General features: G+C 73.4%; 52 protein-coding genes and 1 tRNA gene (1 of these 53 cut by a window edge). 36 read left to right on the top strand and 17 right to left on the bottom strand.

Features of this window, described 5'->3' with window-relative positions; all coding sequences use genetic code 11:
• Positions 1-121 precede the first annotated feature (121 nt).
• The 14 genes from ACFP3U_RS14085 to ACFP3U_RS14020 all read left to right on the top strand — a co-directional run bounded on the left by ACFP3U_RS14085 (position 122) and on the right by ACFP3U_RS14020 (position 10,865).
• Complete coding sequence (locus ACFP3U_RS14085) at positions 122-1,078, top strand: DUF2637 domain-containing protein (protein ID WP_380225808.1); 957 nt, start codon at positions 122-124, stop codon at positions 1,076-1,078.
• Complete coding sequence (locus ACFP3U_RS14080) at positions 1,075-1,494, top strand: hypothetical protein (protein ID WP_380225807.1); 420 nt, start codon at positions 1,075-1,077, stop codon at positions 1,492-1,494. Before ACFP3U_RS14085 ends, ACFP3U_RS14080 begins: the two co-directional genes overlap by 4 nt.
• 112 nt (positions 1,495-1,606) lie before the next feature.
• Positions 1,607-3,796 carry a cell division protein FtsK gene (locus ACFP3U_RS14075; protein WP_380225806.1) on the top strand — a complete coding sequence of 730 codons (2,190 nt, stop codon included), beginning with the start codon at positions 1,607-1,609 and terminating at the stop codon, positions 3,794-3,796.
• Positions 3,797-3,934: 138 nt separating this feature from the next.
• Positions 3,935-4,189 (top strand): hypothetical protein, encoded by a 255-nt coding sequence (locus ACFP3U_RS14070; RefSeq protein WP_380225805.1) that lies wholly within the window; start codon positions 3,935-3,937, stop codon positions 4,187-4,189.
• A 35-nt stretch (positions 4,190-4,224) separates the two neighbouring features.
• Positions 4,225-4,413: a hypothetical protein gene (locus ACFP3U_RS14065; RefSeq protein ID WP_380225804.1), complete on the top strand. Its 189-nt coding sequence runs from the start codon at positions 4,225-4,227 to the stop codon at positions 4,411-4,413.
• Positions 4,414-4,423: 10 nt separating this feature from the next.
• Positions 4,424-4,639 carry a hypothetical protein gene (locus ACFP3U_RS14060; RefSeq protein ID WP_380225803.1) on the top strand — a complete coding sequence of 72 codons (216 nt, stop codon included), beginning with the start codon at positions 4,424-4,426 and terminating at the stop codon, positions 4,637-4,639.
• Positions 4,636-4,920: a hypothetical protein gene (locus ACFP3U_RS14055; RefSeq protein WP_380225802.1), complete on the top strand. Its 285-nt coding sequence runs from the start codon at positions 4,636-4,638 to the stop codon at positions 4,918-4,920. Before ACFP3U_RS14060 ends, ACFP3U_RS14055 begins: the two co-directional genes overlap by 4 nt.
• A gap of 13 nt (positions 4,921-4,933) precedes the next feature.
• Positions 4,934-5,089: a hypothetical protein gene (locus ACFP3U_RS14050; protein WP_380225801.1), complete on the top strand. Its 156-nt coding sequence runs from the start codon at positions 4,934-4,936 to the stop codon at positions 5,087-5,089.
• A gap of 109 nt (positions 5,090-5,198) precedes the next feature.
• Positions 5,199-5,975, top strand: coding sequence for a PP2C family protein-serine/threonine phosphatase (locus tag ACFP3U_RS14045; protein ID WP_380225800.1), 777 nt, complete (start codon positions 5,199-5,201; stop codon positions 5,973-5,975).
• A 119-nt stretch (positions 5,976-6,094) separates the two neighbouring features.
• Positions 6,095-6,790 (top strand): methyltransferase domain-containing protein, encoded by a 696-nt coding sequence (locus ACFP3U_RS14040; protein WP_380225799.1) that lies wholly within the window; start codon positions 6,095-6,097, stop codon positions 6,788-6,790.
• Positions 6,787-7,143: a hypothetical protein gene (locus ACFP3U_RS14035; protein WP_380225798.1), complete on the top strand. Its 357-nt coding sequence runs from the start codon at positions 6,787-6,789 to the stop codon at positions 7,141-7,143. Before ACFP3U_RS14040 ends, ACFP3U_RS14035 begins: the two co-directional genes overlap by 4 nt.
• A 103-nt stretch (positions 7,144-7,246) precedes the next feature.
• Positions 7,247-9,208, top strand: coding sequence for a DUF3987 domain-containing protein (locus ACFP3U_RS14030; protein WP_380225797.1), 1,962 nt, complete (start codon positions 7,247-7,249; stop codon positions 9,206-9,208).
• Positions 9,209-9,543: 335 nt separating this feature from the next.
• Positions 9,544-9,732, top strand: coding sequence for a helix-turn-helix domain-containing protein (locus tag ACFP3U_RS14025; RefSeq protein WP_380225796.1), 189 nt, complete (start codon positions 9,544-9,546; stop codon positions 9,730-9,732).
• The gene (locus ACFP3U_RS14020) at positions 9,732-10,865 is read left to right on the top strand and encodes a site-specific integrase (RefSeq protein WP_380225795.1); all 1,134 of its coding nucleotides are present in this window, start codon (positions 9,732-9,734) and stop codon (positions 10,863-10,865) included. Before ACFP3U_RS14025 ends, ACFP3U_RS14020 begins: the two co-directional genes overlap by 1 nt.
• A gap of 55 nt (positions 10,866-10,920) precedes the next feature.
• On the opposite strand, the gene ACFP3U_RS14015 is transcribed toward ACFP3U_RS14020, so the two are convergent.
• Positions 10,921-10,995 (bottom strand) — tRNA-Val (locus tag ACFP3U_RS14015).
• 218 nt (positions 10,996-11,213) lie between these two features.
• Here ACFP3U_RS14015 and ACFP3U_RS14010 point away from each other — a divergent pair.
• Both ACFP3U_RS14010 and ACFP3U_RS14005 read left to right on the top strand, forming a co-directional pair.
• A complete protein-coding gene (locus ACFP3U_RS14010; RefSeq protein WP_380225794.1) occupies positions 11,214-12,533 on the top strand; it encodes a coiled-coil domain-containing protein in 1,320 nt (439 codons plus the stop codon).
• Positions 12,534-12,642: 109 nt separating this feature from the next.
• Positions 12,643-12,870, top strand: a complete 228-nt coding sequence (locus tag ACFP3U_RS14005; protein ID WP_030310195.1) for an FmdB family zinc ribbon protein — start codon at positions 12,643-12,645, stop codon at positions 12,868-12,870.
• Here the strand turns inward: ACFP3U_RS14005 and ACFP3U_RS14000 are convergent.
• The 3 genes from ACFP3U_RS14000 to ACFP3U_RS13990 all read right to left on the bottom strand — a co-directional run bounded on the left by ACFP3U_RS14000 (position 12,867) and on the right by ACFP3U_RS13990 (position 17,761).
• The gene (locus ACFP3U_RS14000) at positions 12,867-13,742 is read right to left on the bottom strand and encodes an HAD family hydrolase (protein WP_380225793.1); all 876 of its coding nucleotides are present in this window, start codon (positions 13,740-13,742) and stop codon (positions 12,867-12,869) included. The two genes, ACFP3U_RS14005 and ACFP3U_RS14000, sit on opposite strands and share 4 nt — an antisense overlap.
• Positions 13,743-13,817: 75 nt before the next feature.
• On the bottom strand, positions 13,818-16,451 hold the full coding sequence (locus tag ACFP3U_RS13995; RefSeq protein WP_380225792.1) for a phosphoribosyltransferase: 2,634 nt from the start codon (positions 16,449-16,451) through the stop codon (positions 13,818-13,820).
• 98 nt (positions 16,452-16,549) lie between these two features.
• A complete protein-coding gene (locus ACFP3U_RS13990) occupies positions 16,550-17,761 on the bottom strand; it encodes an HpcH/HpaI aldolase/citrate lyase family protein (protein ID WP_380225791.1) in 1,212 nt (403 codons plus the stop codon).
• A gap of 323 nt (positions 17,762-18,084) precedes the next feature.
• Here ACFP3U_RS13990 and ACFP3U_RS13985 point away from each other — a divergent pair, with 323 nt between their 5' ends.
• A complete protein-coding gene (locus ACFP3U_RS13985; protein ID WP_380225790.1) occupies positions 18,085-19,239 on the top strand; it encodes a TerD family protein in 1,155 nt (384 codons plus the stop codon).
• 63 nt (positions 19,240-19,302) lie between these two features.
• Here the strand turns inward: ACFP3U_RS13985 and ACFP3U_RS13980 are convergent, their stop codons facing one another.
• Entirely contained in the window at positions 19,303-20,031 is a 729-nt protein-coding gene (locus ACFP3U_RS13980) for a Tellurium resistance (protein WP_380225789.1), read from the bottom strand.
• A 343-nt stretch (positions 20,032-20,374) separates the two neighbouring features.
• On the opposite strand from ACFP3U_RS13980, the gene ACFP3U_RS13975 reads away from it, so the two are divergent.
• Positions 20,375-21,529, top strand: a complete 1,155-nt coding sequence (locus ACFP3U_RS13975) for a DUF2637 domain-containing protein (protein ID WP_380225788.1) — start codon at positions 20,375-20,377, stop codon at positions 21,527-21,529.
• A 126-nt stretch (positions 21,530-21,655) separates the two neighbouring features.
• Here ACFP3U_RS13975 and ACFP3U_RS13970 read toward each other — a convergent pair whose 3' ends face one another.
• The 5 genes from ACFP3U_RS13970 to ACFP3U_RS13950 all read right to left on the bottom strand — a co-directional run bounded on the left by ACFP3U_RS13970 (position 21,656) and on the right by ACFP3U_RS13950 (position 25,615).
• A complete protein-coding gene (locus tag ACFP3U_RS13970) occupies positions 21,656-22,768 on the bottom strand; it encodes a DUF475 domain-containing protein (protein WP_380225787.1) in 1,113 nt (370 codons plus the stop codon).
• Positions 22,769-22,878: 110 nt separating this feature from the next.
• The gene (locus ACFP3U_RS13965; RefSeq protein WP_380225786.1) at positions 22,879-23,454 is read right to left on the bottom strand and encodes a TerD family protein; all 576 of its coding nucleotides are present in this window, start codon (positions 23,452-23,454) and stop codon (positions 22,879-22,881) included.
• A gap of 252 nt (positions 23,455-23,706) precedes the next feature.
• Complete coding sequence (locus ACFP3U_RS13960; protein WP_030395854.1) at positions 23,707-24,282, bottom strand: TerD family protein; 576 nt, start codon at positions 24,280-24,282, stop codon at positions 23,707-23,709.
• A 162-nt stretch (positions 24,283-24,444) separates the two neighbouring features.
• Positions 24,445-24,903, bottom strand: a complete 459-nt coding sequence (locus ACFP3U_RS13955) for a peroxiredoxin (RefSeq protein ID WP_380225785.1) — start codon at positions 24,901-24,903, stop codon at positions 24,445-24,447.
• A gap of 274 nt (positions 24,904-25,177) precedes the next feature.
• Positions 25,178-25,615 (bottom strand): DUF3052 domain-containing protein, encoded by a 438-nt coding sequence (locus tag ACFP3U_RS13950; RefSeq protein WP_380225784.1) that lies wholly within the window; start codon positions 25,613-25,615, stop codon positions 25,178-25,180.
• Between the two features lie 517 nt (positions 25,616-26,132).
• Between ACFP3U_RS13950 and aceE the strand changes: the two genes are divergently transcribed.
• Positions 26,133-28,883, top strand: coding sequence for a pyruvate dehydrogenase (acetyl-transferring), homodimeric type (gene aceE, locus ACFP3U_RS13945; RefSeq protein ID WP_380225783.1), 2,751 nt, complete (start codon positions 26,133-26,135; stop codon positions 28,881-28,883).
• Between the two features lie 108 nt (positions 28,884-28,991).
• Here aceE and ACFP3U_RS13940 read toward each other — a convergent pair whose 3' ends face one another.
• A complete protein-coding gene (locus tag ACFP3U_RS13940) occupies positions 28,992-30,596 on the bottom strand; it encodes an MFS transporter (protein ID WP_380225782.1) in 1,605 nt (534 codons plus the stop codon).
• A 214-nt stretch (positions 30,597-30,810) separates the two neighbouring features.
• Between ACFP3U_RS13940 and ACFP3U_RS13935 the strand changes: the two genes are divergently transcribed.
• The 8 genes from ACFP3U_RS13935 (at position 30,811) to ACFP3U_RS13900 (ending at position 42,407) form a co-directional block, all read left to right on the top strand.
• Complete coding sequence (locus ACFP3U_RS13935) at positions 30,811-31,476, top strand: TetR family transcriptional regulator (protein ID WP_380225781.1); 666 nt, start codon at positions 30,811-30,813, stop codon at positions 31,474-31,476.
• 99 nt (positions 31,477-31,575) lie between these two features.
• Positions 31,576-32,940: a sensor histidine kinase gene (locus tag ACFP3U_RS13930; protein WP_380225780.1), complete on the top strand. Its 1,365-nt coding sequence runs from the start codon at positions 31,576-31,578 to the stop codon at positions 32,938-32,940.
• A gap of 22 nt (positions 32,941-32,962) precedes the next feature.
• Positions 32,963-33,637 carry a response regulator gene (locus tag ACFP3U_RS13925; protein ID WP_380225779.1) on the top strand — a complete coding sequence of 225 codons (675 nt, stop codon included), beginning with the start codon at positions 32,963-32,965 and terminating at the stop codon, positions 33,635-33,637.
• 158 nt (positions 33,638-33,795) lie between these two features.
• Positions 33,796-34,932, top strand: a complete 1,137-nt coding sequence (locus ACFP3U_RS13920; protein WP_380225778.1) for an alpha/beta hydrolase — start codon at positions 33,796-33,798, stop codon at positions 34,930-34,932.
• 107 nt (positions 34,933-35,039) lie between these two features.
• A complete protein-coding gene (locus tag ACFP3U_RS13915; protein WP_380225777.1) occupies positions 35,040-36,335 on the top strand; it encodes an acyltransferase family protein in 1,296 nt (431 codons plus the stop codon).
• A 272-nt stretch (positions 36,336-36,607) separates the two neighbouring features.
• A complete protein-coding gene (locus ACFP3U_RS13910) occupies positions 36,608-38,539 on the top strand; it encodes a galactose oxidase-like domain-containing protein (protein WP_380225776.1) in 1,932 nt (643 codons plus the stop codon).
• A 28-nt stretch (positions 38,540-38,567) separates the two neighbouring features.
• Positions 38,568-40,895, top strand: coding sequence for a Dyp-type peroxidase (locus ACFP3U_RS13905; protein WP_380225775.1), 2,328 nt, complete (start codon positions 38,568-38,570; stop codon positions 40,893-40,895).
• A 300-nt stretch (positions 40,896-41,195) separates the two neighbouring features.
• Complete coding sequence (locus ACFP3U_RS13900) at positions 41,196-42,407, top strand: alpha/beta hydrolase (RefSeq protein ID WP_380225774.1); 1,212 nt, start codon at positions 41,196-41,198, stop codon at positions 42,405-42,407.
• Positions 42,408-42,430: 23 nt separating this feature from the next.
• Here ACFP3U_RS13900 and ACFP3U_RS13895 read toward each other — a convergent pair whose 3' ends face one another.
• Entirely contained in the window at positions 42,431-43,423 is a 993-nt protein-coding gene (locus ACFP3U_RS13895; protein WP_380225773.1) for a helix-turn-helix transcriptional regulator, read from the bottom strand.
• A gap of 101 nt (positions 43,424-43,524) precedes the next feature.
• Between ACFP3U_RS13895 and ACFP3U_RS13890 the strand changes: the two genes are divergently transcribed.
• On the top strand, positions 43,525-44,103 hold the full coding sequence (locus ACFP3U_RS13890; protein WP_380225772.1) for a TIGR03086 family metal-binding protein: 579 nt from the start codon (positions 43,525-43,527) through the stop codon (positions 44,101-44,103).
• Between the two features lie 13 nt (positions 44,104-44,116).
• Here the strand turns inward: ACFP3U_RS13890 and ACFP3U_RS13885 are convergent, their stop codons facing one another.
• Positions 44,117-44,578: a MerR family transcriptional regulator gene (locus ACFP3U_RS13885; protein ID WP_380225815.1), complete on the bottom strand. Its 462-nt coding sequence runs from the start codon at positions 44,576-44,578 to the stop codon at positions 44,117-44,119.
• A 108-nt stretch (positions 44,579-44,686) separates the two neighbouring features.
• Between ACFP3U_RS13885 and ACFP3U_RS13880 the strand changes: the two genes are divergently transcribed.
• A complete protein-coding gene (locus ACFP3U_RS13880) occupies positions 44,687-45,520 on the top strand; it encodes a serine hydrolase domain-containing protein (protein ID WP_380225771.1) in 834 nt (277 codons plus the stop codon).
• A gap of 35 nt (positions 45,521-45,555) precedes the next feature.
• Here ACFP3U_RS13880 and ACFP3U_RS13875 read toward each other — a convergent pair whose 3' ends face one another.
• Positions 45,556-46,332 carry a pirin family protein gene (locus ACFP3U_RS13875; protein ID WP_380225770.1) on the bottom strand — a complete coding sequence of 259 codons (777 nt, stop codon included), beginning with the start codon at positions 46,330-46,332 and terminating at the stop codon, positions 45,556-45,558.
• A 217-nt stretch (positions 46,333-46,549) separates the two neighbouring features.
• Between ACFP3U_RS13875 and ACFP3U_RS13870 the strand changes: the two genes are divergently transcribed.
• The 5 genes from ACFP3U_RS13870 to fabF all read left to right on the top strand — a co-directional run bounded on the left by ACFP3U_RS13870 (position 46,550) and on the right by fabF (position 51,563).
• Positions 46,550-47,746: a PucR family transcriptional regulator gene (locus ACFP3U_RS13870; protein WP_380225814.1), complete on the top strand. Its 1,197-nt coding sequence runs from the start codon at positions 46,550-46,552 to the stop codon at positions 47,744-47,746.
• Positions 47,747-47,836: 90 nt separating this feature from the next.
• Positions 47,837-48,787 (top strand): ACP S-malonyltransferase, encoded by a 951-nt coding sequence (locus ACFP3U_RS13865; RefSeq protein WP_380225769.1) that lies wholly within the window; start codon positions 47,837-47,839, stop codon positions 48,785-48,787.
• Positions 48,784-49,833, top strand: coding sequence for a beta-ketoacyl-ACP synthase III (locus ACFP3U_RS13860; protein WP_380225768.1), 1,050 nt, complete (start codon positions 48,784-48,786; stop codon positions 49,831-49,833). Before ACFP3U_RS13865 ends, ACFP3U_RS13860 begins: the two co-directional genes overlap by 4 nt.
• 79 nt (positions 49,834-49,912) lie before the next feature.
• Positions 49,913-50,155: an acyl carrier protein gene (locus tag ACFP3U_RS13855; RefSeq protein WP_030310143.1), complete on the top strand. Its 243-nt coding sequence runs from the start codon at positions 49,913-49,915 to the stop codon at positions 50,153-50,155.
• Between the two features lie 142 nt (positions 50,156-50,297).
• The gene (fabF, locus tag ACFP3U_RS13850; protein WP_380225767.1) at positions 50,298-51,563 is read left to right on the top strand and encodes a beta-ketoacyl-ACP synthase II; all 1,266 of its coding nucleotides are present in this window, start codon (positions 50,298-50,300) and stop codon (positions 51,561-51,563) included.
• A gap of 103 nt (positions 51,564-51,666) precedes the next feature.
• On the opposite strand, the gene ACFP3U_RS13845 is transcribed toward fabF, so the two are convergent.
• Together ACFP3U_RS13845 and ACFP3U_RS13840 are read right to left on the bottom strand one after the other, a co-directional pair.
• A complete protein-coding gene (locus ACFP3U_RS13845; protein WP_030310141.1) occupies positions 51,667-52,161 on the bottom strand; it encodes a DUF3145 domain-containing protein in 495 nt (164 codons plus the stop codon).
• Positions 52,162-52,545: 384 nt separating this feature from the next.
• Positions 52,546-53,586: an NADP-dependent oxidoreductase gene (locus ACFP3U_RS13840; protein ID WP_380225766.1), complete on the bottom strand. Its 1,041-nt coding sequence runs from the start codon at positions 53,584-53,586 to the stop codon at positions 52,546-52,548.
• Between the two features lie 90 nt (positions 53,587-53,676).
• Between ACFP3U_RS13840 and ACFP3U_RS13835 the strand changes: the two genes are divergently transcribed.
• Entirely contained in the window at positions 53,677-54,141 is a 465-nt protein-coding gene (locus ACFP3U_RS13835) for a MarR family winged helix-turn-helix transcriptional regulator (RefSeq protein ID WP_380225765.1), read from the top strand.
• A gap of 149 nt (positions 54,142-54,290) precedes the next feature.
• Positions 54,291-55,835, top strand: coding sequence for an LCP family protein (locus ACFP3U_RS13830; protein WP_380225764.1), 1,545 nt, complete (start codon positions 54,291-54,293; stop codon positions 55,833-55,835).
• A 23-nt stretch (positions 55,836-55,858) separates the two neighbouring features.
• Here ACFP3U_RS13830 and ACFP3U_RS13825 read toward each other — a convergent pair whose 3' ends face one another.
• A protein-coding gene (locus ACFP3U_RS13825) for a 1-aminocyclopropane-1-carboxylate deaminase/D-cysteine desulfhydrase (RefSeq protein WP_380225763.1) crosses the window boundary here: on the bottom strand, positions 55,859-56,576 show its 3' portion. Its footprint extends 221 nt past the window's final position; the window shows 718 of its 939 coding nt (coding positions 222-939); its start codon lies off the right edge, out of view — the gene reads right to left on this strand; its stop codon occupies positions 55,859-55,861.

Raw genomic sequence — 56,576 nt, 5'->3', positions numbered from 1 at the left:
CGCGGGCGGCCGCCGCTGCCGAGGCCGCCCGGATCGCCGCCGCCGCTGCTGCCGAGGCCGCCCGCGCCGCCCGTGAGGCGGCCCGACCCCTGGTCGCCGCCGGAGCGCCGGGAGGCACCCTGTGAGCCGCGCCGGGAAGTGGTGGCTGGTGGCGGGCCTGCTGGCCGTCGCCGCCATGGCGTTCCGCGTCTCGTGGAACGCCCTTCGGGATGTCGCGTCGGCGATCGGGGCCGACCCGACCGCCGCCACGGTCTACCCGCTGGTCGTCGACGGGCTGATGGCACTGGCACTGGTCGTCGCGCTGGTGCTGACCGACGCGGACCGCCGGTTCGCGCTGCGGGTGCTGGCCGGGTACACGGCCGCCTCGCTGGTGCTCAACTACGTGCACGGCCTGGTGCCGACTCTGCACGGCGGCGGCCGGACTCGACTGGCCGAGTGGGCGCCCGCGCACTGGGCCCTGGTCCTGCTCGCGTCGTCGCTGCCGGTCGGCTCGATCTACTTCGGGTCGGACCTGGTGGCCAAGGTGCTGCACGCCCGACCCAAGACCGACAAAACATACCAGATCATGACGAATCGGTCGGGGTCTGACCAGCCCGAATCCGGGGCGGACGAACCGGACTGGCCGCTGTACGAGTCGGCCGACCAGACCCCCGCCCCGGCCCCGACCACCCCGGTGGCCGAGCCGACCGAGGCCCCGGCCGAGGAGGCGCCCGCCGAGCCGACTCGCAAGCCGACCGGCCCGGCGGCGGCCCGGCCGCGTCGGGCGACCGGCACCGTCCCGAAGTCGGCCCGGACCGCCCGACCCAAGCGCACGGACGCCGAACTGCTCGACGAGGCCCGGTCGGCCACCGCCGACTGGCTCGACGCCGAACTGACCGCCGACCGCATCCGCACCACGGTCCGCACCTCAGCCGAGCGTGCCCGCGTCCTGCGCGACGCCCTCACCGCCGAGCGCGCCACCCCGGCCGACGTCGCCGAGCCGGAGCGGCCCGCGCTGCACGCCGTGCCCGACCCCGCCCCGGCCACCGCCGACACGACCACCGCGACCACGAACTCCACCGAGGAGAAGGCATCGTGACCACCACCGCCGACACCGCCGTCGACCCGCAGTTCATCGCCTACATGGCCGCCTTCCAGGTGTCCGTCAAGCACATCGCCGTCTGCGAGCCGTGCCTGACCATGCAGCCCTGCGAGACCGGTGACGCGCTCCACGGCGACTTCGCCGCCAAGCAGGCCGCCTGGACCGCCGAACAGCGCCTCCAGGCGTGCAACGAGCGCCGCCGGGCCAAGCGCCGCGCCGACAGCCGCGCCCGCATGGCCCTGCACGCCGCGAACGAGCTGGTCACCTTCGGCCAGTGGCAGGACGGCCGCCCGACCGCGACCCCGGCCGACGTCGCCCGCCGCGCCACCGCCATGTACAGCGGCTACCTCAAGGGCGAGCTCATCACCACCATCGAGGGCGCCACCGCCCTGGAGACCGTCCTCGCCGGCTGACCACCCGCCGACCAGCACGCACCACTCCGGGACAGCCGTACTCGCTTGCCGGCCAGAGCGGCCGTCCCGGAGCCCCTTTCCGCACCACAGAGCAGTGAGGAAGGAAGCCCCAGTGAACCACCACACCCCCGGCGACGACGCCGAGAACGAGCTGTTCGCCCGTCTGGCCGCCGAGATGGCCGAAGACGGCGTGGTCGACCTCGCCAAGGCCCGCGCCGAACGCCGCCCCACCACCGCCGTCCTCGACGACGGCGACGAGGACGGCCCGAGCGTCTACGTCGACCAGCCCGCCCCCGCGCCCCTGCCGGTGCCGGAGGACACCCGCCGCCCGATCCTCCCGGCCTGGCTGCTGTCGAAGGCCGAGCTGCGGACCCAACTCGCCTACGTGGCCGGGCAGATGGGCCACACGGTCGCCTACCACGCGATCCGCACCCCCCTCTACGCCAGCCGCCTGGCGGTGCGCTCCCCGCGCGGCGCCGCCCGGGTCATGAACTTCCTGGGCCGGTGGACCTCGGACGCCGAGGGCCAGCCGCTGCGGGCGGCGGCGGCCCGGCGCGAGGACGCCGAGCTGTACCTCAAGCTTTCCCGACAGCGCGACGGCCGGGTCCGGCTGCGGACCCTGATCTCCCTGCTGGCGTCGGTGTTCGGCCTCGCCGCCGCGATCGTGCTGCTGGTGATGACCAGCACCGCCACCCTGCTGGCGCTGGCCGCCGCCGTGGTGCTCGCGCTCGGCGTCGCCGGGGCGCCGGCGGACGAGCCGCTCATCGGCCGCGCCGTGGTCAAGGCCAAGGCCCCCAAGCTGACCTCGGACATGGTGGTGCGGGCCCTGGAGTCGCTGGGCATCGGCGGCATCACCTCCGCCAAGACCAAGGGCAGCAGCATCACCTTCCCGGCCCCGATCATGCGGGATGGGCCCGGGTGGCGCGCGGACGTCGAACTGCCCCACGGCGTCACCGTCGCCGACGTGATGGGCCGCCGCGGGCAGCTCGCCTCCGGCCTGCGGCGCCCGGTGGGCACGGTGTGGCCGGAGCAGAAGGCGGGCGACCACCCGGGCCGCATGATCCTGTGGGTCGGCGACCAGGACATGGCCAAGGCCAAACAGCCCGCCTGGCCGCTCGCCCGCAAGGGCACCGTCGACCTGTTCGATCCGATCGCGTTCGCCACCGACCAGCGCGGCAACTGGGTGAACGTCACCCTGATGTTCATCGCGGGCATCATCGGCGCCGTCCCCCGCATGGGCAAGACCTTCCTGCTCCGCCTGCTCATGCTCATCGCCGCCCTCGACCCCCGCGCCGAGCTGCACACCTACGACCTCAAGGGCACCGGCGACCTCGACCCGGTCGGCGAGAAGGTGTCCCACCGCCACCGCGCTGGCGACGACGACGAGGACATCGAGTACGCCATCGCCGACATGCGCGAACTGCGGGCCGAGCTGCGGCGCCGCACCAAGGTGATCCGCTCCCTGCCCCGGGACGTGTGCCCGGAGTCGAAGGTCACCAGCAAGCTCGCCGACAACAAGGCGCTGCGGCTGCACCCGATCGTCGTCGGCGTGGACGAGTGCCAGGTGTGGTTCGAACACCCCAAGTACGGCGGCGAGTTCGAGGAGATCTGCACCGACCTGGTCAAGCGCGGCCCCGCCACCGGGATCGTGCTGCTACTGGCCACCCAGCGCCCCGACGCCAAGTCCCTGCCCACCGGCATCAGCGCCAACGCGATCCTGCGGCTGTGCCTCAAGGTCATGGGCCAGGTCGAGAACGACATGGTGCTCGGTACCTCGGCCTACAAGCAGGGCATCCGGGCCACCACCTTCACCCGCGATGACAAGGGCCTGGCCTACTTCATCGGCGGCGAGGGCGCCGACGCGCAGATCGTGCGCTCGGTGTTCGTGGACGCCCCCAACGCGGAGGCCATCGCCCAGCGCGGACGCGAGGCCCGCGAACAGGCCGGGCTGCTGACCGGCCACGCCGGCGGCGGCCAGGACGCGGCCCCCGCGACGGCGCCCGCTTACGACCTGCTCGCCGACCTGCTCGCGGTCATGGGCCCCGACGAGCCGAAGCTGTGGTCGGAGACGATCGTCGCCCGCCTCGCCGAGCTGCGGCCGGACGCGTACGGGCCGTGGGCCGGGCTGGAGGGCCGGGCGAAGGCCGACCAGATCGCCACCGCCCTCAAGCCCTACGGGATCACCACCGGCCAGGTCTGGGGCACCACGGACGCCGGGAAGGGCGCCAACCGGCGCGGCGTCGACCGCACCGAAATTCTCAAGGCCGTCACCGAGCGCGACAAGAAGCGCGACGCCGGATAGCCCAGCACGGTCGCTAGGTCTAGCGAGCACCCTCGCTAGACCTAGCGACCCCGCTAGCGACCCAAACATGCCCTGATCAGGGACCTAGCGGCTAGCAAGCCCCCTGCTAGGGCCCCGAAAACCGCCCTGGAGGCCCCCATGACCCCCCTGATACTCGCCGCTATGGCCGCCACCCTGCTGGTCGCCCTCTGTTACGCCGCCCTGTGCGCGGCGAGCCCGTTCGGGGACTGCCGCAGGTGCGGCGGCTTCGGCTTCAAGGTCGTCACCGACCGCAAGGGCAAGGCCAAGCGCGGCAAGCACTGCCGCCGCTGCCGGGGCGTCGGCAAGCGCATCCGCGTGGGCCGCCACCTCTACAACGTCGCCCACCGCACCTGGACCGCCGGCACCAACTGATCCCGCCCGCCCACCACCGCCAGGGAGACAAGCTCATGAACGTCACCATCTCGGTCGCCCTCGTGACCGGCGTCGTCACCGTCGTCCTCGTGTGGACCAAGCGCGTCGGCATCGGCACCGCCCTCATCGTCTGGCTGTCCGGCCTCACCGCCGCCTCCACCGGCCTGGCCGGGCCCGTCAACGACATGCTCGGCGCGATCGTGACCGCCGTCAGCCACCACTGACCGGCCGCCCGTGATGACCGCCCCCGCCGCGATCCGGCCGCTGGCCGCCGTCCACCTGCGCGAGGCCCTGACCGCCGCCGCCGACCACCGCCCGGCCGCCGCCCTCGCCGCACTCATGCACATCGACCCCGACTCGTGGACTGCGATCGAGCAGCGCGCCGCCCTGCTCGGCGCCGACCTGGTCGACCTGCTCGCCCACGCCGCCCGCACCGGAGGGAACCCGTGAGCACCACCACCGACGCCATCACCGCCGCCGTGCTCTTCGGCCCTGGCGCCGTCCTGGGCGCCGCCGCCCTCATCTCCCAGCGCGGTGCCAAGACCGAATCCGCCGCCGTCCGTCAGGTGCTCGCGGAGTCCGCCGCCGAACGCGCCGCCCGCGCGGCCACGACGGACACCGCCCCGCCGGACGGCGGCGAACCGCTCCCCGTCCCGGCCGTGACCGAGCAGCCCGCCCGGCTCGCCACGATCCACCAGTTCCCCGGCGCGAGCGCGCGCCGGGCCGCCTGATCGGAGAGCCCCCATGTCCTACTGCGACGACTGCGCGTCCGAGTACTGCACCGGCCACGAGTGGTGCGAGGAGTGTGGCGAAGAGATCTGCAACGAGTGCTGCGGCTGCGACTGCGACGACTCGTACTGCCCCGGCCCCGTCGCCCACCAGACCGGCCAGGAGTACTGACAGACATCTCCAACTAGCCGCGCCAGTACGGCGGTTGCCCGATCCACCCGCCCGCGCGGCGGGTGGTGAGGGGAGCTGGACCGTCCAGTCCACCGGCACGAGGAGACCCGTGTTCACCACCCATCAGACGGCCTCCCAGCACATCGGGAGCCGCACCCACCAGGCCGACGCCACCGCCTTCGATACCAACCCCGACACCGGGCACCGGGCGTGGGTCCTGCTCGACGGCATCGGCGACCGCGAGCACACCGCCGCCTGGGTGGGCCCCACCGCGCTCATGCTCGCGCGGACGGCGGCCCGGCTCGGCGACCCCGGCGCCGCCATCCGGCAGATCCGGCCCGCCCTCCACGCCGACCGCGCCGCCCTGAACCACCCGAAGGACTGGCCGGCCGACGCCGCCGCGATCGTCGCCGCCCTCGCCCCCACCGGCCGCCTTCACATCGCGTGGGCCGGAGACTGCCGCGCCTACCTCACCGAGAACGGTCGGGCCCGCCTGCTCACCACCGACCACAACAAGGCCACCACCCAGCGCCGCGAGGGCCGCGAACCCGAGCCCGACGCCCACGACCATCTGACCTCGTCGCTGTGCTTCCTCACCGGCGCCGTCGACACCGTCACCGTGGACTTCGGCCCCCGGCCGGGCCTGCGACGCCTGGTACTCACCTCGGACGGCGCCTACCTGCCGCACGAGGCGGCCGGAACCCTGCCCCCGCCGAGCCCGGACGGCTCCCAGCGGCACCGTGACGGGGCCGCCGTCCCGGCCCTCGTGCTCACCGGCGCCCCCGACGTCGTCGCCCGGCGCCTCACCGATCTCGCTGTACGGGCCGACCCCGCCGGGGCCGACAACGCCACCGTGCTGGTTGTCGACCTGCACCCCGCCCGCTGATTCAGCCGACAGGCAGTCAGGAACAGCGCGAATTCCGGGGCGGCCAGCACTCCCGGCCAAGGACAGCCCGACCGCCCCGGTTCTCCACCCGCTCCAACGAGACGAGGAGAACCCCCAGCATGACCCCGATCGCACCGCCGCTCAAAGTCCTCGACGCCTTCTGCTGCGCGGGAGGAGCCGGAACCGGCTACGCCGACGCCGGGTTCGAGGTGACCGGCATCGACATCGAGCCCCGCCCGAACTACCCGTACCGCTTCGTGCAGGGCGACGCCGTGGAGTACATCCGCGCCCACGGCCACGAGTACGACCTCATCCACACCAGCCCGCCGTGCCAGCACGACTGCACGCTCACCGCCGGCACCAACGCCGCCAAGCGCGAGACGTACCCGGACCTGTTGGAGCCCACCAGGGCCGCCCTGGAGGCGGTCGGGCGGCCGTACGTGATCGAGCAGCCGCCCGGCCGGGCCTCCCGCCGAATGCGCGCCGATCTGACGCTGTGCGGGGAGATGTTCGGTCTGCGGGTGATCCGGCACAGGATCTTCGAGTTGGGCGGCTGGTTCGCCCTCCAGCCCCCGCACGTCCCGCACCGGGGCCGCACCGGCGGCTACCGGCACGGCGTGCGCCACGAGGGCCCGTACTTCCAGGTCTACGGCAACGGCGGCGGCAAGGGCAGCATCAGCGAGTGGCAGGGCACCATGGGCATCCACTGGACCAGCGACCGCCGGGAGTTGGCCGAGGCCATCCCGCCTGCCTACACCCGCGAGATCGGCGGCCAGGCCGCCACCTGGCTCGGCGCCGAGCAGGCCGCCGCGTGAGCGGGCGCGTGCCGCCCCTGGTCGGTGCGGAGCTGTGGCAGGCCGTCATGGCCGCCGCAGCCGGACGCTGCCAGTGCCGGGGCACCTGCGGCAGGAACCACGACAAGGACGACGGCGGGCGATGCCCCGCCGTTCACGGCGCCTACCGGACCAAGCACGGCCGGGGCTGGGTGCGCCTGCTCGCCGCCCCGGCCGACCCGGCCGCGCTGCTGCTGCCCGCGCACCGCGTCGCCGCCCTGCCCAAGCGGGAGTTGGCCGCGTGGTGCGAGCAGTGCCACGACGCCACCCGCCGCACCGCCGCCAAGACCCGGCAGGACACCGCCCCGGCCTGCGCGCCGGACGCCCTGTTCTGACCGGCCTCCGCACCGCCCCCGGGGCGGCCGGTACTCCCGGCCAAGGACAGCCAGGCCGCCCCGGGTTCTCCACCCGTTCCACCGAGATGAGGAGAGCCCCAGCGTGACCCTTCACTCCGCCTCCGGGCCCGACGACAACGTGTTCCCGTTCCCCGGGCCGGACGGCGCGCCGCCCAACGACCTCCAGGCCGAACAGGCCGTGCTCGGCGCCCTGATGCTCAACCCCGCCGTGCTCGGCGACGTCGCCGCCGTCATGGACGCCGGCGACTACTACCGGCCCGCCCACGAGACCATCCACCGCGCCATCATGGACCTCGGCGAGGCCGCCGACCCGATCACCGTCACCGACGCCCTCCGGCGCTCCGGCGACCTGGCCCGGGTCGGCGGCGGCGCCTACGTCTCCGGGCTCGTGTCGGCCACGCCGACCGCCGCGAACGCCGAGTACTACGCCGCGATCGTCCGCGAGACCGCCAAGCGCCGGCGCCTGATCGAGGCGGGCACCCGCCTTGTCCAGGCCGCCAACACGCCCGGTGCCGACGCGGATACACTGCGGGCCGTGCTCGCCGTCCCGACCGAACCCGAGCCCGCCGCGTGGCCGGACCCGGTGCCGCTGACCGCCGCCCGCACCCTGCCCGCCTTCCCCCTGGACACCCTCCCGGGATGGCTGAAGGAGTACGTGGCCGGGGTCGCGGAGGAGTCCCAGACCCCGCCCGACATGGCCGGGACGCTGGCCCTGTCCGTGCTGGCCACCGCCGCTGGCGGCCGGGCGGTCGTCCACATCCGGGGCCGCTGGCGCGAGCCGGTGAACCTGTTCACCGTCGTCGCCCTGCCCCCGGCCAACCGCAAGTCCGCCGTCTTCGCCGCCATGACGAACCCGCTCTACGCCGCCGAGAAGGCGCTCGGCGAGGCGGCGGCCGGGCGGATCGTCGAGGCGGAGCTGACCGCGCGCCTGGCGAGGGAGGTCGCAGAGACGGCCGCCGTGAAGGCTGCCAAGGCCGACGACGGCCCCGAGCGCGACCAGCTCGTCGCGGAGGCCATCGGCCTGGCGCAGACCGCCGAGGGCATCGCCGTGCCGCCGCAGCCGAGGCTGCTGGTGGACGACGCCACCCCGGAGGCCATCACCAGCCTGCTCGCCGAACAGGGCGGGCGCCTCGCGGTCCTCTCGGCCGAGGGTGGGATCTTCGACATCATCGCCGGTCGCTACTCCGGCACCCCCAACCTGGAGGTGTTTCTCAAGGGCCACGCCGGGGACCGGCTGCGGGTCGACCGCCGCAGCCGTCAGGAGTTCGTGGAGGCTCCCGCGCTGACCATGGGACTGGCGGTACAGCCCAGCGTGCTGGAGGACATTGCCCGGGTCCGCGGCTTCGACGGTCGGGGCCTGCTCGCCCGCTTCCTGTACTGCCTGCCCGCCTCCATGGTCGGCTCCCGCCGGATCATCACCGAGCCCGTCGCCCCCGCCGTCGCCGACGCCTACGAGGTCAACGTCACCTCGTTGACCAAGGCCCTGGCGGACTGGACCGACCCGGCCGTCCTCCAGCTCACCCCCGGCGCGGACGCCCTCCTGATCGCCTTTCAGGAGCGCCTGGAGCCGCAGCTCGCGGCCCGGGGCGGCGAGCTGGGTCACATCGGCAAGTGGGCGGGCAAGCTCGCCGGCACCGTCGCCCGTATCGCGGGCCTGCTGCACCTGGCCGCCCACCTCACCAACGGGCACACCAGGCCCGTCACCGAGGACACGATGGCCGCCGCCGTCGAGCTGGGCGACTACTTCACCGCCCATGCCCTGGCGGTGTTCGAGGCCATGGGCGCCGACTCCACCGTCACCCGCGCCGCTACCGTCCTCGACGTCTGCCGGGACAACCGGTGGCGAACCGTCAGCCGCCGGGACCTGTTCACCAAACTCAGCCGCACCGACTTCCCCACCGCCGCCGACCTCGACCCCGCCCTGTCGCTGCTGGAGGAGCACGGCTACCTCCGCTTGGAGGCGGTCCTGCCCCGGCCCCGCACCCGGGGCCGCAAGCCCTCCCCCCGCTACGAGATCCACCCCGCCCTGTCCGGCGACGAGTAGCCGACCCCCGCCGCAGAAACCGCAGAAACCGCAGAAACGCCCGACACGGGTCCTGACCTGCGGCGACGCCTCCAAGATCCACGCCCGCAGAAAACCGCAGAAAGTCCGCACAAATCACGGGCGCCCGCCCGAGCCCGCCCCGGAGCCGCCCACCGGCCCCGGGGCGGGCCCGTCCCTGCCCGAATTCTGCGGACTTTCTGCGGAATTCTGCGGAGATCACCAACCGCCGCCCCAAACCGCCATCACCGCAGCTCAGCACCCATGAGCCCTGAATTCTGCGGATTCTGCGGTTTCTGCGGCGGCTCCCCGCCCTCGCCACCGCCCAGGGAGCCCACGTGACCACCATCCCGCCCCTCGTCCTGGAAGTCCCCGAAGTCATGGCGGCCCTGCGGATGAGCCGCAGCAAGGTCTACGACCTCATCCGCACCAAGAAGCTCGACAGCTTCACGGAGGGCCGCCTCCGGCGCATCCCCGTCACAGCCCTGCACGAGTACCTGAGCACCAAGAAAGAGGAGAACGCCTAATGGCGAAGCGCAACCCGAACGGCGCCGGCACCGTGACCCGCCGGAAGGACGGCCGGTACCAGGCTGCCGTCTACGTCCCGCAGCCGGACGGCACGTGGGCCCGCAAGTTCGCCTATGGAGCAACCTGGGACGAGTGCGACACCAAGCGCAAGGAGCTGGTGGAGCGCGCCAAGCAAGGCATCGCCACCCCGACCCGGTCGGCGAAGCTCTCCGAGTGGCTGCCGTACTGGCTGGAGCACTTCATCACGCCCCAGCGGAAGCGGACCACGCAGGCCAAGTACGAGACGCACGTGCGCCTCTACTTGGTCCCGCTGCTCGGCTCCAAGGGCCTGGAATCGCTGAGTCCCCGCGACGTGCGGACGTTTCTGGCGAAGGTCACCAAGCAGAGCAGCGCCGCCACGGCCAAGGAGGCACACCGCGTGCTTCGCACGGCCCTCTCCGCCGCGTGCCGCGACGAGTTGATCGTGCGCAACGTGGCCATGCTCGTCCCGCCGCCCCGAGTGAGGAGCCGTGAAGTGAAGCCCTGGACCCTCGACCAGACCCTGACCTTCCTCTCTGCCAGCCGCACCGACCCGCTGTACGCCGCCTTCGTGCTGGCCATCGCGCTCGGCATGCGGCGCGGTGAGATCGTCGGGCTCCGCTGGTCGGAGGTCGACCTCGACCACCGGGTCCTGGTCGTCCGCGAGCAGGTGCAGCGCGTTCGCGGCGAGCTGTACGCGGACACCACCAAGAGCGGCAAGCGCCGGCCGGTGCCGCTCCCCCGGATTTGCGTGGCGGCCCTGCGCTGGCACCGGATGCGGCAGGACGAGGCCCGGCGCGCGGCCGGGGAGAAGTGGGAGGAGACCGGGTACATCTTCACCACCCGGACCGGCCGACCGATCGAGCCGACCAACCTCTACCGCTCGTTCGTCCGGGTGTCCAAGGCCGCCGAGGTCCCGGCCATCCGGCTGCACGACACCCGGCACGGGTGCGCGACGCTGCTCGTCGCGTGCGGCGTGCCGCCCCGGGTGGTGATGGAGATCCTCGGCCACAGCCAGATCGGGCTGACGATGAACGTCTACACCCACGTCACGCAGGACACCCAGCGAGAGGCCCTCGGCAACATGGACCGGCTGCTCAAGCGGAGGCACTGATGTCAGCCTGAGATGTCAAATGCCCCGGACCATGATCGGTCCGGGGCATTTGTGCTGGTGGGCGCGGACGGTTTCGAACCGCCGACATCTGCTTTGTAAGAGCAGCGCTCTACCACTGAGCTACGCGCCCCCGGTCGGGCGGCCCGGGGGTGGGCGCACGACGAGTGCCTAGGGTACCTGGTCCGGGGGGCGGTGTGGTGCAGGTGGGCGGGTGGTGTGGCGGGTGGGGTGCCGGGGTCGGGGGGTGATCGGGAAGAATGGGCGGTGGATCAGCGGTCGGGAACCAGGGAGCGCGCAGTGAGGGTGGCCGGCGGAGGCGGGCGGGGGCGGCGGTGGCCGGGGGGCGCGGTGGCCGAGGTGCTGGTGCTGCCGTTGGTGGTCGCGGGGGCGTTGGGGGCCGCGGGGGCCGCGTCGTTCGGGGCCGGCGGGGGCTGGTGGGGGCGGCGCGGCGGTGACGGCATGCGGGCGGATGCCCGGGCGGCGCGGGACGCGGCGCAGCAGGCGTTCTACGACGTGGACTCGACCCAGCGCGAGGTGCGGCTGGCGGTGGAGACGGTGCGGTCGGCCGGGGACAGTGCGACGGCCCGGCGGGCGCTCGCGGACTTCGAGGCGATCTCGGGCCGGGTCGACCAGGTGACCGTGAACTATCTGAGCGCCCTGGACGCGCACGACCTGGACGCGGAGGACCTGGAGTCCGGTGTCGCGGCGCGTGCCAAGCACCAGCTGGACGATGTGAAGGGCCAGCTCGGTTCGGCGCTCGCGGAGCTGAACGACTTCCTGCGCAAGCTGCAGCCGACGCTGGAGCGGGCCGAGTCGCAGCTGATGCGGGTGACGCCGGCGGTGGAGCAGGCCAAGCAGGCGCTGCTGGCCGCGAGCAACGCGCTGGACGGGGCGCGGGCCGCCGGGCTGCGGGCGGACGAGCTGGCGGCGCGGCTGGCCGAGCTGGCGCCGGAGCTGGGGCGGCTGAACGAGGGGGTCGCGCAGCACGGGGTGCCGGGCACCCTGGAGCGGGCGGAGCGGGTGAAGGAGCGCGCGGAGGCGATCGCCGCGGAGGCCGGGCACCTGCCGGAGCGGGCCCGGGAGATCGACCGGCGGGTGGCCAGCCTGCGGACCAGGATCCAGGCGCTGGAGACCAAGGCGGGCACGGTGGATCCGGCGCTGAGCGAGCTGCGCCGGCGGTTCACGACCGCGTGCTGGCAGGACCTCCAGCGGGTGCCGGGCCAGGTGGCGGAGGCCGGGCGGGCCGCCGAGGCCAAGCTGGCCGAGGCGTCCCGGGCCCGGGACGAGCAGCGGTGGGCGGACGCCACGGGGGCGCTGGGGACGGTGCGCGCGCTGCTGGACACGGCGGACGGGTCGGTGGTCGCGGTGAACGAGCGGCTGCGGCAGCTGAACGAGGTGCAGATCGACCCGAACAAGGAGGTCGACCGGGCCCGGTTCGCGCTGCGCGACGCCCAGCGGCTCGCGATGTCCGGGCGGCAGGCGCCGGATCCGCGGCACGCCGCCCCGCTGGACGCGGCGGTGTCCCGGCTGGACCGCGCGGTGGCCGAACTGGAGGCGGCCGGGCGGCACCCGGACTACTGGCGGTTCCTGACCGAGCTGGCCGGGGTGCGGGAGACGGCGGCGCACGTGGTGGAGCTGATCCGCGGCGAGCTCGGGGGACAGAAGTAGGCCGCACAGAAGTAGGCCGCACAGAAGTAGGCCGCACAGAAGTAGGTCTCAAAGGCGGAGCAGGCGGCGGCAGGGGTTCGGCTCCCGGTGGCGCGGATACGCTGACGGTATGCCTCGTTATGACTTCCGCTGCCGCTCCTGCGGCGCCACCTTCGAGCTCCGCCGCGCGATGGCGCAGGCCAACGACCCCGCCGTCTGCCCGCAGGGCCACCAGGACACCGTGAAGCTGCTGTCGACCGTCGCCGTGACCGGCGCGGCCTCGGCGGGCGCCGCCCCGCAGCAGGCCCCGTCGGCCGGTGGCGGCGGGGGTTGCTGCGGGGGCGGCTGCTGCGGCTAGCGGGCCGCGACGGGCCGGGCCGTGCCGGTCGCCGGGACGCCGCCCCGGACGTGGGACAGGAAGCGGCGGGCGATCTCCTCGCCCGCCGCGACGCCGACCTCGTCGAGGGCGGTGACGCCGGGGGCCGTCCATCCGGTGTCGGCCAGTTCGCCGTGCCCGGGGCGCCAGGCGGCGTCGGCGGCGAGCAGCAGGTCGGCGTCGAGCAGCGAGTCCCCGGCGGAGAGCACGGTGGCGCCGCCGCCGACCCGGCGGACGACCTCCGCCAGGGCCGCGCTCTTGCTGAGCGGCGTCGGCACCGCGTACACCTTGCGGCCCTGGAGCGAGACGGTCCAGCCGCGTTCCGTACACCAACCGGTGAGCTCGGCGAGCCAGCCGGGCGGCAGGTCCGCGCGCTCCACGACCAGGTAGGCGAACAGCTCGTCGGCGACCCGCCGCTTGTGCGTCCACTCGGGGTCGGCGCAGAGTGCCAGGTGCTCGACGACCTCCGCCAGCGGCGCCGCGCCGTCGGCCAGCCGTCCGGCCATCTCGGCCTGCCAGTCCTCGTCCGGGACGCCGTCGACGAGCAGCCGGCCGCCGTTGGCGCAGATCGCGTACGGCGGGATCCAGCCGGGCGTCGGGCCGGGCAGGTTGACCCGCTCGTACTGGGACCGGGTGCGGGTGGTGGCGGGGACGAACACGGCCTCCTGGACGAGTTCGACGAGCAGCGCGGCGGCCTGCTCGGTCATGAAGGAGAGCGCCTTGCCGTCGTGCACCTCGACGGAGAGCAGGCGCGGCGCGAGCCGGTCCGGCACGTCCAGGGCGAGGGCGCGGTTGGAGTAGATCAGGGTGCGGTCGAGGTCGCTCGCCACCACGAAGCGCGGGGAAGCGCCCAAAGGAGTAGCAGCGGCGGAAACAGCGGAAGCACCGGGTACGTCGCCGCTCGGGCGGGCGTGACCACTCATCGGGGCTCAGGACTCCTTCGTCAGGACGGCCGTACCGGAGGTGCCGGTCGCCCCCCGGCTGTAGCGGGGGTGGATGAGGCCGACGCAGGAGTACGGCAGGTCGTCCACCTCCTCGACCGGCACTCCGCGCTGGGCGGCGAGCAGCCGGACGTGGTCGAGGTCGGCGCCGGCGCCGCGCCGGGCGAGCACCCGCCAGGGGACGCGGCGCAGCATGACCCGGGTGGTCTCGCCGACCCCGGGCTTGACCAGGTTGACGCTGTCGATGCCGTACTCGGCGCTGATCCGCTCGACGGCGGCCCAGCCGGCCCAGTCGGGGGCGCGCTCGTCGGCGTGCTCGGCGGCGAGGAACCGGTCGGCCGCGGCGAGGGCCTCGGCCCGGACGTCGTCGAAGTGGTCGGCGACGGTGTCCAGGAAGGCGCCGGAGACGTCGGCGCCGGCCAGCTCGGTGTAGTGCTTGGCGCCGTGGAAGTCGTCGGGGCCGATCAGGTCGGCGCGCAGCACGGTGCGTGACACCAGGCCGGAGACGGTCGAGTTGAGGCAGGCGGAGGGGATCAGGAAGTCCTCCCGGGTGCCGAAGGTGCGCACGCAGCGGCCGGGGTCGGCGAGGACGGCGAGGTCGGGGTCGAAGCCCGTCCCCCGGAGGGCTTCGGCGAGTTCGCGGGCGATCGCGCCCTTGCCGGTCCAGCCGTCGACGAACACCACGTCGGCGGCCCGGTGGTGGGCGTCGAGGTAGCGCAGGGCGACCGGGTCGATGCCGCGGCCGCGGACGATCGAGACGGCGTAGTGCGGGGCGTCGAGGCCGTGGCCGGCGGCGAGCCAGCGGCGGATCAGGATGCCGACGGGCGTCCCGGCGCGGGCCAGCGAGGCGAGCACCAGGCCGGGGCCGCGTTCGCGCAGCAGGGTCTCGGCGACGGTGCCGACGGCGAGGGCGATCCGCCGGGCGGAGACCCGCAGCGCCTGGTGGAACAGCTCCTGGTACTCGGGGCTCGGCTGGTACTCGACGGGCAGCGACTCGGCGTAGTGGGCGCCGCCGGTCTGCACGGCCTCCTCGCGCTCCTCGGTGGGCGCCTCCAGGGCGACGTCGGAGAGGTCCTTGAGCAGCCAGGCCACCTCGTCGGCGCGGTAGGAGGAGAACTCCGGGCCGTACAGCGGACGAGCCAGGGCGGTCGGGCGGGGCTCGGTCGCGCGGGGCTCGGTCGCGCGGGGTGCGGTCTGGCGGGGAACGGCGCCCGGCCGGTGGGACGGCAGGACGGCGAGCACCACCCGGTCGGTGACCTGCCGGAGCCGGCCGAGCAGGGCGCGCTCGCCCTCGTGCAGGGCGGGGGTGTCGGCGAGGTCGTCGACCACCAGCACCACGGTGTCGAAGCGGCGGGCCGGGTCGGCGCCGGGCGCGACGTTGTAGACGTAGCGCTCGCGCGAGGAGTCGTCGGCGGGGTCGTCGTGGGCGGGGAAGGCCAGCCGGGTGCGGATGGCGTAGCCGGGGTCGTCGACGGCGAGGACGGGCGAGCGGGTGGTGGTGGAGTAGTGGACGCGGTCGGCGCCGCCGGGCAGCCGTTCGGCGAGGGCGCCGGCCAGCCGCAGCGGCGCGTACATCAGCTCCTCGAAGCCGAGCACCAGCACCCGGGCGCCACCGGCGTGCTCGGCCGCGAGGCCCAGCCCACCCGGACCAGCCGGACCAGCCGGAGCCACCGCCGCCGCCAACTGCTCCGCCAGCCCCGGCAGCGCCTCCTCCAGCCGGGCCCGGTGCTCCCGGGTGAACCCGTGCCGCCCGCCGTCGGGCAGGCCGTCCGGCCAGGCGAGGTCGACCCGCACCAGCGGGGCGGCCGGGGCGGCCGGCGGCTCGGGCGCCGGACCGGTCTCGGCGATCAGCCGCCCGGCCCGGTCCAGGATGTCCTCGGGCAGCTCGACGCCGCCGCCGGCGAGCGCCACCAGGTCCAGCCGGACGCCGAGTTCGGCGGCGGTGTCGGCGAGCCGGCGCCGGTCGGCCGGGCCGCGCAGGTCGACGAGCGCGACCACCACGTAGTGGTCGCGCGGGTGGTGGGCGTGCAGTTCGCGGATGGTGTTGAGCACGGTGGTGCCGGTGGAGAACTCGTCGTCCACCAGGACGAGCGGGCCGTCGTCGGCGAGCAGCCGGGGGTCGGCGGGCAGCAGCAGATGGGAGGTGGCGTGCGAGTGCTCCTCCTCGAAGCCGCCGACCGGGGTGAGGCCGGGCACCGGGCGGCGGGTGGAGTGCAGGTAGGGGGAGTCCAGGCCGTCGGCGACGCTGTGGCCGAGGCCGGTGGCGGTCTCCGCGTAGCCGAGCACGACGGCGCGGGCGACGGTCTCCTCGCCGAGCGGGGCGAGCAGGTCACGGACCAGGCGGCCGAGTTCCAGTCCGGCGCCGTGCACCACGGCGGGGCGCTGCGGGACGTGCTTGCCGAGGACGGTGGAGACCAGCAGGTGGGCGCGCTTGGGGTTCTCCCGCAGGGCGAGGCCGACCAGTTCGGGGAGCCGCTCGGAACCGGTCAGCGCGACGCCCGCCCGCTCGGCCACCCAGCGGCCGGCCCACTCCGGCGCCCCCGTCCGGTCCCCCGATCCCGAGCGGTCACCCGATCCCGTCCGCTCCGTCCGGTCGATCCGGTCCTGCTGCGCTGCTGTCACTCCGGCTCCTGCCTTCGGTCTTTCGGTGGTGCGGTGGGTGGTCTGCGGTGGGTGGTCCGCAGGAGGTGGTCGGGGTCCGGCGGGCCGGCCGCCGAGGCTCAGCGGCAGAGGCAGGCCGAGAGCAGCTCCGCGAAGCTGACGTCCTCGCGCGCCACGCCGAACACCTCGGCGCGCAGCAACACCCGCTCCGCCCAGGCCCGGTGGGGCTTCGCCTCGTTCATCTTGTTGGTGTAGGCCGAGCGCAGCACCCCGCCCCCGCCGCGCTCCTGCTGGAGGATGTCGTGGGCGTCGCTGTACTCCTCGTGCGTGACGACGGAGAGCGCGTGCACGGCGGGCACATGGCTGGGGTGGATGCAGGTCTTGCCCAACAGGCCGTTGGCGCGGTCGAGTTCTATCTCGCGGATGAGCCCGTCCAGGTCGTGCTCGATGATCCGCTGGCGGACGGCCTCCCGCGAGGGCTCGGCCTCCGCGAACGGGGTGCGGCGCAGCTGCGGCTTGAACATCCGCTCCTGGACGGGGAAGTACTCCCAGACCGGGCCGGTGACGGTGAACCCGGTGCCGTCGGCGCGGCCCAGGACGTTGACCACGTCGCCGATCACCGAGGCGACCAGCGCGACGTCGTACGCGGTCAGGTCGGGCGAGCGGCGCAGGCCGTACGCGGAGCAGAGGTCGGTGACGCCGAGGCGGACGGCGAGGACCCGCTCGCGGTACTTGTCGAGCAGCCGGGCTATGCCGAAGAGCTGGTCGCGGCGGGTCTCCAGGTGGGCGAGCTCGGGCGACTCCAGCACGGGCATGGCGAACAGCCGGCGCCCGGTGGCGGCCTCGGCGGTGGCGAGCGCCTCCAGGAACTCGCCGCCGGTCTCCTCGGTGAACTTCGGCAGGACGAAGCCGGTGAGCAGGCCGATCGCGGGCCCGAGCCGGCCGGCGAGGTCGGTGAGCTGGGCGGCGGTCCGCACCCTGATGAAGATGAGGGGAAGATCCTGTGTGTGGCCGGTGGAGGTTCCGGTCGCGTCGGCACCCTCCGCGACCTCCGTCCACAGCTCGCCGAGCCTGGCCACCAGATTGGCCTCGGCGGCCGGGACCTCGTGGTCGGCGATGGCGTCCTCCAGGCAGAGGACCATCGAGACGACGCCCTGCGCGGCCTGCTTGCGGATGTCCGTGCGCAGGGTGGGCCGGGTGGCGGGGCTGTAGAGCGTGGCGCCCAGCGCGGTGGCGAGGACGGCCGCGTCGCTGTCCCGGGTGAACTGCCCCGGGGCGGTGAGAAAGAGCCGGTCGCGAACGTCGTCCGCGAGGTGGCCGAAGTGGCGCAAGATGCTCTCCTCAGGAGGTTCGGCCGCCGGTCCGGCGGAGGCGGGAAAGGGCGGTGGCGCCACCCGGTTCACCACCCGGTTCAACCGGCTCGGAGGTGGTGGTGGTTCCCGGTCCGGTCCCGGCCGGTCATCGTCGACCGACCCCGGTATCCCCCCGCCCGCCCATCGTACGGATGGTGCAGGGTCGCAGACGGTTCCGAAACATCGAATTCTCGGAAGGTTACCCTCCGCTTCACAAAGCGCAAGCGTTGGCAAAGTCCCCCCACACCGCCTCCCGCGGTCACGTTGTCCGAAGGGGTGGCGAACAGGCAGGATGGTCGGCTATGACGCACGTGATGGCCAAGGGCGCCAACATCGCACTGCCGGTGGCGGCAATCCGCGCCGTGCTGCGCTGGAGCGCCACGCCCGGTGCGCCGGACGTGGACGCCTCCGCGCTGCTGCTCGGCGCGGGCGGCAAGGTCCGTTCGGATGCCGACTTCGTCTTCTACAACCAGCCGCGCCACCCGTCCGGACTGGTCCGCCACCTGCCCAAGCAGCAGACCGCCGACGGCAGCGAGATCACCGACACCGTCGAGGCCGAGCTCGCCAAGCTGCCGGCCGACGTCGACCGGGTGGTGCTGGCCGGCTCCTCCGAGGGCGGCTCGTTCCGTGGGGTGAGCGGGCTGCGCCTGCTGCTCTTCGACGCCGGGGCCGGGGACGGCGCGCCCGCGCTGGCCGAGTTCGCGATGGCCGACGGGGACGAGGTCACCGCGCTGGTCGCGGGCGAGCTCTACCGCCGGGCCGGCGTCTGGAAGTTCCGCGCGGTCGGCCAGGGCTACGCGTCCGGGCTGATCGGGCTGGCCACCGACTTCGGCATCACCGTCGAGGACGAGGGCGACACCCAGGCCCGGGCGGCCGCTGGGTCCGCCCCGCCCGCCGTGTCCGCCCCGCCCGCCGCGGACCCGCGGGCCGCCGTGCCCGACCCGCGACCGGTCGGCCGCCCCGAGCCGGGCACCTTCACCCTGGCCCCGGCCGTCCCGCAGCCGGCGTCCGCCCAGGCCGCCGCCGCGCAGACCGCCCCGGCGCCGACCGGTGTCCCGGCCAACACGCCCCCGCCGCCGCCCCAGCCGCCGACGGTGCCGCCGAACGTCCCGCCCGCCCCGACCGCGCCGCCGGCCGGGCAGCCGGGGTACGGCTACCCGCCGCCGAACACCGCGCCCCGGGCGCCGCAGCAGAGCGGCTACGACTACCCGCCGCCGGCCCCGCGCCCCGCGTACGGCTACCCCCAGCCGCAGCCCCCGGCACCGGCGCCCGCCCCGGGCTACGGCTACCCGCCCCAGCAGCAGGGCGGCTACGGCTACCCGCCGCCGAACACCGCGCCGCAGGCACCGCCGGTACCGCAGCAGCAGGCCGCTCCCCAGCCGCCCGTCCCGCAGCAGACGCCGCCCGCCGAGGAGTTCGCGCTGCCCCCGCAGGGCCCGCAGTTCCAGCCGCGCTGAGCCCGCACCGGCCCACAGCCGCCCCCCGAAGCCACCGGGGGGCGGGACGCCGCCCGCCCGACCTCAGTCCGCCTTGTACCCGCGCTGCCACTGCATCCCGAAGCCGTACAGCCGGTCGATGTCCGCCTGGAACCCGTTCACGTACCGCACCTCGCGCCGCACCGTGAGCGTGTTGTCCCCGGTGTTCTCGATCAGCACCACCGCGCAGGACCGCGCCGCCGGCGCCCGCTCCTCCAGCTTGACCTCGATCCGAGGACCGGACTGCGGCACGATCGTCACCACCGCGTTGGTCTGCTCGAAGGCCGGCGTGCCGTCGTAGATGTAGACGAAGATCAGCAGCCGCTTGAACTGGTCCTTCTTCTCCAGATTGACGTACATCGTCTCGCCGGACGGCGCCCCGTACTGGTCGTCGCCGCTGAGCTTGACGTACGGCGGGTGCTGGAGGTCGCCGAAGAAGCCGCCGAGCGGCTGCACCACGCCCCGCTTGCCGTCGGTCAGTTCGTACATGCAGGCCAGGTCGAGGTCCACGTTGTACTGCGTGTTCTGCGCGGCGTCCGGCTCCATCGGGCTGAGGATGCGCGGGCTGAACAGCCGCCGCAGGGATTCTCCGGCGCTCGGCCGCGGGGCTCCTATCCGGGTGGTCCAGTGCAGGTTGACGTAGAGGTAGCCGGTGGTCGCCGCCGCACCCGTGATCGCGTGCTGCGGCGAGGACTTGGTCAGGGTGACCTTGTACTCGCCGCCCGTGTCGAGGGCGTTCCGTTCGCCGCGCAGGTACTCCCAAATCGAGGCCATGCCGTCCTCCCCCAGCCGTGCCAGTCGCTCTGACGGTCCGCCGCTCCATGATCGGGCATCAACCCGCCCACGGGTACCCGAACTCCCCTACCCGCCGCCGTCCGCCGGACACCGACCGGACACCGGCGGGTCGATTGGCGGGGTGAAGCTCACCTCCCGTACCATGCGGCGCCTTCGGACGCGATATCGTCTAGCCGCACAGGTGTCCCGCCCGCCCTGCCCCGGGCGCGTCGGTGCACCCGTCCGATCACGACGCACCGTCAGGCCCGGCTCCGGGGACGAATCCTGACCACCGTGTCGCACTGTGACCTGTCCCCTGCGGAAACCCGAGGCCCGACCCGCAATGAACCTGACCTCCATACAGCTGGTCTGGACCGTCATCGGCGGCGCAGCCCTGCTGTTCACCGCCATCCTGGTGGCGACTCTGCGCTTCAAGAACAACAGCCGGAAGCAGGAGTCGGGCGACTCCTGGGAGCGCAGCGAGGAGCGCCGCCGACGCAAGGAGATGATCTACGGGATCTCCTCCTACGTGCTGCTGTTCTGCTGCGCCGGCGTCGCGGCCGCGCTCTCCTTCCACGGCCTGGTCGGCTTCGGCAAGGAGAACCTCGGCCTGTCGAACGGCTGGGAGTACCTGGTGCCGTTCGGCCTGGACGGCGCCGCGATGTTCTGCTCGGTGCTCGCCGTCCGCGAGGCCAGCCACGGTGACGCGGCGCTCGGCTCCCGTCTGCTGGTCTGGGTGTTCGCGATCGCCTCGGCCTGGTTCAACTGGGTGCACGCCCCGCGCGGCATCTCGCACGACGGCGCCCCCGAGTTCTTCTCCGGCATGTCGATCTCGGCCGCGATCCTCTTCGACCGCGCGCTGAAGCAGACCCGCAAGGCCGCGCTGCGCGAGCAGGGCCTGGTGCCGCGTCCGCTGCCGCAGATCCGGATCGTCCGCTGGATGCGCGCGCCCCGTGAGACCTACGCCGCCTGGTCGCTGATGCTGCTGGAGAACGTCCGCAGCCTGGACGAGGCGGTCGAGGAGGTGCGCGAGGAGCGCCAGGCGAAGATCGACGCCAAGGTGCGCGCCCGCAGCGCCGACCGCCGCGAGCGCGCCGAGCTGAAGGCCATCTCCCGCCAGTCGGGCGGCATGCTCTCCCGCAACCGCGGCGGCCGCCAGGTGCCCGCCCTCGCCGCCGCCGGAGACGGCCCGAGCACTACGGAGCCTGCCCTAGCCGCCGGGGTGGACGCTCTGACCTCCCGCACCGCCGGCTCCGTGCTGGAGCCCGCCCCGCTGAGCTCCCGGGAGACCGCCCGCCGCTCGCGCGCCTCCGTCGGCAGCACGGCCCCGGCCTCCGACACGGCCGGCTCCTCGTTCTCCTCCTCGCTCTCCTCGTCCTCCTCGTCGTCGTCCTACCGCTCGACGATCGACCTGACGCCGGACGACGACACCCTGTCGATGCCCAAGCTCGACTCCCTGGAGCGCAAGCTGCGCGCCATCGAGCAGCAGCTCGGCTGACCGGCAGCAGCACCAGTAGGACCAGCAACACCAGCAGAACGCCGAACGGCCGTTCCCCACTCGGGAGGAACGGCCGTTCGGCGTTCTGCGGAGGGCCCGACCGGACGGCGGCCGGACCGGGTGGCGCTACTTGCCGCTGCTCACCAGTTCCCGCTCCCCGTCCCCGTCGCCCCCGCCCTCGGCGCCCTCGCGCCGGTTGCGCAGGATCGACGAGCCGAGCGCGAGGCCGATGAAGGCGACGCCGATCAGGCCGGTGACGATCTCCGGGATGTGGTACTCGATGCCGACCATCAGGATCACCGCGAGCGCGCCGATCGCGTAGTGCGCGCCGTGCTCCAGGTAGACGTAGTCGTCCAGGGTGCCCTTGCGGACCAGGAAGACGGTCAGCGAGCGGATGTACATCGCGCCGATGCCGAGGCCCAGGGTGATCTGGAAGATGTCGCTGGAGATGGCGAACGCGCCGACGACGCCGTCGAAGGAGAACGAGGCGTCCAGCACCTCCAGGTACATGAAGAGGAAGAACGCGGCCTTGCCGCCGACCTGGACGATGGACTTGCCGGTCTTCTCGGCCTCCTCCTCCTTCTCGGCCTCCTCCTCCAGGCCCGCCTCGAAGACCGAGGCGAGGCCGTTCACCGAGAGGTAGGTGACGAGGCCGAGCACACCCGCGAGCAGGACCGTCTCGGCGTGCTCACCGGCGAAGAAGTTGGACGCCAGCAGCAGGGTGACCAGGGCGACGACGGTGGAGAAGGCCTCCAGCTTGCCGACCTTCTCCAGCGGGCGCTCGATCCACGCCAGCCAGTTGTAGTCCTTCTCCTCGAAGATGAAGTCGAGGAAGATCATCAGCAGGAAGACGCCGCCGAAGGCCGCGATGGCCGGGTTGGCGGCCTCCAGGTACTGGCCGTAGGTGAGGCCCTCGTACGTCTTGTCGCTGTGCAGGGCGAGGTCGATGACCGTCGCCGGGTTGAGGTGCGCGGTGAGACCGACGACCAGCAGCGGGAAGATCAGCCGCATACCGAACACGGCGATCAGCACGCCGACGGTCAGGAAGATCTTCTGCCAGTACGGGTTCATCCGCTTCAGCACCGTGGCGTTGACCACCGCGTTGTCGAACGAGAGGGAGATCTCCAGGATGGAGAGGATCAGCACGATGCCGAATCCCTCGGCTCCCCAGAGCAGGCCGGCGGCGATCAGCCCAGCAATGGTGATCGCGAATGACCAGCCGAATGTGCGGAGGAACACGGGACTTGGTTACCTTTCGGGTTCAGGACGTCGACGAGGTCGACGTTTCGCCGGGACTGCGTCCGGACGCGACGGAGCGCCGTACGGAACGGTCACGGCGATAAGGGCCTTTACTGTACGTTTACGCCGAAATCGAGGGCAATGCCCCGCAGGCCCGAGGCATAACCCTGGCCCACGGCGCGGAACTTCCATTCGCCGGCGTACCGGTACAGCTCGCCGAAGATCATCGCGGTCTCGCTGGACGCGTCCTCGGTGAGGTCGTAGCGGGCGATCTCCTGACCGTCCAGCGAGTTGACCACCCGGATGTAGGCGTTGCGGACCTGGCCGAAGTTCTGCCCCCGGTTCTCGGCGTCGTAGATGGACACCGGGAAGACCACCTTGTCGACCTGCGGCGGGACCAGGTCCAGGTTGACCAGGACGACCTCGTCGTCACCGTCGCCGTCACCGGTGAGGTTGTCACCGGTGTGCTCGACCGAGCCCTCGGGGCTCTTGAGGTTGTTGTAGAAGACGAAGTACTCGTCCCCCATCACCCGGCCGCCCGAGCAGAGCAGCGCGCTCGCGTCGAGGTCGAAGGGCGCGCCGGTCGTCGACCGGGCGTCCCAGCCGAGACCGATCTGCACCTGCGTCAGATTCGGCGCGGCCTTGGTGAGCGAGACATTGCCACCCTTGGCGAGCGTGACACTCATTGGCGGTCCTTCCTCCTTGTGCCTCCCGGGGCGCATCTCAGGTCTATTCCCCCGCGACCCCGGCCGGCCCCTTCCGGCCGGCTGAACTTTCCTGAACTCCCATCCTCCCAGTGCGGCCGAGCGGCCCGAAGCCCGGGCACGGGAAACCCCCGGCCGCCGGAAGGCGAACGGGCGGGGGGGGCGCCGACGCACTCGCGTCCGCGGCCGCCCCGGCCGTCATGCTGCACGGGCCGTCACCGGCCCCGCCCCGACTCAGACGTTGACGCCGAAGTCCTGGGCGATGCCGCGCAGGCCGGAGGCGTAGCCCTGGCCGATCGCGCGGAACTTCCACTCGGCGCCGTTGCGGTACAGCTCGCCGAAGACCATGGCCGTCTCGGTGGAGGCGTCCTCGGTGAGGTCGTACCGGGCCAGCTCCTTGTTGTCCGCCTGGTTCACCACGCGGATGAACGCGTTGCGGACCTGGCCGAAGTTCTGCGACCGGTTCTCGGCGTCGTAGATGGACACCGGGAAGACGATCTTCTGCACGTCGGCCGGCACGGTCGCCAGGTTGACCTTGATCGCCTCGTCGTCGCCCTCGCCCTCACCGGTGAGGTTGTCACCGGTGTGCTCGACCGAGCCGTCGGGGCTCTTCAGGTTGTTGAAGAAGACGAAGTTGCCGTCCGCGCCGACCTTGCCCTGGTCGTTGCAGAGCAGAGCGCTGGCGTCCAGGTCGAAATCCGTGCCCGTGGTGGTGCGGACGTCCCAGCCGAGGCCGACCAGTACGGCGGTCAGGCCGGGGGCCTCCTTGGTGAGCGAGACATTGCCGCCCTTGCTCAGGCTGACACCCACTTGTCCTCCAAGATTCGGGAGGCACTCCTCGGTGCCCCCGTGGTGCGGTCCGAAACTCCGGCGGCGAACCGTCCCGAGCCTCTGACCAGCCAACGGACCGATCGTAGTGCGGGGTTCCCGTCCGCGCCGGGGAACCGGTCGGTCCCCGGCCTCCGGGAGGGCTCAGAGCGCGCCGAGGGCGGCCAGGTACTCCCGCTCGTCACGGGCGTCCGGCAGGCCGTTCACGACGCTCCAGCGGACCGCGCCGGCCTTGTCGATCACGAAGGTGCCGCGGACCGCGCAGCCCTTGGTCTCGTCGAAGACGCCGTAGGCGCGGGAGACCTCGCCGTGCGGCCAGAAGTCGGAGAGCAGCGGGAAGTCCAGGCCCTCCTGCTCGGCGAAGATCCGCTGGCTGAACGGCGAGTCGTTGGACACGCCGAGGACCTGGACCTCGTCGTTCTGCAGTCGCGGCAGCTCCTTCTGGATCGCGCAGACCTCGCCGGTGCAGACGCCGGTGAACGCGAACGGGTAGAAGACCACGACGACGTTCTTCTCGCCCCGGAAGTCGGAGAGCCGGACCAGCTCGCCGTGCTGGTTCTTGAGCTCGAAGTCCGGAGCCTCGGTGCCGATCTCGATGGCCATGCGGGGACCTTTCCCACTCGACGCGACGGGGCCGCGGGTGACGCGGCGAGCGCCATCCTCGCATTCGTCGGGACCGGTTGAGCCGGACGGGTGAGGGCTGCGCCGTCCGGGGCCACCGCTTTCGCCCTGGGCGAACGGTTCGGCCGTCCGGGTCGCCGCGCCGCCGGGCTCCCGCTACCGGCGTGTGGCGGTCCGGCGACGCGCGCCCCGGAAAGGGACCGGGCCCCGCCGGAGGATGCTCCGGCGGGGCCCGGTGGGGCCCGTCAGGCGGCGCTCAGCGCTTGGCCTGCTTGGCCGTCGACTTGGTGGCCAGGCGGGTGGCGGCCCAGTCCTTGGCGATCGCGATCGAGCTGGTCTGGGAGAGACCGGAGGTCTTCGCCGCGTCGGCGATGTCCGAGGCCTCGATGTGGCCCTCACGGCCGGTCTTGGGCGTCAGCAACCAGATGAGGCCGCCCTCGGCCAGGTATTCCAGGGCGTCGACGAGGGCGTCGGTGAGATCCCCGTCGTCGTCGCGGTGCCACAGCAGGACGGCGTCGGCGACGTCGTCGTAGTCCTCGTCGACAAGATCCGTCCCGGTGATCTCCTCGATGGCCTCGCGGAGGTCCTGGTCAGTGTCTTCGTCGTAGCCCAGCTCCTGAATGATCTGGCCTGCTTCGAAGCCGAGACGAGCTGCCGGGTTGGACTTGTCCGCGGGGTCCGCGGTCGCGCTCACGGGAATAACCTCCAGTATTCGGCTCGGCATCCATGCCGAGGCTGTGGCCGTAGTCCACACGGGCGCGGCGGTTCGCGCAAGTACCCGACCCCCGATCCCCTCCAAAGGTTGACGTGTCGCACCGGGACACGCCGGGCGACGTGTCGGGAATCACACCGATTTGCCCTTCTCTGCACAGGACAAGGATGCTTCGGGAGGTCCTGGTCCACAGGCCGTACGCGTGCCCGAGATGCGAACGGCATTCGGGTCCGCGCGTGCGCGGGCGTAGAGTCTCCTGTTGGTCCTCACCCCGGCCGTCCGCCATCGGACGGGCGGGAAACCAGGTCGGACCACCTCTGTTCGTAACACCCGGGGGTGCGTGGACCGGACGACGCTGTCCGAACCGCACATCACCAGACCGCCCGTTCTGTGGGACGACGCGGTTACCGATCGGTAGAGATGACGGATCTCCGAGCGCGGTAGCACGATGGAGGCGGCGCGACACACCTCTAGTTTCGACCGACAGTGAAGGAACAGCGTGGCTTCCGGATCCGATCGCAACCCGATCATCATTGGCGGCCTTCCGAGTCAGGTCCCGGATTTCGACCCCGAGGAGACCGCGGAATGGCTGGAGTCGCTCGATGCGGCCATCGACGAGCGCGGGCGTGAGCGTGCCCGCTACCTGATGCTGCGGCTCATCGAGCGCGCCCGCGAGAAGCGTGTCGCCGTGCCCGAGATGCGCAGCACGGACTACGTCAACACCATCGCCACCAAGGACGAGCCGTTCTTCCCCGGCAACGAGGAGATCGAACGCAAGATCCTGAACGCGACCCGCTGGAACGCAGCGGTGATGGTCTCCCGGGCACAGCGCCCGGGCATCGGCGTGGGTGGCCACATCGCCACCTTCGCCTCCTCCGCGTCGCTCTACGACGTCGGCTTCAACTACTTCTTCCGGGGCAAGGACGCCGACGGCGAGTCCGGCGACCAGATCTTCTTCCAGGGTCACGCCTCTCCCGGCATCTACGCCCGTGCCTTCCTGCTGGACCGGCTCACCGAGCAGCAGCTCGACGCCTTCCGCCAGGAGAAGTCGAAGTTCCCGTACGGCCTCTCCAGCTACCCGCACCCGCGGCTGATGCCGGACTTCTGGGAGTTCCCGACCGTCTCGATGGGCCTCGGCCCGCTCGGCGCGATCTACCAGGCCCGGATGAACCGCTACCTGGAGCACCGCGGCATCAAGGACACCTCCGACTCGCACGTCTACGCCTTCCTGGGCGACGGCGAGATGGACGAGCCCGAGTCGCTCGGCCAGCTCTCCCTGGCCGCCCGCGAGGGCCTGGACAACCTCACCTTCGTGGTCAACTGCAACCTGCAGCGCCTCGACGGCCCGGTCCGCGGCAACGGCAAGATCATCCAGGAGCTGGAGTCGCAGTTCCGCGGCGCCGGCTGGAACGTCATCAAGCTGGTCTGGGACCGCAGCTGGGACCCGCTGCTCGCGCAGGACCGCGACGGCGTCCTGGTGAACAAGCTGAACACCACGGTGGACGGCCAGTTCCAGACCTACGCCACCGAGACCGGCGCGTACATCCGCGAGAACTTCTTCGGCGGTGACCTGCGGCTGCGCAAGATGGTCGAGAACATGACCGACCAGCAGATCCAGCACCTGGGTCGCGGCGGCCACGACCACGCCAAGGTGTACGCGGCGTTCAAGGCGGCCCGCGAGCACAAGGGCCAGCCGACCGTCATCCTCGCCCAGACCGTCAAGGGCTGGACGCTGGGCCCCAACTTCGAGGGCCGCAACGCGACCCACCAGATGAAGAAGCTGACGGTCGAGGACCTCAAGCGCTTCCGTGACCGGCTGCACCTGCCGATCACCGACAAGCAGCTCGAAGAGGGCTACCCGCCCTACTACCACCCGGGCCGCGACTCGGAAGAGATCCAGTACATGCACGACCGCCGCCAGGAGCTGGGCGGCTACGTGCCGACCCGCAAGGTGCGGCCGCGCCAGCTGGAGCTGCCGGGCGACGACGCGTACAAGGCGGTCAAGAAGGGCTCCGGCAACCAGACCATCGCCACCACCATGGCGTTCGTCCGGGTGCTCAAGGACCTGATGCGCGACAAGGGCATCGGCAACCGCTTCGTGCCGATCGCCCCGGACGAGTACCGCACCTTCGGTATGGACTCGCTGTTCCCGTCGGCGAAGATCTACAACCCGCTGGGCCAGACCTACGAGTCGGTCGACCGCGAGCTGCTGCTGGCGTACAAGGAGTCGCCGACCGGGCAGATGCTGCACGACGGCATCTCCGAGGCCGGCTGCACCGCCTCGCTGATCGCCGCGGGTTCGTCCTACGCGACCCACGGCGAGCCGCTGATCCCGGTGTACGTCTTCTACTCGATGTTCGGGTTCCAGCGCACCGGCGACCAGTTCTGGCAGATGGCCGACCAGCTGGCCCGCGGCTTCGTGATCGGCGCCACCGCCGGCCGCACCACGCTGACCGGTGAGGGCCTGCAGCACGCCGACGGGCACTCGCACCTGCTGGCCTCGACCAACCCCGGCGTCGTCGCGTACGACCCGGCGTACGGCTTCGAGATCGCGCACATCGTCCAGGACGGCCTGCGGCGGATGTACGGCTCGTCGGCGGAGCACCCGCACGGCGAGGACGTCTTCTACTACATGACCGTCTACAACGAGCCGATCAAGATGCCGGCCGAGCCCGAGAACGTGGACGTCGAGGGCATCCTCAAGGGTCTGCACAAGTACGCGGCCGGCACCGCGGGCCAGATCCCGGCCCAGATCCTCGCCTCCGGCGTGGCCGTGCCGTGGGCCCTGGAGGCCCAGCGCGTCCTGGCCGAGGAGTGGAACGTCAAGGCCGACGTCTGGTCCGCGACCTCCTGGAACGAGCTGCGCCGCGACGCGGTGGAGGCCGAGGAGTTCAACCTGCTGCACCCCGAGGAGCAGCAGCGCGTCCCGTACGTGACCAGCAAGCTCCAGGGCGCCGAGGGCCCGTTCGTCGCCGTGTCCGACTGGATGCGCGCGGTGCCGGACCAGATCGCCCGCTGGGTGCCGGGTCAGTACCAGTCGCTGGGTGCCGACGGCTTCGGCTTCGCCGACACCCGTGGCGCGGCCCGTCGCTACTTCCACATCGACGCGCAGTCGGTCGTGCTGGCCGTGCTCACCGAGCTGTCCAAGCAGGGCAAGATCGAGCGCAGCGTGCTGAAGGACGCGATCGACCGCTACCAGCTGCTCGACGTGGCGGCGGCCGACCCGGGCGCCGCGGGCGGCGACGCCTGAGTCCGTAGCCGGGACCACCGAGGGGCCGGCCCTCCCGCCACGTGCGGGAGGGCCGGCCCCTCGGCTTTTCGCCCGGCGACGGGGCGGTGTACGGCGGCGGGGCGGCGGTCAGATGTGGACGGCGGGCCCGGCCTCGGTGGTGCCGCGGCGGGTCAGCAGGCCGAGCACGGCGGCGGCGAAGGCGACCACCGAGGCGACCGCGAAGGCGAGCGACATGCCGCTGACGAAGGAGTCGTGGACGGCCCCGGCCATCGCGTCGACCACCTGCTGCGGGGTGCCGGCCGGGGCGGGCGGGGCGATCCCGAGCTGGGCGGCCTGGTTGAGGCCCTCGGCCTGGGCCGGCTCCACCGGCGGCAGGCCCGCGTCCGCCCACTTCCCGGGCAGCGCGTCGGTGACCCTGGCGGCCATCAGCGCGCCCAGCACGGCGGTGCCGAGGCTGCCGCCGACCTGCATCGCGGACTGCTGGAGGCCGCCGGCGACACCGGACAGCTCCATCGGGGCGTTGCCGACGATGACCTCGGTGGCGCCGACCATGACCGGGCTGATGCCCAGGCCCATCAGCACGAACCAGAGCGCCATCACGCCGTTGCCGGAGCCGGCGTCCAGGGTGGACATGCCGAACATCGCGACGGTGGTGATCAGCATCCCGGCCACGATCGGGATCCGCGGGCCGAGCTTGCCGATCGCGATGCCGGCCAGCGGCGAGCCGACGATCATCATGCCGGTCATCGGCAGCAGGTGGACGCCCGCCTGGACCGGCGTCATGCCGTGCACGTTCTGGAGGTAGAAGGTCACGAAGAAGATCGCGCCGAAGAACGAGAAGGCCATCAGCACCATCAGCAGGGTGCCGGCCGACAGCGGCAGCGAGCGGAACAGGGCGAGCGGGATCAGCGGCTCGCGGGCCACCCGCTGCCAGAAGGCGAAGGCGGTCATCAGCACGACCGCGCCGCCCAGGAAGAGCAGCGTGGCCGGGTCGCCCCAGCCCCACTCGGGCGCCTTGATGATGCCGAAGACCAGCGCGAACATCGCCGCCGACAGCAGCGCGATGCCCGGGACGTCGAAGGACCGGGCGGCGTTCTCGGTCCGCGCGTCCTTGAGGATCCACAGGCCGAGGGCCAGCGCCAGCAGGCCGACCGGGATGTTGATGAAGAACACCGACTCCCAGTTGACGTGCTCGACCAGCAGGCCGCCGACGATCGGACCGGCCGCGGTGGAGGCGCCGATCACCCCGCCCCAGATGCCGATCGCCATGTTGAGCCGGTCGGCCGGGAAGGCCCCGCGCAGCAGGCCGAGCGCGGCCGGCTGGAGCAGCGCGCCGAACAGGCCCTGCAGCACGCGGCAGACGATCACCGTCCGGATGTCCCCGGCGAAGCCGATCGCCGCCGAGGTGGCGGCGAAGCCGACCGCGCCGACCAGGAAGGTGGTCTTGTGGCCGAACCGGTCGCCGATCTTGCCGGCCGTGATCAGGAAGACCGCGAGGGCCAGCAGGTAACCGCTGGTCACCCACTGGATGTCGGAGGGCGCGGCGTGGAGGTCCGCCTGGATCACCGGGTTGGCGATGGCGACGATCGTGCCGTCCAGGGCGACCATCATGACGCCGACGGCGACGGTGAGCAGGGTCAGCCAGGGGTGTCCCTGGAGGCTCCTCCCGCCCGGTGACGTGCCGGACGGCGGTGCGTCCGCCGTGGCGCTCTTGGTGAGGGACTGGCTCATCTGGGCCCTCCGGGGCTGACTGCTGGCGGACGTGGTCGTGGCGCCCCGGCCACCCGTCCCCACGAGTTCCCGGCCCGACGGGCGCCACTCCGGGCAGATTATGTCAGCTGCTGACATTCGGCAACAGCTGCCTTCTGCCACTGTCCGCCATTTGTCAGAGGGCTACAGTAGCCTCCGGAAGATCAGCCTGATCACCGTCCGGAAGGCTCCCGCCATGGCCGCTCAGCCCGCTTCCCCCGCCCCCGTCCAGGAGCCCGGACTGCGCGCGCGGAAGAAGCAGCGCACCCGGGACGCCCTCATCGAGGCGGCCCACCGGCTCTTCCTCGGCCAGGGCTTCGCCAGCACCACGGTCGACGAGATCGCCTCCGCGGTCGACGTCTCGCAGCGCACCTTCTTCCGCTACTTCGCCAACAAGGACGAGGTCGCGCTCGCCGTCCTCGCCGAGGCCGAGGACCACTTCATCGAGCTGCTGCGGGCCCGCCCCGCCGAGGAGACCCCGCTGGAGGCGCTGCGCGCCGCGATCGTCGGCGCCTGGCGCGAGCTCGGCACCGCCCACCGCACCGGGCCGCGCTCGGTGCGGTCCGCGCTGGAGCTGATCCGGATCATCGAGGACACCCCCACCCTGCTCGCCGCCCACCTGCGCCGGGTCGCCGAGCAGGAGCGCGTGGTGATCCGGGTGCTCGCCGAGCGCGAGGGCGTCGACCCGGCCGAGGACCTGCGGCCCGCCGTCCTCGCGGCCGCCTTCGGCGCCGTCCTGCGCGCCGCCCACCTGTCCTGGAGCGCCGACCAGGAGGACACCGGGCCGGCGGGCATGATCACGCTGATCGACCGTCACCTGGACCAGCTCGGCCCGGCCCTGGTCGGCCGCTGGCGCCCCTGAGCCGGCGCCTCGCGGGGCCGCGCCTCATACCCGGGTACTACGCCGGACCCCGTCCCCCGGTGGGACGCCCGCCCGACCGCACCGCCCTAGGCTGACCGGATGACCAAGCCACTCACCGGGCCGGCCCCGGGCGGTCCGGTGCGCGCGCTGCTCTCCCCGCTGACCCGCCCCTCCACCGACCACACCCCGCTGCTCGCCCAGGCCCCGCGCCGCTGGCTCCGCCTCCTCCCGTACGCCCTCGCCCTGGCCGCGGTCTCCGCCCTGCTGCCCAGCGCGCTCAACGTGCTGAGCGAGGACTACGGGCTCGCCCCGGGCCTCGCCGCCGCCCTCGCGGTCGCCCAGACGGTGCCGCTGCTGCTCGCCGTCACCCGCCCGCTGCCCGCCTGGTGGATGATCGGCGGCGCCGACCTGCTGACCTCGCTGCTCGTCCTCAGCACCGGCAGCGGGCCCACCGGCCCCTGGCCGTGGCCGCCGACCGCCCTGATCGGCTACCTGCTGCTGATGCTGCCGCTGGCGCTGCGCGAGCCCCGGCGCACCCTGATCGCGGTCTGGCTGGCGACCGCGGCGGCGAGCCTGGCGCTGTACGAGGTGGGCTTCACCGACCGGTTGGGCGGGGACGACAGCCTGCTCGCCACCGCCCTGACCGGCGCCGTCCTGGTGCTCGGCGGGGCGCTGCGCGAGCGCGCCGAGGCCCGCCGGCTGCTGGCGGAGCAGGAGCACATCAGCGAGGCCGAGCGCGAGCGGCGCACCCTGCTGGAGGAGCGCGCCAGGATCGCCCGCGAGCTGCACGACGTGGTCGCCCACCACATGTCGGTGATCGCCGTGCAGGCGGCCAGCGCGCCGTACCGGATCACCGGCGTCCCGGAGGAGGCGGCCGAGGAGTTCACCGCGATCGCCGACACCGCCCGCGAGTCGCTGGCCGAGATGCGGCGGCTGCTCGGGGTGCTGCGCAGCGAGGAGTCGGGCGCCGAGACGGCGCCGCAGCCGGGGCTCGGGCAGCTGGCCCAACTGGTCGACACCGTCCGCCGGGCCGGGGTCGCGGCCGAGCTCACCCTCGCCCCGGAGCTGGCGGACGACGCGCTGCCACCGGCCGTCGGCCTCTCCGTCTACCGGATCGTCCAGGAGGCGCTGGCCAACGTGGTCCGGCACGCCCCGGGCGCCGAGACCTGGGTCTCACTGGCCGTCACCGACGGCTCCCTGCTGGTCACCGTGGTCAACGCGGCCCCGCCCGAGCGCGCCGAGTCGCTGGAGGCCTCGGCGGAGGGCACCGGCCAGGGACTGGTCGGCATGCGCGAGCGGGTCCGACTGCTGGGCGGCCGGCTGGACACCGGGCCGCTGCCGGACGGCGGGTTCCGGGTGGCCGCCGTCCTGCCGCTCGACGGCCTGACGGATACTCGGACGCAGGACAGCCGGCCGAGCGGCACCGCGTCCCCGGAGCCGGACGGGACGCCGGCCGGACCGTAGCGCGCCTTGGGGAGGGCACCGTATGACCATCCGCGTGATCATCGTCGACGACCAGGCGATGGTACGGGCCGGATTCGCCGCCCTGCTGAGCGCGCAGAGCGACATCGACGTGGTGGGGGACGCCGCGGACGGCGCCCAGGCGCTGGAGGTGACCGGCCGCTCCCATCCGGACGTGGTGCTGATGGACGTCCGGATGCCCGTCATGGACGGCCTGGAGGCCGCCCGTCGGCTGCTCGACCCGGCGGTGCCCGGCGCGCACCGGCCCAAGGTGCTGATGCTCACCACCTTCGACGTGGACGACTACGTCTACGAGGCGCTGCGGGCCGGCGCCAGCGGCTTCCTGCTCAAGGACGCGCCGCCGGCCGACCTGATCGCCGCCGTCCGGGTGGTCGCGGCCGGCGAGGCCCTGCTCGCCCCCTCGGTGACCCGCCGGCTGATCGAGGACTTCGCCCGCACCCGGCCGGCCCCGCGCCGCGACCCGAAGCTGCGCCTCAACGGGCTGACGCCGCGGGAGACCGAGGTGCTGGAGCTGATCGCCCGCGGCCTGTCCAACCAGGAGATCGCCGCGCGGCTGGTCCTCGCCGAGCAGACCGTGAAGACCCACATCGGCCGGATCCTGGCCAAGCTGGACCTGCGCGACCGGGCCCAGGCCGTGGTGCTCGCCTACGAGTCGGGCCTGGTGACCCCGGGGCAGTGACGCGCGCCCCCGGCCCGGGGTGGGGTTCTCCCCCGGGGGAAAACCTCCTGATACCCCGGTAGCACCGGTGAGTTGGCCCCGCGGTGTGACGCCCGCGGGGCCACCTGCTTCCTACCGTCCTCCCCGTCGAAGCCGAACGGGCCGGGAGGGAAACGGACATGGGGAAGCAGCGAATCCGTCGAACGGCGGCCGCCGCCGCGCTGGCGCTGGTCGCGGTGCTGGGCGCGGGCGGCTGGGCCGCCGGGGGCGAGCGGGCGGTGACCGGACCGCCGCCCGGGAGCACCGCCTGGGTCGCCGACACCGCCCTCGGCCTGGCGCTGCCCGACCCGGCCGGCGCGACCCCCGCCGAGGTCGCCGCCTTCTTCGCCCGGCTGTCGCCCGCCGACCGGGAGACGCTGGCCGTCCGCCACCCGCTGGTGGTCGGCAACCTCGACGGCGCGCCCGTCGAGCTGCGCCACCGGGCCAACGCCCGGGCGATCGCCGAGGAGCGCGACCGCGCCCTGGCCCGGGCCGCCGACCCGGCGCTCACCCCGCGGGACCGCACCGCCGCCCGTGAGCGCGCCGAGCGCTACCGCACCCTGCTGGACGCGGCGGCGCCCGGCGGCCCGCGCCGGTTCCTGGCCTTCGACCCGCGCGGCCGCGGCCAGATCGCCGAGGTGTTCGGCGACCTCGCCGGCGCCGGGCGGATCGCCGTGGTCGTCCCCGGCTCCGACATCGACCTGCGCAGCTTCGACCGCGCCGGCGACCCGTACGGCACCCCCGTCGGGATGGCCCGCGCCCTGGCCGGGGCGACCGGCGGGCGGACCGCCGTGATCGCCTGGGCCGGCTACACCACCCCGCTCGGCCTCGGACCGGACGCCGTCACCGAGCCGCTGGCCCGGGCCGGCGCCGAGCGGCTGACCCGGCTGCTGGACGGACTCGCCGTCAGCACCGCCCCGGAGGCGCCGCCCACGGTCTTCTGCCACAGCTACGGCTCGGTGGTCTGCGGGCTGGCCCGGCCCGGTCCGCGGCAGGCCTCCGGCGTGGTGGTGCTCGGCTCGCCGGGCCTCGGCGTCGGCTCGGCCGCCGAGCTCGACCCCCGCGTCCCGCTCTGGGCCACCGCCCGCAACGGCTCCGACTGGATCGGCAACGTGCCGTACGTCCGGCTGTTCGGCCTCGGCCACGGCGCCGACCCGACCGACCCGGCCTTCGGCGCCCGGCCGCTGCCCTCCACCGGCTCGCACGGCCACACCGGCTACTTCGCCCCGGGCACCGCCTCGCTGGCCGCCTTCGCGGCCCTCGCCCTCGGCCGCTGACCCGGCGCCACCGCTGACCGCGCCGGCACTGCCGACCGTCCCGCCACCCGCCCCGGCACCCGCTCGACCGACCGCCGCGCCGCACCCCGCGAAACGGAGACCCCGCCATGCCCAGCACCCCGCCCGCCCCGCTCTCGGCCCCGCTCTCGGCCCCGCTCTCGGCCCCGCTCTCGGCCCCGCTCGCCGCCCTGCGCCGGGCCGCCCACCGGGTGGACGCCCGCACCCCCGAGAGCCGCGACCGCGCGCTGGACGGCCTGCGCGCCCTCGCCCTGCTCGCCGTCCCGGTCGGCCACTGGCTGCTCGGCGGCTTCACCCGCTCCGCCGACGGCGCCCTGCACAACGCCAGCCCGCTCTCCTCCCCCGCCCTCGGCTTCTTCGCCCCGGCCAGCTGGGGGCTCCAACTGCTCGGGGTGTTCTTCCTGGTCGGCGGCCACTCCGCGGTCCGCTCACTGGCCCGGGCGAGGGCCCGCGGCACGGGCCACGCCGGCTGGCTGCGCGGCCGGGCGGTGCGGCTGCTCCGTCCGGTGCTCGGGGTGACGGCCGTCTGGGCGCTGCTGATCCCGCTGCTGCCGCGCCTCGGGGTGCCCGCCGACACCGTCCGGACCGGTTCGACCCTGGTGGTGCAGCCGCTCTGGTACATCGCGGTCTACCTCGGGCTGACCGCGCTCACCCCGCTCTGCGCGGCCGCCGCCCGCCGGCTGGGCGGCTGGTCGGCGGGCCTGCTGCTCGCCGCGGTCGCCGTCGTCGACCTGCTGCGGTACGGGCCGTGGGCGGAGTCGGTGCCGTCCTGGGTCGGGCTGCTGACCGTCCTGCCGGGCTGGCTGTTCGGCTACCAGCTGGGCGTGCTCTGGGCCGAGGGCCGGCTGGGCCGTCCGGCGGCGCGGCTGCTGCTGGCCGGCGGCGCGGTCCTGTTCGCGACCCTGCTGCTGGTCTTCCACTACCCGGCGTCCATGGTCGGGGTGCCGGGCGCCGACCGGACCAACTCGCACCCGCCGTCCCTGCTGGTGCCGGCCCTGGCCGCGGTGCAGTGCGGCGCGGCGGTGCTGCTGCACGGACGGCTCGGCCGGCTGCTGACCCGCCGTCCGCTGCTCTGGCTGCCAGTGGTGGCCGTCAACCTCTCGGCGATGACGATCTTCTGCTGGCACCAGAGCGCGATGCTCGCGGTCGCGGTGCCGGGCGCCGCCGCCTTCGATGCCGTGCCGGGGCTGACGGTGGCTCCGGACTCGGCGGGCTGGGTCCTGCTGCGGCTGGCGCTGCTTCCGCTGTTCGGCGCCGCCCTGATCGCGATCGGGTGGTTCACCCGCCGGTTCGACGGCCCCTGGACGGCGTTCTCCCGTCCGGCCAAGGCGGCGGTCGGCGCGGGGGCGGCGTTCTTCACCGTGTACGCGCTCGGCGGGGTCTGAACACCCGGGCCCGCGGGGGCCGGTGAAGCGGTGCGGCGGGCGCGGACCGGACGGTCCGCGCCCACGCGCGTTCGCGCCCGTCCGCCGCTCCCCGCCGCCGGCTCACCCGCTTGCGGACCTCGCCGCCGCCGAACGCAGTGCCTCCGCATGCGAACAACCACGGACCGTGATGGCCTGTGACTGTCGGCGATCGAACGAGCCGTCGCCGGCCCGATCCCCCGTTCCCGCCCGGCCGTCCCGCGCCGGGCGGCCCTGCCCGTCCGAGGAGTTCCATGTCCCTGTCCCCGCCACGGCCCGGCCGCCGCGTCGCGGCCGTCCTCGCCACCGCCGTGGTCTGCGCGCTGACCGCCGGCCCCGCCGCCGCCCACGGCCCCGGCGGCCACGAGACCGGCCACGAGACCACCGACGACCCGGCGGCCGCCGTCGCCCCGAAGGTCGCCGACCCCCGGGTGCTCGCCGAGCTGCGCGACGACGAGGTCGCCGCACTCGGCCAGGAGCACGCCGAGGAGCACGCCCGGCTGCGCGCCGCCGTCCGCGGTATCGGCGACTACCCCCAGACCACCCGCACCAACCGGCTGAACGCGCTGACGGCGTCCCAGACCACCCACAACAAGGGCTTCGCCGCGGCGACCTTCGGGGCGTTCAACCAGTACTTCCCCTCCCCCGACTTCGGCGACCACATCGCCCTGCTGCCCACCGGCAAGGTGCTGCTGTTCTCCTTCGAACGGATCGAGACCAACCCGGAGAAGGAGCCCGCGCCCACCCAGACCACCGGCACGGAGAACGCCGGCCGGGCCTTCCTCTGGGACCCGGCCAAGGGGTACGGCAAGGACGCCTACAAGCAGGTCACCCCGCCGGTGGTCGACATGCCCGACGGCCTGAACCAGCCGCGTCCCGCGCCGTTCTTCTGCGCCGGCCACTCCTTCCTGCCCAACGGCATGCTCGGCGTCTTCGGCGGCAACCTCGGCGGCAACGGCGGCACCGGCGCCAAGCTCTCGCTGATCTTCGACCCGTGGACCGAGACCTGGACCCGCAACCCCGACATGTCCGTCGGCCGCTGGTACCCCTCGGTGGTGACCGGCGCGGACGGCCGGCAGCTGATCATGTCCGGCCAGTCCGAACTCGGCTGGGGCACCCCCACCCCGGTGGTCGAGCGCTTCCCCGCCAAGAGCCACCCGGTGCCCTCGCTCAAGACCGACACCCCGAAGAACACCCCGGTCGACCGGTTCAAGGTGAACGCCCCGTTCACCCTGGACTACCCGCACCTGTTCTCGCTCAACGACGGCAACGTCTACGCCTTCGGCCGCCAGGCCGCCGAACAGTGGAAGTTCGACCCGGTCGCCGAGTCCCGCTCCGACCTGACGCCCCGCCCGGACGGGCGCAAGCGCAACTACGGCTCGGCCGTACCGCTGCCCGGCGGCGTCAACGGCCCGGACTCCGCCCTGGTCCTCGGCGGCGACCGGGACAACCCGAGCACCCTGCGCTTCTCCAACGGCGCCTGGACCGCCGAGAAGCCCCGCGCCTTCGGCCGCACCCAGGACGACACCCTGCTGCTGCCCAACGGCCGGCTGATGACGGTCAACGGCGCGTACGACATCCGCGACTACGGCAACGGCCCGTACAACCCGAACGCCGACCTCAAGTACCGCCAGATCGAACTCCGCGACGACCAGGGGAACTGGCAGCTCGGCCCGGTCCAGCGGCTGCCGCGCGGCTACCACTCCAACGCCGTGGTGCTGCCCGACGGCCGCGTCATGGTCACCGGCGACGAACTCCAGCAGCTCGCCAACAACCCGGACATCAACGGCACGGTGAGCGACGTCCCGGGCACCACGGGCCCGGTCACCATGAACGGCACCATCGAGATCTACGAGCCGGCCTACCTCCACCAGGGCGACCGGCCACTGCTCGACCGAGCCCCGACCGGCCCGATCGGCTACGACCGGACCTTCCAGGTCACCACCGGCACCCCGGGCCTGGCCGCCAAGGCCGTCCTGCTCTCGCCGACCACCTCCACCCACTCGGTCAACACCAGCCAGCGCCACATCGACCTGCGGCTCACCAGCCGGGCCGGCAACCGGCTGGAGTTCCAGGCCCCGCCGGACGCCAAGGCCGCGCCGCCCGGCTGGTACATGCTCTTCCTGCTCAACGACCAGGGCGTGCCCTCCGTCGCCAAGTGGGTCCAGCTCGGCCCCACCACCTGACCCCCCACCCCGAAAGGACCCCCACCCCATGGCAACGGATCTGAGCCTTCGCGAGAGCGACGAGATCCAGGGCGACATCCTGGCCGGCTTCAAGAAGGACAACGTCAGCGTCCTGTTCCTCAAGTTCGAGGACGCCGCCCGGGCCCGCGACTGGCTCCGGCAGATCACCCCGCAGATCTCCACCACCCGTGAGGTCGCCGCCTTCAACGAGGCCTTCAGCCGGGCCCGTAGGACCTCCGGCGGCGACGACCCCAAGACCCTCACGGCGACCTGGCTGGGCATCAGCTTCACGTACGAGGGCCTGCGGATGCTCGCCACCACCGACCCGTTCCCGGCGCCCCCGCCGGTCGGCAGCGGCCTGGAGGCGTTCAAGGAGGGCTCGGCCAGGCGGGCCGGCGCGCTCGGCGACACCGGCGACAACTCGCCGGAGAGCTGGCTGTTCGGCAACGGCAAGGGCCAGCCGGTGCACGCCGTGCTGAAGATCTCCGCGGACACCGAGAAGGACCTCCAGGCCGCCGTCGAGGCCCAGCGCATCGCCGCCGCCGAGTGCCGGGTGCTGATCGTCTACCAGCAGAACGCCCAGACCCTGCTCGGCAGCCGCCGGGGCAAGGAGCACTTCGGCTTCAAGGACGGCATCAGCGAGCCCGGCGTCCGGGGCTTCGACCGGCCCGACCCGAACCGTCCCGAGGAGGTCGAGGGCCACCCGGGCACCCGGATCATCCCGGCCGGTGAGTTCGTCTGCGGCCTGGACAACGACCCGAACAGCTTCCCCAAGGACAAGTACCCGGACTGGACCCGCAACGGCTCCTTCCAGGTGGTCCGCCGGCTCGCCCAGGACGTCCCCGGCTGGTGGTCGCAGGTCGGGGTGAAGCTGAAGGAGCTCAAGCTCGCCAAGGCCGTCCCGGACGGGGCGAGCACCGAGTGGCTGGCCGCCCGGATGGTCGGCCGCTGGCGCTCCGGCGCCCCGGTCTGCCACTTCCAGGACCGGGACGTCCCCAACAACCCGGCGGCCTCGGCGGACAACGACTTCGACTTCCGGGACGACCTGGAGGGCCTGGTCACCCCGCTCTGGTCGCACCTGCGCAAGACCAGCCCCCGGGCCGGCCTCCAGGCACCGGACCCCAGCCGCCCGCCGTTCGACGCCAAGGACCTCGACAGCCGCCGGATCATGCGCCGCGGCACGCCCTACGGGGCGCCGTTCGACCCGGCCTCGGAGGGCCCGGGCGGGCCCGACGACCCGCGCGGCCTGCTGTTCATCTCCTACCAGGCGGACATCCAGCGGCAGTTCGAGTTCATCCAGGCCGACTGGATGGACCAGTCGGACTTCCCGCCCGGACGCAACCCGGAGCCCGGCAAGGACCCGGTGATCCTGGCGGCCGACGACGTCGACTTCGAGAGCCGGGAGTCGGACGGCTCGATCAAGCACACCTCGCTGAGCTTCGCCCAGTTCGTGCAGACCACCGGCTCGGTGTACGCCTTCATGCCCTCCCTCGGCACCCTGCGGGCCCTCGCCGACGGGCGGCTCACCGGCGGCCAGACGGGCCAGAACGGCCAGAGCAGCGGGCAGACGCAGACCCAGCAGGGCGGGCAGACCGGCACCCAGGGCGGCCCGGCGTACCCGTGCGACGACTTCCTCGCCGTCCCCGACCAGTGGCGGCGCGGCGGCCGGACCCAGTTCTGGGTCGGCCACGGCGACCGCTACCGGAAGATCTCGGTCGCCGACGGCTCCGCCCATACCGACCAGCTGGTCAAGGGCGACAGCGCGCTGAGCGCCCACGACTGCTTCCGGGGCGTCGACCGGGTCGACTGCCTGCTGCCCATGCCCGACCTGCAGAACCCCGGCGGCAAGAGCTGGTACTGGTGCTTCCACAGCACCGGCGGACGCCCGCAGTACCGGACGATCTCGATCACCTGCGGCAGCACCCACACCGCCGCCCTGGAGCGCCCGGACCGCGACCTCACCGCCTGGAACTCGCTCAACGGCGTCGGCCGGGTGGACTGCTTCCTACCCGTCCCCGACCAGCAGCGGGTCGGCGGCAAGAGCTGGTACTGGTGCTTCCACACCACCGGCGGACGCCAGCAGTACCGGCTGATCTCGGTCGCCGACGGCGCCGCCCACACCGACGTCCTGGAGCGCACCGACCGGGAGCTGTCCCAGTGGGGCTCGCTGAACGGCGTCGCCGCGGTGAACTGCTTCCTGCCCGTCCCGGACTGCCAGCGGATCGGCGGCAAGAGCGAGTACTGGGTCTTCCACGGCGACAGCTACCGCCGGATCTCGGTGGCCGACGGCAGCGGCCACCCGGACCGCCTGGTCAGCGGCTCGCGCTCGTGCTCCGCCTGGAACTCGCTGGACTGAGCCGCCCGGGCCGGCCCCGCCGCGCCCGAACGCACCCGCACGCGCCCGCCCCCGCCGCCACCCGGCCGCGGGGGCGGAGCGTTCGACGGCGACCGGCTTCCCGCGCCGGTTTCCCGCGCCGGTTTCCCCGCGAACGAACGTAACGCCTCCGGGACACCCCGCGTTCATGTGACCCATCCCACAGTTTAGGGCGGGCCCAGCGCTCCTCCTGGCCCCTAGGCTTGCGCTGGAAGTTGGCAGTCGTACCACCCTCGGGCCCCGTCCGGGATCGGTGAACGGGACTCTCTGGGAGTTGAGGCGATGCGCCGTCGGCGGTGGAAGCACATCCTGATCGGCGCCTTCGCGGGCGCCGCCGTCCTCGCGGACGCCGGTGCGGCGGCCGCCCAGGCCGCCGCCGCCACCGAGCAGTTGGCCATCTCCACGCCACCGGCCGGCAGCGCCGCCTGGGTCGAGGACCACTCCTACGGGCACGACCTGCCCGACCCGGCCACCACCGCACCGGCCGCCGTCGCCGAGTTCTTCGCCCAGCTCGCCCCGGCCGAGGTCGACCGGCTGGTCGCGGCCTACCCGCTGGTCGTCGGCAACTTCGACGGCGCCCCGCTCGCCCTGCGCTACCGGGCCAACCGGGTGGCGCTGGCCGCCGAGCGCGACCGCGCCCGGGCCCGCGCCGCCGACCCGGAGCTCGACCAGGAGCAGCGCGCCCTGGCCGTCTCCCGCGCCAACGACGTCCAGAGCCTGCTCGCCCCCGGCCGGCAGATCCTCGCCTTCGACCCGCGCGGACGCGGCCTGCTCACCGAGGTCTGGGGCGACCTCGGCGCGGCCGACCGGATCGCGGTGCTCGTCCCCGGCTCGGACGCCGACCTCGGCCACTTCGACCAGGCCGTCGAACCGCTCCGCTCCCCCGCCGGGATGGCCCGCTCGCTGTACGAGGAGGAGCACCGGCAGGCCCCGGGCACGCACACCGCGGTCGTCGCCTGGACCGGCTACGTCACCCCCTCCGGGCTAGGCCCGGACGCCGTCACCTCCCGGCTCGCCGACGTCGGCGCGCCCCGGCTGCGCCGGCTGCTCGCCGGGCTCAAGGAGACCACCCGGCCGGACGCGCCGCCCGCGCTGTTCTGCCACTCCTACGGCTCGGTGGTCTGCGGTACCGCCGCGCCGGACATCCCCCGGGCGGCCGCCTCGCCCACCGACACCTCCGGGGTCACCGACATGGTGGTCTTCGGCTCCCCCGGCATGGGGGTGGAGAGCAGCTCGGAGCTGGGCGGCGGCGTGCACGTCTGGGCCACCCGCAACGAGACCGACTGGATCGGCAACGTGCCGTACCTGGAGGTCGGCGGACTCGGCCACGGCGCCGACCCGACCTCGGCGGACTTCGGCTCCGAACGGATCTCCTCGGCCCACTCCTCCGGGCACAACGGCTACTTCACGCCCGGCACCGACAGCCTGCACAACTTCGCCGCCGTCGCCCTCGGCGCCTACCAGGACGTCTCCCGCCCGGACCCGCAGGCCTGATCCCGCGGCGCCCGGGGGCCCGATCAGGCTCCCGGGCGCGCCACACCGTCCTGGTAGACGCGGACGGCCTCGGCCGCGGCCCGGCCCATCTCCCGGCGGGCCGCGGGCGGGGAGAGCACCTCGGCCTCCGCGCCGAACGCCAGCAGGGCCCGCACGGCCGGCAGCGCCTGGAAGCCGAGAGTGAGCTCCACCCAGTCCTCGGGCGCGCCGTTCCCGCTCTCCGGCGGCGGCCCGGCGAGCCGGGCGCCGTGGATCCGGACGAACATGTCCAGCCGCCCCCGGCGCACCCGCACCTTCACGGTCAACTCCTTCGGCAGCCGCTCCACCTGCTCGCGCAGCACCGTCCAGACGTCGCCCAGCCCCACCCCCGGCCGCCGGCGCACCGGCTCCTCGGCGGTCTCCGAGGACAGCACCCGGTCGGCCCGGAACAGCCGCGGCTCGCCCCGCAGGTCGGCCACCAGGTACCAGACGGCGGCCTTGCTGACCAGGCCGTACGGGTCCACGGTGTACTCCACCGGGGCGGGCGTGCCGCTGTGCCGGTAGCGCAGCCGCAGCCGCCGGTCGGCGAACACCGCGTACTGCAGCTCCCCGAGGTCGGGCCCGGGCGGCGCGCCGGCCTGGAGCCAGCGCGCCGGGTCGACCAGGACCCGCTCGCTGATCCGCTCGGCGCCCGGCCGGTGCGGGGCGGGCAGGGCGGCCATCACCTTGCGCAGCGCCGAGCCCAGCGCGCCGTCCAGCCCGAGGTCGCTGTGCGCACCCTGGGCGGAGAGCACGAACAGGGCGCGCGCCTCGTCGGCGGTCAGGCCGCTGACGTCGGTGCGGTAGCCGGGCAGCAGGCTGATGCCGCCGTGCCGGCCGCGTTCGGTGTAGACGGGCACGCCGGCCGACGAGAGCGCCTCGACGTCGCGGTAGATGGTGCGGACCGACACCTCAAGCCGTTCGGCCAGTTCGGTGGCGGGCACCCGGCCGCGGGTCTGGAGCAGCAGCAGGATCGAGAGCAGGCGGTCGGCCTTCATGAACCGAGGATCCCAGAAAACCTGACGGAGGTTGTCAGGTTTTACAAGGAGATTGCCTCTCGCACCGAAAACCTTCCGCACCACTGGAGTTGAGACTTCCCATGGACACCGCCCAGGACCCGCGCCCGCTGTACCAGCTCGCCCTCGACCAGTTGGAGAAGCTGATCGCCGAGACCGGGCCGGAGAACCTGGACCGGCCCACCCCGTGCCCCGCGTACGACCTGCGGGCCCTGCTGAGCCACGTGGTCGGCGGCGTCCACCGGCTCGCCTACATGGGCGAGGGCGGCCGCTGCGAGGACGTCGTGGCCGCGACCGGCGAGCAGCCCGACGACGGCTGGCCGGCCGCCCTCGGCCGGGCCCGCGCCCGGGTGACCACCGCCTGGGCCGAGGACGCCAAGCTGGACCGCCCGACCTTCGCGCCCTGGGGCGAGGTGCCCGGCCGCGCCGCGGTGGGCGGCTACGTCCTGGAGACCGTCACCCACGCCTGGGACATCGCCCGGGCGCTCGACACCACCCTCCCGCTGGACGAGCGGCTGGGCGAGGCCGCGCTGGGCATCGCGCTCGCCGTGCTGCCGGCCGAGCCGCGCGGCGGCGCCGTGCCGTTCGGCCCGGTCCGTCCCGCCCCGGCCGACGCCGACGCGTACACCCGGCTCGCGGCCTACCTCGGCCGCGAGGTCTGACACCTCCGCAGCACTAGTGCGACGGGGTGCCCTGAGCGATCCGCCGGTTGTACAGGTCGACCTTGTGGTCGAGCACGGCCAGCGTGGCGTGCAGGTCCGCGATCTGCTGCCGCACCTCCTCCCGGTGGGCGAGCAGCAGATCGCGCCGGGCGGTGGAGGTCCGGTCGCCCTGCCGGGCCAGCTCCACGTACCGCTGCATGTCGGCCACCGGCATCCCGGTCAGCCGCAGCCGGCCCAGGAAGGCCAGCCGGTGCAGATCGGCGTCGCTGTACCGGCGCTGGCCGGAGGCCGAGCGGTCCACCGGGTCGAGCAGCCCGATCCGCTCGTACCAGCGCAGGGTGTGCGCGGTCAGCCCGCTGGCCGCCGACACCTCGCCGATGGTGTGCCGCGGCGACCGGTCGGGGTCGCCGAGCGGCTCGCGGTACACCTCGCAGCAGGTGCGCAGCTCGGTCTCGAACGCGGCGAGTACGGTCATGTCGGTCCCCCCGGTGATGAACGTGTCGGCGCCGGCGGCGCCGTGGAGTGCGGTCGGCACTAGCCTGCCATCCCGCCGGGCCCGCCGGCCCGGTTAGAGTCGGGCCCCATGGAGAGCTTGCGGAAGATCGAGAGCTGGCCGGTGCCACACGCGGCGGCGGCCGTCGTCCGGGGTGCGGACGGCGCGGTACTGGGCGCGCACGGGCCGCAGGAGCACCTGTTCCCGCTGGCGTCGGTGACCAAGCTGCTCACCTCGTACGCCGTGCTGGTCGCGGTCGAGGAGGGCGTCTTCGAGCTGGACGACCCGGCCGGGCCCGAGGGCTCGACCGTCCGGCACCTGCTGGCCCACACCTCGGGCCTGGCCTTCGACGAGCACCGGGTGATGGCCGAGCCCGGCAACCGCCGGCTCTACTCCAACGCCGGCTTCGACGTGCTGGCGCGGACCCTGGAGCAGGCCGCGGGCATCGAGTTCGGCCGGTACGCCGCCGAGGCCGTGTTCCAGCCGCTCGGCATGCACGCCACCCTGATCAACACCGCGCACCGCACCCCCGCCGGGGCCGGCGGCCTCTCCACCGTCGCCGACCTCACCCGGTTCGCCGCCGAGCTGCAGTCGCCCAAGCTGCTCGACCCGAGCACGCTGCGCGCCGCCACCCGCGAGGTCGCCTTCCCGGGCACCGGCGGCGTCCTGCCCGGCTTCGGGCACCGGCGGCCGAACGACTGGGGCCTCGGCTTCGAGATCCGCGACGGCAAGGCCCCGCACTGGACGGGCACCACCAACTCCCCGGCGACCTTCGGCCACTTCGGCCAGTCCGGCACCTTCCTGTGGGTGGACCCGGAGGCGGGGGTGGCCTGCGTCGCGCTCACCGACCTCGGCTTCGGGCCGTGGGCCGCCGAGGTCTGGCCGGTCCTCTCCGACGCCGTCCTCGCCGAAGTCCGGGGCTGACGGGTCCGGAGGTCCGGCGGGACCACGCGGGCCGGTCAGCCGTACGAGACCGGCGAGTGCATCTCCCACAGGAGCAGCTCCGCGCCGGTCTCGCCGGCCGTCGGCGCCGCGAAGGCGTCCCCGGTGATCCGCACGCTGTCGCCGGGCACCATCGAACGGCCCCCGCCCTGCGGCCCGGGCACCGTCCGGTAGCCGAGCGAGCCGGTCGTCAGGTGCGCGTAGCGGTAGGCGGCGGCCGGCAGCTCCGGCAGCGGCTGCCACGGCCCGGCGGTCACCAGCCACAGCGCGGCGTCGCCCCGCCGCAGCCGCAGCGCCGGGGTGCCGGCGTCCCGCGCCAGCCCGGAGGCGAGCAGCGTCAACCCGTCGGCCGCCCGTTCCACCCCGCGCAGCCCGTACACCGGCGGCGCGTCGAGGACGTCCGGCTGGAGCCACATCTGGACGAAGCGGACCGGGCCGTCCGCGCCGCCGATGTTCCGCTCGGTGTGGGTGACGCCGGAGCCCGCGCCCAGGTGCTGGATCATGCCGGGCCGCACCACCCCGCCGTGCCCCCGCGAGTCCCGGTGGGCCAGCGCGCCCTCCAGGACCCAGGTGAGGATCTCGGTGTCCCGGTGCTTGTGCTCGTCGAACCCGGCGCCGGGCGCGAGCAGTTCCTCGTTGCACGCCAGCAGTGCGCCGAAGTGCGTGTTCTTCGGGTCGTAGTGCCCGGAGAAGGAGAACGCGTGCCTGGTCTCGACCCCCTCGGCGGGGGTCGAGCGGTAACGCTCGGCGGTCCGGCGCAGGTCGGCGCGGGGGCGGGCGGGGGCATCGGTCACGGGCCCACCGTAGTGGCAGTTCCGGCGGTGTGACGCTCACCACCCCACCCGTCCACCGGGGGCTGTGCACGAGCAGTCACTCCGGTGAGGCAGTCTTGTCCCTGTGCCAGCCGCTTCCGCGAACTCCAAGAGCGATCCCACCGCCAATCCCGACCGGACCGGGAAGAGCCCGACGCCCGGCGCCGGGAGAGACCGGCCCGGCCGGGCGGCACCGCGCCTGACCGCGCAGGAGCGCCGGCTCGCCGCCGAGCGCGCCGAGCGCCGGGCCGCGACCCTCAAGCGGCTGGAGAAGTCCTCCGGCAAGCTCGCCTCCGCCGCGATCGCCCGGATGGACGACCAGCTCGGCTGGTACCGGCGGATGCCGCCGGAGCACCGGTCCTGGATCGGCCTGGTCGCCCAGGCCGGTATCGCCGCCTTCACCGAGTGGTACCGCAAGCCGGACGCCCCGCAGGCGATCTCGACCGACGTCTTCGGCACCGCGCCGCGCGAGCTGACCCGGGCGATCACCCTGCGCCAGACGGTCGAGCTGATCCGCACCACCATCGAGGTGATGGAGGAGGCCATCGAGGAGGTGGCCGCCCCCGGCGACGAGGCCGACATGCGCGAGTCGGTCCTGGTCTACGCCCGGGAGATCGCCTTCGCCACCGCCCAGGTGTACGCCCAGGCCGCCGAGGCCCGGGGCGCCTGGGACGCCCGGCTGGAGGCGCTGGTGGTCAACTCGCTGCTCTCCGGCGACGCCGACGAGGGCGTGCTGTCCCGCGCCGCCGCGCTCGGCTGGGGCCAGCCGAACCAGGTCCGGGTGGTGGTGGGCTCCGCTCCGGACGGCGACAGCGAACTCGTGGTGGAGGCGATCCGCCGGGCCGCCCGGTACGCCAAGCTGCACGTGCTGACCGGGGTGCTGGGCAAGCGCCTGGTGGTCGTGGTGGGCGGCGACAAGGAGCCGGTGCACGCGGCCCGGGCGCTGATCGGCCAGTTCGCGCCCGGTCCGGTGGTGGTCGGCCCGACCGTGCCGGACCTGCTCTCGGCGACCCGCTCGGCGCACGCCGCCGCAGCCGGTCTGCGGGCCTGCGCGGCCTGGCCGGACGCCCCGCGGCCGGTGCTGGCGGACGACCTGCTGCCGGAGCGGGCGCTGGCCGGGGACCACGCGGCCCGGCGCCAGCTGGTGGAGGAGATCTACACACCGCTGGACGAGGCGGGCTCGGCACTCCTGGAGACCTTGAGTGTCTACCTGGAGCAGGCGTCCTCCCTGGAGGGTGCCGCCCGAATGCTCTTCGTCCACCCCAACACGGTGCGCTACCGGCTCCGACGTGTGACCGACGTCACGGGCTACGCTCCCTCCGACGTGCGTTCGGCCTTCACCCTGCGTATCGCACTGGCGCTGGGGCGGCTCGCGGCCGCCGGGGAGTCAAGCTGACCACGCTGTAGGGACCTTACAATCCCGGATGCTTTTCTTCGTTACCGTCGCCTACCCGCCCCCGGGCGCCTGGCGAGAGAGGGTTGAACCGTGCTCGTAATCGTCGCCCCTGGACAGGGTGCCCAGACCCCCGGTTTCCTCAGCCCCTGGCTGGAGCTGGACGGTGTCGCCGACCGCCTCCGCAACTGGTCGGAGGTCGCCGGACTCGACCTCGTGCGCGCGGGTACCGAGGCGGACGCCGAGGAGATCAAGGACACCGCCGTCGCGCAGCCGCTGCTGGTCGCCGCCGGACTGGTGACCGCCCGCGCGCTGTTCCCGGACGAGAAGGCCGCCCGCGGGCTGGTCGGTGCCGTGGCCGGCCACAGCGTCGGCGAGATCACCGCCGCCGCCGGTGCCGGAGTGCTGAGCGCGCGCGACGCGCTCGCCTTCGTCCGCGAGCGCAGCCTGGCCATGGCCGAGGCGGCCGCGGCCACCGAGACCGGCATGATCGCCGTGCTCGGCGGCGACCCCGAGGTCGTCGCCGCGAAGCTGGCGGAACACGGCCTGACCGCGGCCAACAACAACGGCGGCGGCCAGATCGTCGCGGCCGGCACCCTGCCGCAGCTGGACGCGCTGCGCGAGGACCCGCCGGCCGGGGCACGCCTGGTCGCGCTGAAGGTCGCGGGGGCGTTCCACACCTCCCACATGGCCCCCGGCGTGGAGCGGCTGTCCAGGCTGGCCCCGACCCTGACGGTCGCCGACCCCGAGCTCGCCTACGTCTCCAACCAGGACGGCGCGGTCGTCGCCTCCGGTGCCGAGGTGCTGAGCCGGCTGGTGTCGCAGGTCTCCAACCCGGTCCGCTGGGACCTCTGCATGGAGACCCTCCAGCGGCTGGGCGCGACCGCCGTCATCGAGCTCGCTCCGGCGGGCACCCTCACCGGACTGGTCAAGCGCAACCTCAAGGGTGTGGCGACGCTTGCCCTCAAGACCCCCGCCGATCTGGACAAGGCCCGCGAGCTCGTCGCGGAGCACGGCGGTCAGCAGCAGGAGCAGCAGGCATGAGCAACACCCCCCAGATCCGTCCCGTCACCGGTGCGCGGTACTCGCGCATCCACGGTGTGGGCGGCTACCGGCCGGTGCGGGTGATCCCGAACGCCGAGGTGCTGACCTGGATCGAGTCCTCGGACGAGTGGATCCGCACCCGTAGCGGGATCGCCGAGCGCCGCTGGGCCGGCCCGGAGGAGTCGGTCGCCGAGATGTCGGTGCAGGCCGCCGGCAAGGCGATCGCGCAGTCCGGGATCGACCCGGCGCGGATCGGCGGCGTGATCGTCGCGACCGTCTCGCACCTCAAGCAGACCCCGGCCGTCGCCACCGAGATCGCCGAGCGGCTCGGCTGCGGCACCGCCCCGGCCTTCGACATCTCGGCCGCCTGCGCCGGCTTCGGCTACGGCCTGGGCCTGGCCGACGGCATGGTGCGCGGCGGCAGCGCCGAGTACGTGCTGGTGATCGGCGTGGAGCGGCTCAGCGACCTGACCGACACCTCGGACCGTTCGACCGCGTTCATCTTCGGCGACGGCGCGGGCGCCGCGATCGTCGGCCCGTCCGACACCCCCGGCATCGGCAAGGTCGTCTGGGGCTCGGACGGCTCGCAGAAGGACGTCATCTCGCAGACCGAGGCCTGGGACACCGCCTTCGCCAAGGAGGACGCCATCAACGGCGCCGGCGAGGCCCATGAGGACGGCCGCAGTAAGTGGCCGGCCCTGCGGATGGAGGGCCAGACGGTCTTCCGCTGGGCCGTCTGGGAGATGGCCAAGGTGGCCCAGCAGGCACTCGACGCCGCCGGGATCACCGCCGACCAGCTCGGCGCGTTCATCCCGCACCAGGCCAACATGCGGATCACCGACGCCATGATCAAGGCGCTGAAGCTTCCCGAGTCCGTGCCGGTCGCGCGTGACATCGCGGAGACCGGGAACACGTCGGCGGCCTCCATCCCGCTGGCGATGGAGCGCATGCTGGAGAGCGGTGAGGCCCGCAGCGGCGACCTCGCCCTGATCATCGGGTTCGGGGCGGGTCTCGTGTACGCCGCGGCAGTCGTTACGCTCCCCTAGGCGTTTTCGCCCGATCCACCCACAAACCTGCGTCCGTCCGCCCGGCGGCCGCATTCAACACCGAAGAGGAGCAGCCAGTATGGCTACCAAGGACGAGGTCCTGGAAGGTCTCGCGGAGATCGTCAACGAGATCGCCGGCATCCCGACCGAGGACGTCGAGCTCGACAAGTCCTTCACCGATGACCTGGACGTCGACTCGCTGTCCATGGTCGAGGTCGTCGTGGCCGCCGAGGAGCGCTTCGACGTCAAGATCCCGGACGACGAGGTCAAGAACCTGAAGACCGTCGGCGACGCGGTGAACTACATCCTCACCAACGCCTGAGCGATCGACTCGTTCGACGCCTGACATCGGCCGACTCCCCGCGGGTCGGCCGACCCGCCGGCCGGGACGCCCCACCGGGCGCCCGGCCGGGCCCACCTTCGGCCGCCGCCGACCCCGCACGAACGTGAGAGAAGAAGATCCAGTGACCGTTGAAAACCGTACCGTGGTCGTCACGGGTATCGGCGCCTTCACGCCGCTGGGCGGCGACGCCGCCACCACCTGGGAGAACCTGCTCGCCGGGCGCTCCGGGGTGGCTGCCCTGACCGAGGAGTGGGCCGCCGACCTGCCCGTCCGGATCGCCGCGCGCACCGCCGTCGAGCCGGGCGAGATCCTCCCCCGTCCGCTGGCCCGCAAGCTGGACCGCTCGGCGCAGTTCGCGCTGATCGCCGCCCGCGAGGCCTGGGCCGACGCCGGTTTCGAGACCCCGGCCACCGACGAGTCCTCCAAGCTGGCCCCGGAGCGCCTGGGCGCCGTGATCGCCTCCGGCATCGGCGGCGTCACCACCCTGCTCGACCAGTACGACGTGCTGAAGGACAAGGGCGCCCGCAAGGTCTCCCCGCACACCGTCCCGATGCTGATGCCGAACTCCCCGGCGGCCAACGTCGGCCTGGAGGTCGGCGCCCGCGCGGGTGTGCACACCCCCGTCTCCGCCTGCGCCTCCGGCGCCGAGGCGATCGGCTACGCGATCGAGATGATCCGCACCGGCCGCGCCGACGTCGTGGTGGCCGGCGGCACCGAGGCGGCGATCCACCCGCTGCCGATCGCCGCGTTCGCCAACATGATGGCGATGTCCAAGAAGAACGACGACCCCGAGCGCGCCTCCCGCCCGTATGACAAGGGCCGTGACGGCTTCGTGCTGGGCGAGGGCGCCGGCGTGGTCGTGCTGGAGTCCGTGGAGCACGCCGAGGCCCGCGGCGTCCGCATCTACTGCGAGGCGGTGGGCCAGGGCCTGTCCTCGGACGCCCACCACATCGCCCAGCCCGAGCCGACCGGTGCCGGTGTGGCCCGCGCGCTGGCCGACCTGTTCGAGCGCAACCAGCTGGACAAGGCCGAGATCGTGCACGTCAACGCGCACGCCACCTCGACCCCGCAGGGTGACACCGCCGAGCTGAAGGCGCTCCGCAAGGAGCTGGGCGAGGACCTCGACCACATCGCCGTCTCGGCGACCAAGTCGATGACCGGCCACCTGCTGGGCGGCGCCGGCGGCATCGAGACCGTCGCCACCGTGCAGGCGCTGTACCACCGCGTCGCCCCGCCGACCATCAACGTCGACGAGCTGGACGACGACGTGGACGCGGACATCGTCCGCGGCGGGCCCCGCGCCCTGCCCGAGGGCCGGATCGCCGCGCTGAACAACTCGTTCGGCTTCGGCGGCCACAACGTGGTGCTGGCCTTCCGCACCCGCTGACCCCGGCCGTCCGCACCGGACGCCACGGCGAGGGGGCCGGCGCTCGATCACGAGCGTCGGCCCCCTTTCCGCTGTCCTGCGGCCGGTTCAAATAAGGACCGGTTCAGACCACCTGGTGCAGCCAGCGCACCGGGGCGCCCTCCCCGGCGTAGCGGAAGGGCTCCAGTTCGTCGTCCCAGGGCTTGCCGAGCAGCATGGCGATCTCGGCCTCCAGGTCCGCCCCCTCGCTGCGGGCGCGCAGCAGGACGGCGCGCAGCCGGTCCTCGGGGATCAGGATGTCGCCGTGGATGCCCGTGACGGCGTGGAAGATGCCGAGCGAGGGTGTGCTGCTGTAGCGCTCGCCCTCGGCCGTGGCACAGGGCTCGCTGGTGACCTCGTACCGCATCAGCTGCCAGCCGCGCAGCGCGGAGGCGAGCTTCGAGGCCGTACCGGGCTCACCCTGCCAGGAGAGCTCGGCGCGCCAGTGTCCGGGCGCGGCGGGCTGGCGGATCCAGTCCAGGCTCACCCGCACACCGAGCACCCCCGCGACGGCCCACTCGACGTGCGGGCACAGCGCGCGGGGCGCGGAGTGGACGTACAGGACTCCACGTGTCGTCACCGGGACCTCCAGGCTGTGGACGAGGGTCGCCTTCCCCAGCTGCCTCGCGTTCGTGCCCGTAGTTGATCCACAGTTACCCACGTTAGCCGACATTAAGCCACTAAATTGAGCAAAACGGACAGGCTTTCGCTCAATGCTAGTCGAATCCGCAACGAGGTCCACCCCTCGGTCGGATCTCTCCCCCGAACGGCCCCATCGCCAGGCGGGACCCACCGTACCGCGCCGCCCCGCACCATGGTTGACGCACTTTCGGATCCGGCCGGAATGCGGTAGTGCGGCCGGATCCCCTCCGCCGGGTACGCAAACCGCCTCGCACCGGAACAGGAGGCCGGTGCGAGGCGGAAGCGGGTGAAAACGGGGTAGAAGTGGGACGCTGAGGCGGCGTCAGCCGTCCAGGCGGACCACCATCTTGCCGGTGTTGGCACCGCGCAGCATGTCCACGAAGGCCTCCGGGGTGTTCTCGAAGCCGTCCACCGCGGTCTCCGCGAAGCGCAGCTCGCCGGCCTGCAGCCAGCCTCCGACCTCGGCGATGAACTGCGGCTGCAGCGCGTTGTGGTCGCTGACCAGCAGGCCCTCCAGGCGCAGCCGCTTGCCGATGATCATCGCCAGGTTGCGCGGGCCGGGCGCCGCGGTGGTGTTGTTGTACTGGGCGATGGCGCCGCACAGCACGGCCCGGCCGTACACACCCAGCGCGCTGATCGCGGCCTCCAGGTGCTCACCGCCGACGTTGTCGAAGTAGAGGTCGATGCCCTCCGGGGCGGCCTTGGCGAGCTGCTCGCCGACCGGGCCGTCCTTGTAGTTGAAGGCGGCGTCGAAGCCGTACTCCTCGGTCAGCTGGGCGACCTTCTCCGCCGAGCCGGCCGAACCGACCACCAGCGAGGCGCCCTTGAGCTTCGCGATCTGGCCGACCATCGAGCCGACCGCGCCGGCCGCGCCGGAGACGAAGACCCGGTCGCCCTCCTTGAGCTCGCCGACCGCCAGCAGGCCCGCGTAGGCGGTCAGGCCGGGCATGCCGAGCACGCCGAGGTAGGCGGAGAGCGGGACGCCCTCGATCTCCGGCACCTTGACGGCGTGCTTCGCCGGCAGGGTGGCGTACTCGCGCCAGCCGAGCCCGTGCAGCACCGCGTCGCCCGGGGCGAAGCCCTCGTCGCCGGAGGCGACCACGTAACCGACGGCGCCGCCGTCCATGACCGCGCCGAGCTGGAACGGCGGGATGTAGGACTTCGCGTCGTTCATCCGGCCGCGCATGTAGGGGTCGACGGACAGGGCCGTGTTGCGGACCAGGATCTCGCCCGGGCCGGGGGTCCGGACCGGCGCCTCGACGAGGGCGAAGTCGGTCGGGACCGGCCAACCCTCGGGGCGGGCGGCGAGGTGCCACTCACGGGCGGTGGCGGGCGCCTCCGGCGCGGTCGGCTCGGCAGCCATGGCGATCTCCTCACGTGAAAGGTTGAGTCGGTGAAGTAACAATGGACATGAAAGGTTCACCTTGTCAAATGTTCAGGTAGCATGGAAGTCATGGACACCCAGCCGACCCGGGCCACCGCCCCCCAGCCCGACGAGATCACCCGCGAGGTCGTCGATCTCATGGCCAACCTGGTCGCGCTCTTCCACCGCGAGTACGAGGAGGCCGCCGCCGCCCGCTCGCTCACCGGAGCGCAGGCCAAGGTCCTCGCACTGCTGCGACGCGGACCCATGCCGATGCGCCAGATCGCCCAGACGCTCAGCTGCGAGCCCTCGAACATCACCGGGATCGTCGACCGGCTGGAGACCCGCGGCTTCGTCACCCGCCAGCCCGACCTGCAGGACCGCCGGGTCAAGCTGGTCGCCGCCACCGGCACCGGGGCCACCGCCTCCGAGGAGCTCCGCGAGTCGCTGAACTTCGCCCGCGAGCCGCTGGCCGCGCTCGGCCCCGACGAGCGGACCCAGCTGCGCGACCTGCTCCGCCGGATGCTCACCGGCGCCACCGGCCCCGGCGCGTGAGCAGCATCACAGCTCCGGTGGTGGAATTGGCCGCCTACCGGAGGTAACCGAACACTCCCCCGAAACGTCTAACGTTCGAGAACGAGACACCCGCCCGCCACCCGGCGGCACAGGTGGCTCCCGGAGCGGAAGACGGGGGGGCGGGAAGGATGAGCGGCAGCTCGCGCCGTCGGCGTGTCATACGGACCGTCATAGGACTCGCGGCCGTCCTGGTGCTGTCCGTGGCCGGTGCCGGAGCCTGGTTCTACCACCGGCTCGACACCAACATCACCACCTTCGACGCCGGCGGCGTCGCCACCGAGCGCCCGCCCGCGCCGGTGCCCACCGCCCCCGGCGCCTCGGTGCCCGTCAACGTCCTGCTGCTCGGCTCGGACACCCGCAACGACGGCAACGCCGACCTCGGCGGCGGCGAGGAGGGGGTGGGCCACTCCGACACCGCGATCCTGCTGCACGTCTACGCCGACCGGAAGCACGCCGTCGGCGTCTCGATCCCCCGCGACTCCCTGGTCACCATCCCGTCCTGCCGGCTGCCCAGCGGCGACTGGACCAAGCCGCGGACCAACCAGATGTTCAACGAGGCCTTCACCGTCGGCGAGTCCGCCAAGGGGAACCCGGCCTGCACCCAGAACACCGTCGAGGCGCTCACCGGTCTGCGCGTCGACCACACCATCGTGGTCGACTTCAAGGGCGTCGCCGCGATGACCGACGCCATCAACGGCGTGGACGTCTGCGTCCCCAACGACGTCAACTCGCACAACATCAAGCTCCGGAAGGGTCTGCAGAAGATCGCCGGGCAGCCGGCCGTCGACTACCTGCGCGCCCGCTACGGCTTCGGCGACAACTCCGACATCGGCCGGATGAAGCGCCAGCAGGCCTTCCTCTCCTCGATGATCCGCAAGATCCAGTCCCAGGGCTTCTCGCTGCCGACCCTGCTCCCGCTCGCGGACGCCGCCACCCGCTCGCTCACCGTCGACGAGGGCCTCGGCACCGCGATGAAGCTGGTCGACTTCGCGCAGTCGCTCCAGCAGATCAAGCTGTCCGACATCACCTTCGTCACCGCCCCCTGGCGGTTCTCGATCGTCCAGAAGGGCCGGGTCGACCTCGTCCACCCCGACGTGGACACCCTGTGGCGGCTGCTGCGCGAGGACCGCACCCTGGACGGCCAGAGCACCGGGCAGCTCCCGGACGGCGCGACTGGCGGCCCGTCGCCCGCCGCGACCGACCCCGCCGCCGCCTCCGCCTCCCCCTCGCCGGCCGCCACCCCGCTGACCGCCGAGCAGCTCGCCACCCCGATCACCGTGGTCAACGGCGTCGGCACCGACGGACTCGCCGGCCGGGGCGCCGCGGCGATCCGCGCCCAGGGCTTCCAGAACGTCTCCCTCGGGGCCACCACGGGCGGCCGACTGCGCACCGAGATCGCCTACGACCCGCCGTTCAAGGCCGTCGCCGAGCAGCTCGCCACGCTCTTCCCGGGCGCCCGGACGACCGAGGAGCCGGGCTCGGAGGGCGTCACCGTCACCCTCGGCCGCGACTTCCGCCCCACCGCGGCCCCCACCGGGCCGCTCGCCGAACCCGCCCCCGGCGCCCCGTCCGCCGCCCCGAGCGGCCCGCTGCCCACCGGCGTCCCCAGCGCCATCGCCGAGAACAGCCGCAACGCCGACACCGACCCCTGCGCCAACCTCACCTTCGGCTGAGGCCCGCCCCGGGTCTCAGGGGTCTACGGGACGACCGGGTCGGGCAGGCCGGTGACCACGGCGGTCAGCCGGGTGCCGGGCGGGAAGGCGCCCGCCCCGGCGAGGTCGTGGACGGCGGCCAGCAGCTTGGCCACATAGCGACGCTCCAGGGCGATACCGTGCCGCCGTTCGAATCCGGCCGCGAACTCCTCCAGCGCGGCCGGCACCCGGCCGTACCCGCCGCCGTGGTGCCCGTGGTCGATCCGCCAGCCGCCGAACTCCCGCCCGTACGCCTCCCGGTGCAGCCGGGCCACCTCGCCCTCCAGGTAGCCCTCGCCGCCGCGCAGCACCGCCACGCCCAGCGCCCGCGCCCCCGGTGGCAGCCCGGCCGCGATCCCGGCCAGCGTGCCGCCGGTGCCGACCGGGCAGCACACCACGTCCCGCTCCCCGAGGCCGTCCAGCTCCGCCACGACCGCCTCGGCGCCGCGCGCCGCCAGGGCGTTGGAGCCGCCCTCGGGCAGCACCAGGCACGGCCCCCAGCGCCGCCGCAGCTCCGCCTCCCCGAGGCCGCCCCCGGCGCCCCCGGCACCCTCGGCGCCCCGTCCGGCCGCCTCCCGGTACTCGGCGCGGGAGAGGAAGACCAGCTCCATGCCGGCCTCCTCCGCGGCCCGCAGCGACCAGTTCCGCGGCGCCCGCGCCAGCTCCTCGCCGCGCACCAGCCCCACGCTCGACAGCCCCGAGGCGCGCGCCGCCAGCGCCACC

This window comes from Kitasatospora misakiensis (assembly GCF_042656005.1).
Taxonomy (GTDB): domain Bacteria; phylum Actinomycetota; class Actinomycetes; order Streptomycetales; family Streptomycetaceae; genus Kitasatospora; species Kitasatospora misakiensis.
Note: the sequence above shows the minus strand (reverse complement) of the source record. Positions and strands in the feature narration are given on the sequence as shown.

Coding starts and splice junctions, on each gene's coding strand:
- ACFP3U_RS13855 (WP_030310143.1), top strand. CDS start 49,913: ATGGCTACCAAGGACGAGGTCCTGGAAGGTCTCGCGGAGATCGTCAAC.
- ACFP3U_RS13835 (WP_380225765.1), top strand. CDS start 53,677: ATGGACACCCAGCCGACCCGGGCCACCGCCCCCCAGCCCGACGAGATC.
- ACFP3U_RS13955 (WP_380225785.1), bottom strand. CDS start 24,903: ATGGCCATCGAGATCGGCACCGAGGCTCCGGACTTCGAGCTCAAGAAC.
- ACFP3U_RS14005 (WP_030310195.1), top strand. CDS start 12,643: ATGCCTCGTTATGACTTCCGCTGCCGCTCCTGCGGCGCCACCTTCGAG.
- ACFP3U_RS13880 (WP_380225771.1), top strand. CDS start 44,687: ATGGAGAGCTTGCGGAAGATCGAGAGCTGGCCGGTGCCACACGCGGCG.
- ACFP3U_RS13975 (WP_380225788.1), top strand. CDS start 20,375: ATGAACCTGACCTCCATACAGCTGGTCTGGACCGTCATCGGCGGCGCA.
- ACFP3U_RS14020 (WP_380225795.1), top strand. CDS start 9,732: ATGGCGAAGCGCAACCCGAACGGCGCCGGCACCGTGACCCGCCGGAAG.
- ACFP3U_RS13980 (WP_380225789.1), bottom strand. CDS start 20,031: ATGGCCTCGATTTGGGAGTACCTGCGCGGCGAACGGAACGCCCTCGAC.
- ACFP3U_RS14050 (WP_380225801.1), top strand. CDS start 4,934: ATGTCCTACTGCGACGACTGCGCGTCCGAGTACTGCACCGGCCACGAG.
- ACFP3U_RS13905 (WP_380225775.1), top strand. CDS start 38,568: ATGGCAACGGATCTGAGCCTTCGCGAGAGCGACGAGATCCAGGGCGAC.
- ACFP3U_RS13915 (WP_380225777.1), top strand. CDS start 35,040: ATGCCCAGCACCCCGCCCGCCCCGCTCTCGGCCCCGCTCTCGGCCCCG.
- ACFP3U_RS13920 (WP_380225778.1), top strand. CDS start 33,796: ATGGGGAAGCAGCGAATCCGTCGAACGGCGGCCGCCGCCGCGCTGGCG.
- ACFP3U_RS14070 (WP_380225805.1), top strand. CDS start 3,935: ATGACCCCCCTGATACTCGCCGCTATGGCCGCCACCCTGCTGGTCGCC.
- ACFP3U_RS13910 (WP_380225776.1), top strand. CDS start 36,608: ATGTCCCTGTCCCCGCCACGGCCCGGCCGCCGCGTCGCGGCCGTCCTC.
- ACFP3U_RS14065 (WP_380225804.1), top strand. CDS start 4,225: ATGAACGTCACCATCTCGGTCGCCCTCGTGACCGGCGTCGTCACCGTC.
- ACFP3U_RS13940 (WP_380225782.1), bottom strand. CDS start 30,596: ATGAGCCAGTCCCTCACCAAGAGCGCCACGGCGGACGCACCGCCGTCC.
- ACFP3U_RS13935 (WP_380225781.1), top strand. CDS start 30,811: ATGGCCGCTCAGCCCGCTTCCCCCGCCCCCGTCCAGGAGCCCGGACTG.
- ACFP3U_RS13860 (WP_380225768.1), top strand. CDS start 48,784: ATGAGCAACACCCCCCAGATCCGTCCCGTCACCGGTGCGCGGTACTCG.
- ACFP3U_RS14040 (WP_380225799.1), top strand. CDS start 6,095: ATGACCCCGATCGCACCGCCGCTCAAAGTCCTCGACGCCTTCTGCTGC.
- ACFP3U_RS13930 (WP_380225780.1), top strand. CDS start 31,576: ATGACCAAGCCACTCACCGGGCCGGCCCCGGGCGGTCCGGTGCGCGCG.
- ACFP3U_RS13900 (WP_380225774.1), top strand. CDS start 41,196: ATGCGCCGTCGGCGGTGGAAGCACATCCTGATCGGCGCCTTCGCGGGC.
- ACFP3U_RS13895 (WP_380225773.1), bottom strand. CDS start 43,423: ATGAAGGCCGACCGCCTGCTCTCGATCCTGCTGCTGCTCCAGACCCGC.
- ACFP3U_RS13925 (WP_380225779.1), top strand. CDS start 32,963: ATGACCATCCGCGTGATCATCGTCGACGACCAGGCGATGGTACGGGCC.
- ACFP3U_RS13890 (WP_380225772.1), top strand. CDS start 43,525: ATGGACACCGCCCAGGACCCGCGCCCGCTGTACCAGCTCGCCCTCGAC.
- ACFP3U_RS13965 (WP_380225786.1), bottom strand. CDS start 23,454: ATGAGTGTCACGCTCGCCAAGGGTGGCAATGTCTCGCTCACCAAGGCC.
- ACFP3U_RS13885 (WP_380225815.1), bottom strand. CDS start 44,578: ATGACCGTACTCGCCGCGTTCGAGACCGAGCTGCGCACCTGCTGCGAG.
- ACFP3U_RS13840 (WP_380225766.1), bottom strand. CDS start 53,586: ATGGCTGCCGAGCCGACCGCGCCGGAGGCGCCCGCCACCGCCCGTGAG.
- ACFP3U_RS13985 (WP_380225790.1), top strand. CDS start 18,085: ATGACGCACGTGATGGCCAAGGGCGCCAACATCGCACTGCCGGTGGCG.
- ACFP3U_RS13830 (WP_380225764.1), top strand. CDS start 54,291: ATGAGCGGCAGCTCGCGCCGTCGGCGTGTCATACGGACCGTCATAGGA.